The sequence below is a fragment of the Streptomyces sp. NPDC091412 genome, assembly GCF_044756885.1.
Classification (GTDB): Bacteria; Actinomycetota; Actinomycetes; order Streptomycetales; family Streptomycetaceae; genus Streptomyces.
The window spans coordinates 1-56953 of sequence record NZ_JBIVTV010000021.1 but is presented as its reverse complement, the minus strand read 5'-3'; the positions used below and the strand labels follow the sequence as shown (position 1 = coordinate 56953).

Annotated in this window: 52 protein-coding genes and 1 riboswitch (1 of these 53 cut by a window edge); of the genes, 10 read left to right on the top strand and 42 right to left on the bottom strand. The window is 71.6% G+C overall.

Annotated elements, in window-relative coordinates:
• The 5 genes from ACIQMV_RS33170 to ACIQMV_RS33150 form a co-directional block, all read left to right on the top strand.
• Positions 1 to 1105, top strand: the 3' portion of a protein-coding gene (locus ACIQMV_RS33170; RefSeq protein WP_402596924.1) for an aspartate aminotransferase family protein. Its footprint begins 275 nt before the window's first position; only the last 1105 of its 1380 coding nucleotides appear in the window; the start codon falls outside the window, past its left edge; its stop codon occupies positions 1103 to 1105.
• 256 nt (positions 1106 to 1361) lie between these two features.
• Positions 1362 to 2105, top strand: coding sequence for an ABC transporter ATP-binding protein (locus ACIQMV_RS33165; RefSeq protein ID WP_402596923.1), 744 nt, complete (start codon positions 1362 to 1364; stop codon positions 2103 to 2105).
• On the top strand, positions 2087 to 3562 hold the full coding sequence (locus ACIQMV_RS33160) for a hypothetical protein (protein WP_402596922.1): 1476 nt from the start codon (positions 2087 to 2089) through the stop codon (positions 3560 to 3562). The genes ACIQMV_RS33165 and ACIQMV_RS33160 overlap by 19 nt, the downstream gene beginning before the upstream one ends.
• Positions 3563 to 3694: 132 nt before the next feature.
• A complete protein-coding gene (locus tag ACIQMV_RS33155) occupies positions 3695 to 4102 on the top strand; it encodes a VOC family protein (protein ID WP_402596921.1) in 408 nt (135 codons plus the stop codon).
• Positions 4103 to 4352: 250 nt separating this feature from the next.
• Positions 4353 to 5093, top strand: a complete 741-nt coding sequence (locus tag ACIQMV_RS33150; RefSeq protein ID WP_402596920.1) for an LAETG motif-containing sortase-dependent surface protein — start codon at positions 4353 to 4355, stop codon at positions 5091 to 5093.
• A 59-nt stretch (positions 5094 to 5152) separates the two neighbouring features.
• Here the strand turns inward: ACIQMV_RS33150 and ACIQMV_RS33145 are convergent, their stop codons facing one another.
• From ACIQMV_RS33145 to rpsB, 10 genes are all read right to left on the bottom strand, one after another.
• A complete protein-coding gene (locus tag ACIQMV_RS33145; RefSeq protein ID WP_402596919.1) occupies positions 5153 to 5950 on the bottom strand; it encodes a maleylpyruvate isomerase family mycothiol-dependent enzyme in 798 nt (265 codons plus the stop codon).
• Between the two features lie 9 nt (positions 5951 to 5959).
• Entirely contained in the window at positions 5960 to 6994 is a 1035-nt protein-coding gene (locus ACIQMV_RS33140; RefSeq protein ID WP_402596918.1) for an ABC transporter ATP-binding protein, read from the bottom strand.
• A complete protein-coding gene (locus ACIQMV_RS33135; protein WP_402596917.1) occupies positions 6995 to 8596 on the bottom strand; it encodes an ABC transporter permease in 1602 nt (533 codons plus the stop codon). It abuts the gene before it with no gap.
• A 47-nt stretch (positions 8597 to 8643) separates the two neighbouring features.
• Entirely contained in the window at positions 8644 to 9720 is a 1077-nt protein-coding gene (locus ACIQMV_RS33130) for a thiamine ABC transporter substrate binding subunit (protein WP_402596916.1), read from the bottom strand.
• Positions 9721 to 9801: 81 nt separating this feature from the next.
• A riboswitch (TPP riboswitch) is annotated at positions 9802 to 9907 on the bottom strand.
• 32 nt (positions 9908 to 9939) lie between these two features.
• Complete coding sequence (rlmN, locus tag ACIQMV_RS33125) at positions 9940 to 11046, bottom strand: 23S rRNA (adenine(2503)-C(2))-methyltransferase RlmN (RefSeq protein ID WP_141357903.1); 1107 nt, start codon at positions 11044 to 11046, stop codon at positions 9940 to 9942.
• Positions 11047 to 11381: 335 nt separating this feature from the next.
• A complete protein-coding gene (locus ACIQMV_RS33120) occupies positions 11382 to 12560 on the bottom strand; it encodes a phosphatidate cytidylyltransferase (RefSeq protein WP_402596915.1) in 1179 nt (392 codons plus the stop codon).
• Complete coding sequence (frr, locus tag ACIQMV_RS33115) at positions 12560 to 13117, bottom strand: ribosome recycling factor (protein ID WP_064537659.1); 558 nt, start codon at positions 13115 to 13117, stop codon at positions 12560 to 12562. The genes ACIQMV_RS33120 and frr overlap by 1 nt, the downstream gene beginning before the upstream one ends.
• Before the next feature lie 190 nt (positions 13118 to 13307).
• Positions 13308 to 14066 carry a UMP kinase gene (gene pyrH / locus ACIQMV_RS33110; protein WP_358734677.1) on the bottom strand — a complete coding sequence of 253 codons (759 nt, stop codon included), beginning with the start codon at positions 14064 to 14066 and terminating at the stop codon, positions 13308 to 13310.
• Positions 14067 to 14276: 210 nt separating this feature from the next.
• Positions 14277 to 15113 carry a translation elongation factor Ts gene (tsf, locus tag ACIQMV_RS33105; protein ID WP_141357909.1) on the bottom strand — a complete coding sequence of 279 codons (837 nt, stop codon included), beginning with the start codon at positions 15111 to 15113 and terminating at the stop codon, positions 14277 to 14279.
• 158 nt (positions 15114 to 15271) lie between these two features.
• Positions 15272 to 16177, bottom strand: a complete 906-nt coding sequence (gene rpsB / locus ACIQMV_RS33100) for a 30S ribosomal protein S2 (RefSeq protein ID WP_225079360.1) — start codon at positions 16175 to 16177, stop codon at positions 15272 to 15274.
• A gap of 633 nt (positions 16178 to 16810) precedes the next feature.
• Between rpsB and ACIQMV_RS33095 the strand changes: the two genes are divergently transcribed.
• Complete coding sequence (locus tag ACIQMV_RS33095) at positions 16811 to 17266, top strand: murein hydrolase activator EnvC family protein (protein WP_402596914.1); 456 nt, start codon at positions 16811 to 16813, stop codon at positions 17264 to 17266.
• A gap of 301 nt (positions 17267 to 17567) precedes the next feature.
• On the opposite strand, the gene ACIQMV_RS33090 is transcribed toward ACIQMV_RS33095, so the two are convergent.
• The 17 genes from ACIQMV_RS33090 to ACIQMV_RS33010 all read right to left on the bottom strand — a co-directional run bounded on the left by ACIQMV_RS33090 (position 17568) and on the right by ACIQMV_RS33010 (position 30771).
• Positions 17568 to 18125 carry a TetR/AcrR family transcriptional regulator gene (locus ACIQMV_RS33090; RefSeq protein ID WP_402596955.1) on the bottom strand — a complete coding sequence of 186 codons (558 nt, stop codon included), beginning with the start codon at positions 18123 to 18125 and terminating at the stop codon, positions 17568 to 17570.
• A gap of 75 nt (positions 18126 to 18200) precedes the next feature.
• Positions 18201 to 19043, bottom strand: coding sequence for an RNA polymerase sigma factor WhiG (whiG, locus tag ACIQMV_RS33085; RefSeq protein ID WP_141357913.1), 843 nt, complete (start codon positions 19041 to 19043; stop codon positions 18201 to 18203).
• Between the two features lie 262 nt (positions 19044 to 19305).
• On the bottom strand, positions 19306 to 20466 hold the full coding sequence (gene dprA / locus ACIQMV_RS33080) for a DNA-processing protein DprA (RefSeq protein ID WP_402596913.1): 1161 nt from the start codon (positions 20464 to 20466) through the stop codon (positions 19306 to 19308).
• A complete protein-coding gene (locus ACIQMV_RS33075) occupies positions 20463 to 22088 on the bottom strand; it encodes a YifB family Mg chelatase-like AAA ATPase (RefSeq protein WP_402596912.1) in 1626 nt (541 codons plus the stop codon). Before ACIQMV_RS33075 ends, dprA begins: the two co-directional genes overlap by 4 nt.
• Positions 22088 to 22450: a YraN family protein gene (locus ACIQMV_RS33070; protein WP_172632826.1), complete on the bottom strand. Its 363-nt coding sequence runs from the start codon at positions 22448 to 22450 to the stop codon at positions 22088 to 22090. The genes ACIQMV_RS33075 and ACIQMV_RS33070 overlap by 1 nt, the downstream gene beginning before the upstream one ends.
• Positions 22451 to 22580: 130 nt before the next feature.
• The gene (locus ACIQMV_RS33065; protein WP_008745401.1) at positions 22581 to 22889 is read right to left on the bottom strand and encodes a DUF2469 domain-containing protein; all 309 of its coding nucleotides are present in this window, start codon (positions 22887 to 22889) and stop codon (positions 22581 to 22583) included.
• Positions 22890 to 22945: 56 nt separating this feature from the next.
• The gene (locus ACIQMV_RS33060) at positions 22946 to 23476 is read right to left on the bottom strand and encodes an NUDIX hydrolase (protein WP_402596911.1); all 531 of its coding nucleotides are present in this window, start codon (positions 23474 to 23476) and stop codon (positions 22946 to 22948) included.
• A complete protein-coding gene (lepB, locus tag ACIQMV_RS33055; protein ID WP_402596910.1) occupies positions 23466 to 24242 on the bottom strand; it encodes a signal peptidase I in 777 nt (258 codons plus the stop codon). Before lepB (ACIQMV_RS33055) ends, ACIQMV_RS33060 begins: the two co-directional genes overlap by 11 nt.
• Positions 24243 to 24393: 151 nt before the next feature.
• Positions 24394 to 25404 carry a signal peptidase I gene (gene lepB, locus ACIQMV_RS33050; RefSeq protein WP_141357925.1) on the bottom strand — a complete coding sequence of 337 codons (1011 nt, stop codon included), beginning with the start codon at positions 25402 to 25404 and terminating at the stop codon, positions 24394 to 24396.
• Complete coding sequence (gene lepB, locus ACIQMV_RS33045; protein WP_402596909.1) at positions 25292 to 26383, bottom strand: signal peptidase I; 1092 nt, start codon at positions 26381 to 26383, stop codon at positions 25292 to 25294. Before lepB (ACIQMV_RS33045) ends, lepB (ACIQMV_RS33050) begins: the two co-directional genes overlap by 113 nt.
• Complete coding sequence (gene lepB / locus ACIQMV_RS33040; protein ID WP_402596908.1) at positions 26376 to 27107, bottom strand: signal peptidase I; 732 nt, start codon at positions 27105 to 27107, stop codon at positions 26376 to 26378. Before lepB (ACIQMV_RS33040) ends, lepB (ACIQMV_RS33045) begins: the two co-directional genes overlap by 8 nt.
• A 45-nt stretch (positions 27108 to 27152) precedes the next feature.
• Positions 27153 to 27503, bottom strand: coding sequence for a 50S ribosomal protein L19 (rplS, locus tag ACIQMV_RS33035; protein WP_225079370.1), 351 nt, complete (start codon positions 27501 to 27503; stop codon positions 27153 to 27155).
• A gap of 135 nt (positions 27504 to 27638) precedes the next feature.
• Positions 27639 to 28472: a tRNA (guanosine(37)-N1)-methyltransferase TrmD gene (gene trmD / locus ACIQMV_RS33030; RefSeq protein WP_402596907.1), complete on the bottom strand. Its 834-nt coding sequence runs from the start codon at positions 28470 to 28472 to the stop codon at positions 27639 to 27641.
• Complete coding sequence (gene rimM, locus ACIQMV_RS33025; RefSeq protein ID WP_402596906.1) at positions 28472 to 29050, bottom strand: ribosome maturation factor RimM; 579 nt, start codon at positions 29048 to 29050, stop codon at positions 28472 to 28474. The genes trmD and rimM overlap by 1 nt, the downstream gene beginning before the upstream one ends.
• A gap of 111 nt (positions 29051 to 29161) precedes the next feature.
• Positions 29162 to 29401 carry an RNA-binding protein gene (locus ACIQMV_RS33020; RefSeq protein ID WP_005479813.1) on the bottom strand — a complete coding sequence of 80 codons (240 nt, stop codon included), beginning with the start codon at positions 29399 to 29401 and terminating at the stop codon, positions 29162 to 29164.
• Positions 29402 to 29406: 5 nt separating this feature from the next.
• Complete coding sequence (rpsP, locus tag ACIQMV_RS33015; RefSeq protein WP_141357939.1) at positions 29407 to 29835, bottom strand: 30S ribosomal protein S16; 429 nt, start codon at positions 29833 to 29835, stop codon at positions 29407 to 29409.
• A gap of 339 nt (positions 29836 to 30174) precedes the next feature.
• Positions 30175 to 30771, bottom strand: coding sequence for a hypothetical protein (locus ACIQMV_RS33010; RefSeq protein WP_141357941.1), 597 nt, complete (start codon positions 30769 to 30771; stop codon positions 30175 to 30177).
• A 543-nt stretch (positions 30772 to 31314) separates the two neighbouring features.
• On the opposite strand from ACIQMV_RS33010, the gene ACIQMV_RS33005 reads away from it, so the two are divergent.
• Positions 31315 to 32184, top strand: a complete 870-nt coding sequence (locus tag ACIQMV_RS33005) for an SAM-dependent methyltransferase (RefSeq protein ID WP_402596905.1) — start codon at positions 31315 to 31317, stop codon at positions 32182 to 32184.
• A gap of 68 nt (positions 32185 to 32252) precedes the next feature.
• Here the strand turns inward: ACIQMV_RS33005 and ftsH are convergent, their stop codons facing one another.
• From ftsH to ACIQMV_RS32975, 6 genes are all read right to left on the bottom strand, one after another.
• On the bottom strand, positions 32253 to 34202 hold the full coding sequence (gene ftsH / locus ACIQMV_RS33000; protein ID WP_402596904.1) for an ATP-dependent zinc metalloprotease FtsH: 1950 nt from the start codon (positions 34200 to 34202) through the stop codon (positions 32253 to 32255).
• Between the two features lie 129 nt (positions 34203 to 34331).
• Positions 34332 to 35879 carry a signal recognition particle protein gene (ffh, locus tag ACIQMV_RS32995; protein ID WP_402596903.1) on the bottom strand — a complete coding sequence of 516 codons (1548 nt, stop codon included), beginning with the start codon at positions 35877 to 35879 and terminating at the stop codon, positions 34332 to 34334.
• Positions 35880 to 36095: 216 nt separating this feature from the next.
• Complete coding sequence (locus tag ACIQMV_RS32990) at positions 36096 to 38543, bottom strand: [protein-PII] uridylyltransferase (protein ID WP_402596902.1); 2448 nt, start codon at positions 38541 to 38543, stop codon at positions 36096 to 36098.
• 25 nt (positions 38544 to 38568) lie between these two features.
• On the bottom strand, positions 38569 to 38907 hold the full coding sequence (locus ACIQMV_RS32985; protein WP_141357949.1) for a P-II family nitrogen regulator: 339 nt from the start codon (positions 38905 to 38907) through the stop codon (positions 38569 to 38571).
• Entirely contained in the window at positions 38904 to 40268 is a 1365-nt protein-coding gene (locus ACIQMV_RS32980; protein ID WP_402596901.1) for an ammonium transporter, read from the bottom strand. The genes ACIQMV_RS32985 and ACIQMV_RS32980 overlap by 4 nt, the downstream gene beginning before the upstream one ends.
• A 318-nt stretch (positions 40269 to 40586) precedes the next feature.
• Entirely contained in the window at positions 40587 to 42071 is a 1485-nt protein-coding gene (locus ACIQMV_RS32975; protein WP_402596900.1) for a hypothetical protein, read from the bottom strand.
• A 447-nt stretch (positions 42072 to 42518) separates the two neighbouring features.
• On the opposite strand from ACIQMV_RS32975, the gene ACIQMV_RS32970 reads away from it, so the two are divergent.
• Entirely contained in the window at positions 42519 to 43181 is a 663-nt protein-coding gene (locus ACIQMV_RS32970; protein WP_402596899.1) for a bifunctional DNA primase/polymerase, read from the top strand.
• A gap of 864 nt (positions 43182 to 44045) precedes the next feature.
• On the opposite strand, the gene ftsY is transcribed toward ACIQMV_RS32970, so the two are convergent.
• From ftsY to ACIQMV_RS32945, 5 genes are all read right to left on the bottom strand, one after another.
• Complete coding sequence (gene ftsY, locus ACIQMV_RS32965; RefSeq protein WP_401773546.1) at positions 44046 to 45254, bottom strand: signal recognition particle-docking protein FtsY; 1209 nt, start codon at positions 45252 to 45254, stop codon at positions 44046 to 44048.
• Between the two features lie 171 nt (positions 45255 to 45425).
• Positions 45426 to 46841, bottom strand: a complete 1416-nt coding sequence (locus ACIQMV_RS32960; RefSeq protein ID WP_402596898.1) for a sugar porter family MFS transporter — start codon at positions 46839 to 46841, stop codon at positions 45426 to 45428.
• Between the two features lie 279 nt (positions 46842 to 47120).
• Positions 47121 to 50954: an AAA family ATPase gene (locus ACIQMV_RS32955; protein ID WP_402596897.1), complete on the bottom strand. Its 3834-nt coding sequence runs from the start codon at positions 50952 to 50954 to the stop codon at positions 47121 to 47123.
• A 242-nt stretch (positions 50955 to 51196) separates the two neighbouring features.
• Positions 51197 to 51400 carry a hypothetical protein gene (locus tag ACIQMV_RS32950; RefSeq protein ID WP_009190853.1) on the bottom strand — a complete coding sequence of 68 codons (204 nt, stop codon included), beginning with the start codon at positions 51398 to 51400 and terminating at the stop codon, positions 51197 to 51199.
• Positions 51401 to 51782: 382 nt separating this feature from the next.
• A complete protein-coding gene (locus tag ACIQMV_RS32945) occupies positions 51783 to 52064 on the bottom strand; it encodes an acylphosphatase (protein ID WP_401773540.1) in 282 nt (93 codons plus the stop codon).
• Positions 52065 to 52233: 169 nt separating this feature from the next.
• On the opposite strand from ACIQMV_RS32945, the gene ACIQMV_RS32940 reads away from it, so the two are divergent.
• Positions 52234 to 53370, top strand: a complete 1137-nt coding sequence (locus tag ACIQMV_RS32940) for a CAP domain-containing protein (RefSeq protein ID WP_402596896.1) — start codon at positions 52234 to 52236, stop codon at positions 53368 to 53370.
• Positions 53371 to 53602: 232 nt separating this feature from the next.
• Positions 53603 to 53995: a helix-turn-helix domain-containing protein gene (locus tag ACIQMV_RS32935; protein WP_141357968.1), complete on the top strand. Its 393-nt coding sequence runs from the start codon at positions 53603 to 53605 to the stop codon at positions 53993 to 53995.
• On the opposite strand, the gene mutM is transcribed toward ACIQMV_RS32935, so the two are convergent.
• The 4 genes from mutM to ACIQMV_RS32915 all read right to left on the bottom strand — a co-directional run bounded on the left by mutM (position 53968) and on the right by ACIQMV_RS32915 (position 56653).
• Positions 53968 to 54828 carry a bifunctional DNA-formamidopyrimidine glycosylase/DNA-(apurinic or apyrimidinic site) lyase gene (mutM, locus tag ACIQMV_RS32930; RefSeq protein WP_402596895.1) on the bottom strand — a complete coding sequence of 287 codons (861 nt, stop codon included), beginning with the start codon at positions 54826 to 54828 and terminating at the stop codon, positions 53968 to 53970. The genes ACIQMV_RS32935 and mutM overlap by 28 nt on opposite strands.
• A 145-nt stretch (positions 54829 to 54973) precedes the next feature.
• Positions 54974 to 55807, bottom strand: coding sequence for a ribonuclease III (gene rnc, locus ACIQMV_RS32925; RefSeq protein ID WP_172632827.1), 834 nt, complete (start codon positions 55805 to 55807; stop codon positions 54974 to 54976).
• Positions 55808 to 55814: 7 nt separating this feature from the next.
• Positions 55815 to 55988 carry a 50S ribosomal protein L32 gene (rpmF, locus tag ACIQMV_RS32920; protein ID WP_003951102.1) on the bottom strand — a complete coding sequence of 58 codons (174 nt, stop codon included), beginning with the start codon at positions 55986 to 55988 and terminating at the stop codon, positions 55815 to 55817.
• Between the two features lie 2 nt (positions 55989 to 55990).
• Entirely contained in the window at positions 55991 to 56653 is a 663-nt protein-coding gene (locus ACIQMV_RS32915; RefSeq protein ID WP_402596894.1) for a YceD family protein, read from the bottom strand.
• Between the last annotated feature and the right edge of the window lie 300 nt (positions 56654 to 56953).

The following is a 56953-nucleotide window of genomic DNA, read 5'->3' as shown; positions in this document are numbered from 1 at the left end:
CCACCCCAAGGCCGTCGAGCTGGCCGAGCGTCTGGCGCACCACGCCCCGGGCGACCTGAACAAGGTCTTCTTCACCACCGGCGGCGGCGAGGCGGTCGAGACCGCCTGGAAGCTCGCCAAGCAGTACTTCAAGCTGACCGGCAAGCCCACCAAGTACAAGGTCATATCCCGCGCGGTCGCCTACCACGGCACCCCGCAGGGCGCCCTGTCCATCACCGGCCTGCCGAGCCTGAAGGCACCGTTCGAGCCGCTGGTTCCGGGCGCGCACAAGGTGCCGAACACCAACATCTACCGCGCCCCGATCTTCGGCGACGATCCGGAGGCCTTCGGCCGCTGGGCCGCCGACCAGATCGAGCAGCAGATCCTCTTCGAGGGCCCGGACACGGTCGCCGCGGTCTTCCTGGAGCCGGTGCAGAACGCCGGCGGCTGCTTCCCGCCGCCGCCCGGATACTTCCAGCGCGTGCGCGAGATCTGCGACCAGTACGACGTGCTGCTCGTCTCCGACGAGGTCATCTGCGCCTTCGGCCGTCTGGGCACCACGTTCGCCTGTGACAAGTTCGGCTACGTCCCGGACATGATCACCTGCGCCAAGGGCATGACCTCGGGCTACTCCCCGATCGGCGCGTGCATCGTCTCCGACCGCCTGGCCGAGCCCTTCTACAAGGGCGACAACACCTTCCTGCACGGCTACACCTTCGGTGGCCACCCGGTCTCCGCCGCGGTGGGCCTGGCCAACCTCGACCTGTTCGAGCGCGAGGGCCTCAACCAGCACGTGCTGGACAACGAGGGCGCCTTCCTCTCCACCCTGCAGAAGCTGCACGACCTGCCGATCGTCGGCGACGTCCGCGGCAACGGCTTCTTCTACGGCATCGAGCTGGTGAAGGACAAGCACACCAAGGAGTCCTTCAACGAGGAGGAGACCGAGCGGGTCCTGTACGGCTTCCTCTCCAAGGCGCTGTTCGACAACGGCCTGTACTGCCGTGCCGACGACCGCGGCGACCCGGTCATCCAGCTCGCCCCGCCGCTGATCTCCACCCAGGAGACCTTCGACGAGATCGAGCAGATCCTGCGCGCGACCCTGTCGGAGGCGTGGACCAAGCTGTGACCGCGGCGGCCCGACCGCCGCGCGAAAGGCGCACACCTGCGATCAGCTGATCAACACCGGCCCCGGTGCCGTCCGTTCGAGTGGGAAACGGCGGCCCGGGGCCGTGTGCTGTCCGGGCTCTCCCCAGGCGCTGCCTAGCGTGCCCTTGACGCGTCACTCTGCGTCGGACCGGCCCCGTGACCCGAGGTCTTCACACTCGTTCGCCCGTACGGGGGACACGGCACGGCATTCCCGATGAGAACCGAGGTGTACGCCCATGGACGTCCCACCCGACAACGAGGTGCTCTGGGCGCGGGCCCTGCACTACACCCACGACGACGGTTCACCCGCCCTCGGCGGCGTCACCCTCGGTGTCGCGCAGGGGGAGATCCTCGCCGTGAACGGGCCGAGCGGCAGCGGCAAGACCACCCTGCTGCGATGCCTGTCCGGCTTGACGCGGGTGCGGCACGGCGAGGTCTGGTTCAACAGCGTCCCGGTGCACACCCTGGGCCCGCTGGCCCGTGAGCGGCTGCGCCGCGACCGGTTCGGCTGGGTCGACCCCGCGCCCGTGCTCGTACCGGAGCTGAACGTCTGGGAGAACACGGCCCTGCCCCTGATGCTGCGCGGCACGAGCCGGCGGCGGGCCAAGGTGGCCGCCCAGGAGTGGCTGGAGCGCCTCGACGTCGGCGACCTGGCCCGTATGCGCCCGCACCGGCTGCGCCAGGCCGAGCGGCAGCGCGTCTGCATCGCCCGCGCGCTCGCCCCCTTCCCTACGGTGCTGTTCGCCGACGAGCCGACGGCCCCGCTGCACCGCGCCGACCGCGCCCACGTGCTGCGCACGCTCACCACCGCGGCCCGCTCGCACGGCATCACGGTCGTGCTCGCCAGCCACGACCCGGAGACCGCGGCCTTCGCGGACCGGACGGTGGCGGTGCTCGACGGGCGGTGCGTGAAAACCGTGCACCTGCCCCCGGTCGGCGACACCGCGGAAGGCCGGGCCGCGTGCTCGCTCTCCGTCTGACCCGCGTCGCCCGCCCGGGCGTCCAGCTGCGCCGCCTGACGGTCGCTGTGGCGTCGGCGGGCACGGGCTTCCTGCTGCTGTCCAGCCTCGGCTCCGCGCTCGGCCACCCGGAGCACTCGGCCGCCGCGGCGCTGCGCCTGTCCTGGTGCGTGCTGCCCCTGGCCGCGACGGTGTACCTCGCGGTCGCGGTGGCCCGCACCGACCCGGGGACCCGTCCCCGGTCGGGCCTGTCGGCGCTCGGTTTCGGCCCGGGCCGTCTGATGGCCGTCTCGGCGGCCACGACCGCCCTGGCCTGCGGCCTCGGCTCGCTGCTCGCGCTGCTGGTCTTCATGTACCTGCGCGGCGACGGCACGGAACTGCCGTTCGACGGCGCGGCACCGGCCTTCCTGGCGGCCGGGGAGCCACTGCCGGTGCCGGCCGTGCTGACGCTGCTGACCGTCGTCCCCGTCCTCACCTCGGTGGCGGTCGCGCTGGTGCTGTACCCCCGGGAGGCGAGGCTCACGACGGCCCGGAACTCCGACCGGAGGTACGGCCGCTTCGGGGCGTACCGGCGCACCGCCACGCGGGAGACGTTCGGGGCGTACGGCCGGTTCGGGGCACACCTCGGCGACGGGTCCGCCAGGCGACAGGACCGGCCGGCGGGGCAGGACCGGTCGGCGACGGCGTGCGCGGTCCGGCCCCAGGACACGGCCGACGGCACGGTGCGGACCGGGGACGACCTGTCCGGCGCCGCTCCGAGCGAGGCCGACCTGACCGGGGACGACCTGTCCGGCGCCCCCCAGGACGCCGGTCACGAACCCGCGCACGACGACACCGACCCCGACCGGCCCCCGGCCCCTCGGCAGCCGCCCACCGGACTCCCCTGGGGCATCGCCGTACTCGCCGCCGGCCTGGCCGTGGAGACGCACGCCGGACGGTCCACCACCCCCGGCGCCGTCCCCGGCCCGGTCCTCCCCGGCGGCCTGGCGTCCGGCTCCGCCGCGGTCCTCATCGGCTGGCTGATGACCGCACTCGGCCTCGCCCTGGCCGGCCCCGGGCTCACCCACCTGTGCGGCCGCGTGCTCCAGTCCGCGCGCCCGGGCGCCCTGCGGCTCCTGGCCGGGCGCGTCCTGATGGAGGAGGCGGGCCGCATCGGCCGCCCGCTGGGCGTGGTCTGCGCGGTGGGGTCGGGGACGTACGCCGTGATCGCGGCCTACGAGGGCACCGCCCGGGCGCTCGGCCCGCTGACGACGCTGGGCGCGCTGCTCGTCGCCGGCTGCGCCGTGACCACCCTGCTGATCGCCGCCGTCGAGGCGAGGCAGTCCCGTGCCGACGCCATCGCCGCACTGCTGCGGCTCGGCGCACCGGCCTCGGTGCTGCGCTCCGCCGCCCTCCTGCGCTGCCTCGCCCTGCTGGCCCTGTTCATCCCGCTGACCCTGATGGTCGCCGATCTCGCCGCCCTGCCGCTGGCCCCCTGAGCCACCGTCCCGCCGACCCACCCGCTCCGGAGAAGACACGCGAAAGAAATCCCGGGGCCGCCGATGAGTTCCGCGCGGACCCCGGGTCTACCCCTGAGAACGGCAACGAACCGCGATGGGAGAGACCCCGCCATGTACCAGCAGATGATCTTCGTGAACCTGGCGACGAACGACGTGGCCGCGTCCAGGAGGTTCTTCACCGAGCTCGGCTACACCATCAACCCCCAGTTCTCCACCGACGAATGCGCCTGCGTCGTCATCAGCGACACGATCATCGCGATGCTGCTCAGCAAGCAGCACTACGCCAACTTCACCAAGAAGGAGATCGCGGATTCGACGAAGTCCAGCGAGGTGCTGATCTGCCTGAGCGCGGAGAGCCGCGAGAAGGTCGACGAACTGGTGCAGAAGGCGATCGCGGCCGGTGGCACCGCGACCGACGAGGCCCAGGACCAGGGCTTCATGTACGGCCGCTCCTTCGACGACCTCGACGGCCACACCTGGGAGGTCATGTGGATGGACCCGGCTGCGGTGCAGGGCTGAGCCCACAGGGGGTTGAGGACAGGATCGTCTGGGCGGGTGCGTCGGCACCCGCCCAGACTCATGCCAACCCGTTGAAACCTTCACCTAGTTAATGATGAGGTAAAGTCAACGCCGCTGAGGGGCTGACGGATTGACACTCCCGCCGGAGCGCTTATAAACCTGAGCCTCCTGGGGTTACTGGGAGCTCAGCTTCGTCGTTGCCTCAACACCCCTCAAACCCCCCGCAATTGGGCATCCCGTGAAGGGCAAAGTGGCCATCTTGTCCATATCCCGTCGTACCGCACGCACCGTGCGCATCCTCGGTGTCGCCTCCGCGTCCGCCGCTCTCGCTCTCGGCGCCGCGGGCAACGCGCTCGCCTGCAACATCAAGGAGTTCTCCGCCGAAGCCAAGTGCGACGGCGAGAAGGGCGTCATCGTCGTCACCGACAAGGACCCCTCTCGTACCGAGGCCGTCGTCTCCGTGTTCCTCCAGAACAACGGCGCCGACGCCCGCGAGGTCGGTGAGCTCACGGTGAAGGGTTCCCGTGAGGGCACCACGATCACCTTCGCCGAGGACTGGCAGCCGAACGCCACCTACCGCATCCACGTCAAGGCCGGCAAGGACGGAAAGCTGGTCAACGAGGACATCAAGCCGAACCTGACCACTCCGTCCACGGCTTGCAAGACGGAGACCCCGAGCCCTCCGGCCACGCCGTCGGCGCCGGAGACGCCGGCCCCGTCGGCGACGGAGTCGGAGACTCCGTCCGAGTCGCCGTCGGAGTCGGAGTCGGAGTCCGCGGCCCCGACCGCGTCCGCCTCGGAGAGCACCACCGCTCCCGCCGGCAGCGAGAACAACGCTCCGTCGCCCGCGGTCGGTGACTCCAACCTCGCCGAGACCGGCGCCGACTCCAACACCGGCATGATCGCCGGCATCGCGGCCGCCCTGGTCGTCGTCGGCGGTGGCGCGGTCTTCTTCGGCATGCGCCGCCGTGGAGCGAACAGCAACCGCTGACGCCCCACCAGCGCACCACCCGTGGCCCGCACCCGAACTCGGGGGCGGGCCACGGTCGTTCATCCGAAGGTCGCTTGCGTCAGCCAGAACTCCAGCAGCTCCCGCTCGCCGAGCACCTCCAGCTCGGGGCTGTCCAGGGGCAGCCGGCTGTAGAACGCGAGCAGCACGGAGGTGAGCGGCCCGCGCAGGGCGACGGCCGCCTTCTCGTGACCGCGGCGCCAGGTGACGCCCTCCTCGGTCAGTTCGATGACCCACTCGGCGTTCAGCCCGGGATCGCCGTCGGTGGCGTGCAGATGGATGCTGCGGCCCGGACCGCGCAGCTCCGGGGCATCCGGGGTCGCCTTCTTCCGCTGGATGAACTCCACGATCTGAAGCCACTCGTCGATGGCGTCGGCGGCCACGTCCGCGGCGACCTCGTAGGGCCGGCCCGCGGCGAGCGTCGCGTCGGCACGGTGGATCGTGATCTCGTGGGTCATACGACGGGCCCAGAAGCCGGTGTCGAGGATCCCGGCCCAGGTCCACACCTTCGTGTCGGGTCCGGCCTCGCGGAGGGTGTCGACGGCCGTCCGGCCGGTCTCCGCCAGCCAGGCGTCCAGCGCGGCCGGATCGCCCTGCTCCTTCGGCCCCTTGGCGAGCGGGACCGCGTCGTCCGGGAGGTTCTCCAGCGCGCGGGTCCGGACCAGCGCCTCCACCCAGCGCAGGGCCCCGCCCATGTGCCGTACGAGCTCCTCCAGCGTCCAGTCCGGACAGGTCGGAACGGTGCCGGACAGATCGGCGCCGGAGGCGAGCAGGGAGCGCAACTCGTCGACTTGGTAAGCGATTTCGTCACAGTAACGGTCGTAGGAAAGCAGCGTCATGACCGCACACTAGGTGCCCTGTGGTCGATCGAGCACCACGATTTCGGTCGTGTCGAACTCCACGGCCACCTCGTCCCCGACCTCCGGTGCCGCGCGCAGGGCGCAGGCGGCTTCCAGGCGGGGGGCGTTGTCGGGCTGGAGGTGGACGGTGACGTGGGTGCCCTTGAAGGTGCGGGCGGTCACCGTGCAGGGCAGTCCCTCGGCGGCGGGGACGATGCGGACTCCGGCGGGCCGGACGAGGAGGGTGCGGATGCCCTGGGCCGAGCCGTCGGGGACCGGCACCTTGCCCCACGGGGTGACCGCGACCTCGCCGTCCACGGTCGCCTCCACCACGTTCTCGAAGCCGAGGAAACGGGCCACGAAGGCGTCCGCCGGCCGCTGCCACACCTCGAGCGGCGTGCCCCACTGGGCGATCCGGCCGTCCCGCATCACCACGACCCGGTCGGCGAGGGCGAAGGCCTCGCCCTGATCGTGCGTGACGGCGAGCACGGTGGTGCCCAACCGCCCGAACAGCTCCCGCAGTTCGACGACGAGACGCTCCCGCAGCGAGCGGTCGAGCTGGCCGAGGGGCTCGTCCAGCATCAACAGCCGCGGCCGGGGGGCGAGCGCACGGGCGAGGGCCACCCGCTGCTGCTCCCCGCCGGAGAGCGCGGCCACGGCCCGCCGCCCGGCGCCGGGCAGCCCGACCAGCTCCAGCAACTCCCCCACCCGGGCGTCCCGTTCACTCTTCGCCGCGCCGTGCATACGCAGCCCGAAGCCGACGTTTCCGGCCACGTCCCGCTGCGGGAACAGCTGGTGGTCCTGGAACATCAGCCCGACCTCGCGCCGGTGCACCGGTACCCCCGCCTGGTCCCGCCCGTCCAGCAGCACCCGCCCGGAGTCCAGCGGCTGAAGCCCGGCCACCGCGCGCAGCAGCGTCGACTTGCCGCTGCCGCTGGGCCCGAGCACGCACACGATCTCGTGCTCCGCGACCGACAGGCCGACCGCGTCCAGCGCGGCCCGCCCGCCGAAGCGCACGGTCGCGGCCTCAAGGCTCAGCAGCATCTAGAACTCCCCGCTCCGGTCGGTGCGCAGCCGCTCCAGCACCAGCAGCGCCACCGCGCACACCACCATCAGAATCGTCGACAGGGCCATCGCCTGGCCGTAGTTGAGGTCCCCGGGCCGGCCGATCAGCCGGGCCACGGCGACCGGCAGCGTCGGGTTGTCGGGCCGTGCGATGAACACGGTCGCCCCGAACTCCCCCAGTGACACCGCGAAGGCGAACCCGGCGGCGATGAGCAGCGCCCGCCGTACCAGGGGCAGGTCGACCTCCCGCCACACCCGCCACGGCGAGGCCCCGAGCACGGCCGCCGCCTCCCGCAGCCGTGCGTCCACCGCGCGCAGCACGGGCAGCATGGTCCGTACGACGAAGGGCACGCCGACCAGGGCCTGCGCGAGCGGGACCAGGATCCAGGACTGCCTGAGGTCAAGCGGCGGGCGGTCCAGGGCGATCAGGAAGCCGAAGCCGACGGTCACCGCGGAGACCCCGAGCGGCAGCATCAGGAGCGCGTCGAAACCGCGTACGAGTCGGCCCGCGTCACGGCGGGTGAGGGCCGCGGCGGCGAGAGCGCCGATCACCACGGCGATGGCTGTCGCCGCGGCGGCATAGCTCAGGGAGGTACCGACGGCATCGATCGGCGCGACCAGGAAGGTGCCGCCGTCCGCGTTCGTCAGCGCCCGGTAGTAGCCGAACCCGGGCGCGGTGAGCGACCGCTGCACCAGCACGGCGAGCGGCAGCACGAGGAGGACGGCGACGGTGGCGAGGACCCCGGCCAGCAGCGTCCACTGCCCGGCGCCGCGCGGCCGGCGGGCGGTCAGCGAGGCGTCGACCAGCTTCAGCGCGGTCTCCCGGCGCCGCACGGTCCAGGCGTGCACCGCGAGGATCGCGCCCACCGCGGCGAACTGGAGGATCGTCAGGACCGCGGCGGTGGCCAGGTCGAAGATCTCGGACGTCTGCCGGTAGATCTCCACCTCAAGGGTGGAGAAGGTCGGGCCGCCGAGGATCTGCACCACACCGAAGGAGGTGAACGTGAACAGGAAGACCATGAGTGCGGCGGCGGCGACCGCAGGCGCGAGCGCGGGCAGGGTGACCTTGCGCCAGGCGGCGAGCGGCGAGGCGCCGAGCATCCGGGCCGCCTCCTCCTGGCGCGGGTCGAGCCCCGCCCACAGGCCGCCCACGGTCCGTACCACGACGGCGTAGTTGAAGAAGACGTGGGCGAGCAGGATCGCCCAGACCGTGGTGTCCAGCCGTACGCCCCACAGTTCGTCGAGCAGGCCGCCGCGCCCGACCAGCGCGAGGAACGCGGTGCCGACCACGACCGTGGGCAGCACGAACGGCACGGTGACGACGGCCCGCAGGACCTGCCGGCCGGGGAAGTCGAGGCGCGCGAAGACATAGGCGCCGGGCAGGGCCACGAGCAGGGTGAGCGCGGTGGAGGCGAGCGCCTGCCAGGTGGTGAACCACAGCACGTGCCGGATGTCGGACTGCCCGAGCACATCGGCGATCCGCCCCAACCGCCAGGCCCCGTCGGCCTCCAGACCGCGCCGGACGATCGCGGCCACGGGATAGGCGAAGAACGCCGCGAAGAACGCGACGGGCACGGCCATGAGACCGAGCCGCGCCGCGTTCCCCGTACGGCGGCCGCGTCCGCGGCCTACCTGAGGACGAGCGAGGTCCACGACTTGACCCACTGGTCACGGTTGGCGGCGATCTTGGCGGGGGCCATGGTCCCGGGGTCCTTGGCCTGGGGGCCGTACTTCGCGAACTCCGGGGGCACCTGGGCGCCTTCGCGCACCGGGTAGACGAACATGTTCAGCGGCATGTCGTCCTGGAACTTCTTGGTGATCAGGAAGTCCAGGAGGGCCTTGCCCCCTTCGGTGTTCCCGGCGTTGGCGAGCAGTCCCGCGTACTCGACCTGGCGGAAGCAGGTGCCCTGCACGACGCCGGTCGGCGCGGTCTTCGGCCGCGGGTCGGCGTAGATGACCTCGGCGGGCGGCGAGGAGGCGTAGGAGACGACGAGGGGACGGTCGCCCTTGGCCTTCCTGCCGCCGGCCGAGCCGGAGAACTCCTGGTTGTAGGCCTGCTCCCAGCCGTCGACGACCTTGACGCCGTTGGCCTTGAGCTTCTTCCAGTAGTCCTGCCAGCCCTTGTCCCCGTACTGGGCGGCGGTGCCGAGCAGGAAGCCGAGGCCGGGCGAGGAGGTGGCGGCGTTCTCGGTGACGAGGAGGTTCTTGTACTCCGGCTCGACCAGGTCGTCGAACGAGGCGGGCGGGGTCAGCTTGTGGTCGGCGAAGTACTTCTTGTCGTAGTTGACGCAGATGTCGCCGGTGTCGATGGGCGTGACCCGGTGCTTCGCCTCGTCGACGCGGTACTGCGGCAGGATCAGGTCCGAACCCTTCGGCTCGTACGACTGGAACAGCCCGTTGTCCAGGGCGCGGGACAGCAGCGTGTTGTCGACGCCGAAGAAGACGTCGCCCTGCGGGTTGCCCTTGGTGAGGATGGCCTTGTTGACGGCCTGGCCGGCGTCGCCGTCCTCGAGGACCTTGACCTTGTAGCCGGAGCTCTTCTCGAAGTCCGCGATGACGCTCTTGGACGCGGCCCACGAGTTGTGGCTGACCAGGGTCACCGTTCTGGATCCGGCCGAACTCTTCCCGCCCGGCGACGAACCGCACGCCGACAGCGTGACCAGGCCGAGCCCGACCGCCACGGCGGCGAACGTCTTGGTGTGCACTGAAGTCCTCCTGGGGGTTGGCCAGGAAGAGACGCGGCCCTGCCCGGGATCCGCGAGGGACACCCGGGCAGGGCACAACAGCTTGAGTGATGACCGAACTTCCTACCCAGAATGACCTGGGCGAGGTTCAGAGGGTCTGCGGCCGGTGCCGCACTCTCAGCGCTGTGGCGCTCCCCTGTCGGAATATGAAGATGTGTGCGGTATCAGCCTACCGTCCGGCTACCTTTCGGTGGCAGCCAGCTGACCGCAGGCGCCGTCGATCTCCTGACCGCGGGTGTCCCGGATGGTCACCGGCACACCGTGGGCGGCGATCGCCTCGACGAACGCCTTCTCGTCCTCGGGGCGGGACGCGGTCCACTGGGAGCCGGGCGTCGGGTTCAGCGGGATGAGGTTGACGTGCACCGGCCTGCCCTTGAGCAGCCGGCCGAGCCGGTCGCCGCGCCACGCCTGGTCGTTGATGTCCCGGATCAGCGCGTACTCGATGGACAGCCGGCGCCCGGACCTGGCGGTGTACTCGAATCCGGCGTCGAGCACCTCCCGCACCTTCCACCGCGTGTTGACCGGGACGAGCGTGTCGCGCAGCTCGTCGTCCGGTGCGTGCAGGGAGATGGCGAGGCGGCACTTGAAGCCCTCGTCGGAGAACCGGTGGATGGCCGGGACCAGACCCACCGTCGAGACGGTGATCCCGCGCTGGGACAGGCCGAGCCCGTCCGGCTCGGGGTCGGTCAGGGCGCGGATGGCGCCGACGACGCGGTTGTAGTTGGCGAGCGGCTCGCCCATGCCCATGAAGACGATGTTCGACAGGCGCGCGGGACCACCGGGGACCTCTCCGTCCCGCAGGGCGCGCATCCCGTCCACGATCTGGTGCACGATCTCGGCGGTCGACAGGTTCCGGTCGAGCCCGGCCTGTCCGGTGGCGCAGAACGGGCAGTTCATGCCGCAGCCCGCCTGCGAGCTGATGCACATGGTCACCCGGTCCGGGTAGCGCATGAGCACCGACTCCACGAGCGTGCCGTCGAACAGGCGCCACAGCGTCTTGCGGGTGGTCCCCTCGTCGGTCGACAGATGCCGTACGACCGTCATCAGTTCGGGAAGCAGCGCCTCCTGGAGCTTGGCGCGGGATCCGGCGGGGATGTCGGTCCACTGCTCCGGGTCGTGCGCGTACCGCGCGAAGTAGTGCTGCGAGAGCTGCTTGGCACGGAACGGCTTCTCGCCGATCGCGGCGACGGCCTCCTTGCGCTCGGCGGGCGACAGGTCGGCAAGGTGCCGCGGCGGCTTCTTGGCACCGCGCGGGGCGACGAAAGTGAGTTCTCCGGGCTTGGGCATGGTGGTACCAGTGTCGCAGATCCACTCGGGTGGCCCGGTCGGCTGTGGACAGCCGGGGGCCGGGGTCAGAAGAGGCCGGCGATCAGTGCGCCGACCCAGGCAGCGTACGTCTTCGTGCGATGCGAGGCACCGCAGTACAGCCGTGGCTTGCGCCGTCCGTCCTGTTTGAGGAGGGCTTCGCACCATCGGCACCGCAGATCACCGTGATACGTGCCGTCATCCCCCAACCGAGCCTGCCCCATGGAGGGGACTTTAACGTCGGGCCCGGCAGGTGGTCCACGCGGTAACGGCGTCGAGCCCCCACCCGGCGGGGTGGGGGCTCGGTGGTCGTGGGCTCAGGCGGAGCCGACGAAGAGGACCAACAGGAGCCAGACCACCGGCGCGGTGGGCAGCAGGGAGTCGAGGCGGTCCATGATGCCCCCGTGGCCCGGGAGCAGGGTGCCCATGTCCTTGATGCCCAGGTCCCGCTTGATCATGGACTCGCCGAGGTCGCCGAGGGTGGCGGTGGCGGCGACCGCGAGGCCGAGCAGCAGGCCCTGCCACCAGGCGCCGTCGTCGATCAGGAACTGCATGCACAGCGCGCCGGCCACCATCGCGAAGGCCACCGCGCCCAACAGACCCTCGCGGGTCTTGCCCGGGCTGATGCGCGGGGCGAGCTTGTGCCGCCCGAAGCGCCAGCCGACGGCGTACGCGCCCGTGTCGCTGACGACCGTGAGCACGAGGAAGGTCAGCACGCGGCGCGGGCCGTCGTCGGCGGTCAGCATCATCGCGACGAACGTGGCCAGGAACGGCACGTAGAACGCCGCGAAGACGCCGGCCGTGACGTCCTTCAGGTAGCCCTCCGGCGGTTCCGTCATCCGCCAGACCAGGACCGCGAGCGCGGTCAGCGCCATCGCCACCCAGGCGCCCTCGGCACCCCGGACGTACCCGGCGACCACCATGGCCGCACCGCCGACCGCCAGCGGCACGAGCGGCGCCTTGATGCCCTTGCGCTCGTCGAGCCGGCTGGTGAGCTCCCACAGGCCGACCACGACCGCGATCGCGATGACACCCACGAACACGGCCTTGACGACGAACAGCGACACGACGATCACCGCGCCGAGCCCGAGGCCGACGCCTATGGCGGCGCCCAGGTCGCGACCCGCGCTCTTCTTCTGCGGCGCGGGCGCCGGCTGCGGGGCGTCGGGCATGGGCTCCGGATTCTGCGACGCCGTTCCGTGGAAGGACGGTGTCTGCGGCGTGTCGAGGGGCCACTGCCGCGACGCTTGGTGCGGCGGCTGAGGCGTGTCGTCGCGGTACGGGGTGCCACCCGGCTGGGCGGCACCCCGATCGTCATCCTGGTTTCCGCCGTGAGCGGGCACGACGGGCATGGGGCGGGTCCGCTGGGCGTCATGCGCATCGTACGCGGGACCCGGCGGGGCGGTCCCCGGGACGGGTCCCTGATGGGCGGGTGACCCGTCCGCGGGCCCCCAGTACCCGGCTTGCCGCGGCGCTCCCCAGGAAGTGTCGTTCATCAGACTTCGAGCAGCTCCGCTTCCTTGTGCTTCAGCAGCTCGTCCACCTGCGCCACGTACTTCGCGGTGGTGTCGTCGAGCTCCTTCTCCGCACGACGGCCCTCGTCCTCGCCGACCTCGCCGTCCTTGATCAGCTTGTCGATGGCGTCCTTGGCCTTGCGGCGCACGGAGCGGATGGACACCTTGGCGTCCTCGCCCTTGCCCTTGGCGACCTTGATGTACTCGCGGCGGCGCTCCTCGGTGAGCTCGGGGAACACCACGCGGATGATGTTGCCGTCGTTGCTCGGGTTGACGCCCAGGTCGGAGTCGCGGATCGCCTGCTCGATGTTGCGCAGCGCGGTCTTGTCGAACGGGGTCACGACGGCCATGCGCGGCTCCGGCACGGAGAACGAAGCCAGCTGGTTGATCGGCGTCGGCGCGCCGTAGTAATCGGCCACGATCTTGTTGAACATCGCCGGGTGCGCACGGCCGGTGCGGATCGCGGCGAAGTCCTCCTTGGCGACCACGACGGCCTTCTCCATCTTCTCCTCGGCCTCGAGGAGGGTCTCTTCGATCACCACTTGCTCCTGCGTGTCTTGAGTAGGCCCGGCCGCGGTTTCCCTGTCGGGACCGGCGGCCGGCTTCGTCGCGTCTTCTTCCTGCACGGTTCCCGACCGGCAGGACATTGTCCATCCCCCGGCCAGGGTCCGTCCCGTCCTTCGCCCGGACAGGTTCCTTTCCGGCTTCCCGCGGTGCGGGGGCCGCCGGTCAGTCCCGGCTGCCCTGGTCACCCACAAGCGTGCCGATCTTCTCACCCTTGACGGCGCGGGCGATATTGCCCTCCTTCAGGAGCTCGAAGACGACTATCGCGAGCTTGTTGTCACGGCACAGCGTGATCGCCGTCGCGTCGGCGACCTTCAGGTCCCGCGTGATGACCTCCCCGTAGCCGAGGGAGTCGAACTTCACGGCGTCCGGGTTGGCCTTCGGGTCGGAGTCGTAAACCCCGTCCACGCCGTTCTTCCCCATGAGCAGCGCCTCGGCGTCGATCTCCAGGGCGCGCTGGGCGGCGGTGGTGTCGGTGGAGAAGTACGGCATGCCCATGCCTGCGCCGAAGATGACCACGCGGCCCTTCTCCAGGTGGCGCACGGCGCGCAGCGGGATGTACGGCTCGGCGACCTGGCCCATGGTGATGGCGGTCTGGACCCGGCTGTCGATGCCTTCCTTCTCCAGGAAGTCCTGCAGGGCGAGGCAGTTCATGACGGTGCCGAGCATGCCCATGTAGTCCGAGCGGGCGCGGTCCATGCCGCGCTGCTGGAGTTCGGCACCGCGGAAGAAGTTGCCGCCGCCGATCACGACCGCGATCTGCGCGCCGTCGCGCACGACGGCCGCGATCTCACGGGCGATGGCGTGCACCACGTCCGGGTCGACGCCCAGGCCCCCGCCGCCGGAGAAGGCCTCTCCGGACAGCTTCAGCAGAAACCGGCCGGGTACTTTGCCGTCGTCGCTCTTCTGGGCCTTGGTGGTCATGAGATCCCGCCTTTGTTATACGTGGTGCACATGCGAAGAAGGCCATTGCCGGTGGGGCGTGTTTCGCATCCCATGCAGCGGCAATGGCCTCCTCGTCAGATCTGCTGCCGTCCGTCACACGCGTGTACGTGGCTGCACACGCGAGCGACGTGGACGACTGCTGTCGACCCTATCGGGGTCGGGGGTCCGTCGCGGTACGGACCTTGGGACTCAGATGCCGACCTTGATGCGCGTGAAGCGCTTCAGGGTGACACCGGCCTCGTCCAGGACCTTCTGGACCGACTTCTTGTTGTCCAGGGCGTAGGGCTGGCCGAGCAGCGTCGCGTCCTTGAAGAAGCCGTTCAGACGACCCTCGACGATCTTGGCGATCGCGGCCTCGGGCTTGCCCTCGGCGCGGGTGGTCTCCTCGGCGACACGACGCTCGGACTCGACGATGTCGGCCGGCACGTCCTCCTTGGCGAGGTACTTCGGCGCGAAGGCGGCGATGTGCTGGGCGACGCCCTTGGCGACCTCGGCGTTCGGCTTGTCGAGCTCGACGAGGACACCGATCTGCGGGGGCAGGTCGGGCATCGTGCGGTGCATGTACGCGGTCACGAAGCCGTCGGAGAACTGCGCGAAGCGGTCCAGGACGATCTTCTCGCCGAGGTTGGCGTTGGCCTCGTCCACGAACGCCTGGACGGTCTTGCCGGCCTCGATCTCGGAGGCGAGCAGGGCCTCGAGGTCGGCCGGGGAGGTCTTGGCGACGTGTTCGGCGAGCGCGCGGGCGACGGCCTGGAACTTCTCACCCTTGGCGACGAAGTCCGTCTCGCACTTCAGCTCGACGAGGACACCGGAGGAGTTGTCGTCGGCGATGATCGAGACCACGGCGCCGTTCTCGGCGGAGCGGCCCTCACGCTTGGCGACGCCCTTCTGGCCCTTGATACGGAGCGCCTCGACGGCCTTCTCGACGTTGCCCTCGGCCTCGTCCAGCGCCTTCTTGCAGTCCATCATGCCGGCGCCGGTGAGCTCGCGGAGCTTCTTGACGTCAGCGGCGGTGTAGTTCGCCATGAGTCTGTGAATCTTTCTCGAAGTCTGGAGGATCGAAGATCTGCACGGTCTGCGATCTACATGTAGATGCAGATGCCCGACTCTGTGCTGACCTACGGGTGAACGGCGGGAGCGGACTTCATGTCTCCGCTCCCGCCGTCAACGCTGGCGCTGACGGGTCAGGCCTGCTCGCCCTCGGCAGCCGGAGTCTCGGCAGCCGGCGCCTCAGCGGCCGGAGCCTCAGCAGCAGGCGCCTCAGCAGCAGGCGCCTCGGCGGCGGGAGCCTCCGCGGCCGGGGCCTCCTCGGCCTTCTTTTCGCCCTCGAGCAGGTCGCGCTCCCACTCGGCGAGCGGCTCGCCCGCGGCCTTCTCGCCCTTGCCCTCGGTGGCGACACCGGAGCGGGCGATGAGGCCCTCGGCGACCGCGTCGGCGATCACGCGGGTGAGCAGGGTGACGGAGCGGATCGCGTCGTCGTTGCCCGGGATCTTGTAGTCGACCTCGTCGGGGTCGCAGTTGGTGTCGAGGATGGCGACGACCGGGATGTTGAGCTTGCGGGCCTCGCCGACCGCGATGTGCTCCTTCTTGGTGTCCACGATCCAGACGGCGCTGGGCACCTTCTGCATCTCGCGGATACCGCCGAGGGTCTTCTCCAGCTTGGCCTTCTCGCGGGAGAGGACCAGGAGCTCCTTCTTGGTCAGACCGGAGGACGCGACGTCCTCGAAGTCGATCTGCTCGAGCTCCTTCAGGCGCTGCAGGCGCTTGTAGACGGTCGAGAAGTTGGTGAGCATGCCGCCCAGCCAGCGCTGGTTGACGTAGGGCATGCCGACGCGGGTGGCCTGCTCGGCGATGGCCTCCTGCGCCTGCTTCTTCGTGCCGACGAACATGACCGTGCCGCCGTGGGCGACGGTCTCCTTGACGAACTCGTAGGCGCGGTCGATGTACGACAGCGACTGGAGCAGGTCGATGATGTAGATGCCGTTGCGCTCGGTGAAGATGAAGCGCTTCATCTTCGGGTTCCAACGGCGGGTCTGGTGACCGAAGTGGACGCCGCTCTCCAGCAGCTCCCGCATCGTGACGACGGCCATGGCCGTACTCCTTGAGTTTCTCGGTTGTGCCGCGGATGCCGGACGGCTTCCGCGCCTGACGCCCTGTTGCGCCGTGCCACGAGGGACCGAGGGGCGCTGACACCGGCCGTCTCCGGTCCGGGTGTCGGGGCGTGCGAAGTCGACCCGGTGACCCGGGTCGCCACCAGAAGTGTACGGGACCCGCGGGGCGCCGAGTGACGCCCCTGTCCACAATCGGTGAGTTGTCCACAGGTTCGGCCGTCGTCGGTGGGGGTGCGGGACGGTGGGCGCATGGTTGAGATGCGTGCGACGCGATGGGCCGTCGGCCCCCGGCGAGGGCTGCTGCCCGGGTGGGCGGCGGCGATGGCGGCCTCTTTGGCGCTGGTGGCGCTGGTGGCGCTCGTGGCCGCGGCGGTGCTGATGGGCTCGGCGGCGTGGGTGGTCCGGGCGGACGACGGCCCCGCCGCGCCGGCCGGTCCCGGCCCCGGTCCCGGTCCTGACCCCGGTCCCGGTCCCGGCCCTGACCCTGACCCTGGCCCTGGCCCTGGCCCTGGCCCTGACCCTGGCCCTGGCACTGATCCCGGCTCCGGCTCCGGCTCCGGCTCCGGCTCCGGCTCCGGCTCCGGCTCCGGCTCCGGGGAAGGGGATCCACCGGTGCCGGCCGTGGGCCGGGTGTGGCCGGTGGGGGTGCGCCCCGGGGTGCTGCGCGGCTGGGATCCTCCGGCGACGGTCTACGGGCCCGGGCACCGGGGCGTGGACCTGGACGCGTCGCCGGGCGCGCCGGTTCGGTCGGTGGCGGCGGGGCGGGTGTTCTTCGCGGGCCCGGTGGCCGGCAGAGGCGTGGTGTCGGTCGAGTTGACGGGCACCGGTGACCCACCGCTGCGGACGACGTACGAGCCGGTGAGGGCGTCGGTGAAGCAGGGCGACAAGGTGGCGGCGGGCGAGGTCATCGGCACCGTGGAGGCGACAGGCAGACACTGCGGAGGCTCGTGCGTCCACTGGGGCCTGCTGCGCGGCAAGACCTATCTGAACCCGCTCCTCCTGCTGCCGCCGTGGCTCCTGAACGGACCGACGAGACTGCTACCGGTGCTCGGGGTGCCGCTGCCCTAGCCGGGGGCGGGCACGCTTCCTGCCCCCAACCGTGGGGCGAGAGCGCCTCCTGGCCCCAACCGTGGGACGGGCGTCCCACCTGTCCCCAGCGCGGGGCGGGCGCGTCTCCTGCCCCCAACCGTGGGGCGAGAGCGCATCCTGCCCCCAACCGAGGGACGGGCGTCCCACCTGTCCCCACCGTGGGGAGGGCGCGTCTCCTGCCCCCAACCGATGAGCAAGCGCGCCTCCCGCCCCCAGCCGCGAGGCCGGCGCCCCTCCCGCGATCCCGGTCCGGTCCGTGCCGCCCCGGCCTCCGCCGGCGTCAGCCGCAGACGCCGCGCAGCGCCATCCCCACCGCGGCCTCGGCGATGGCCGCCGGATCCTCCGCGGCACCCAGTTCGATCCGCCGCACCGCCGCGTCCACCACGCCCTGAAGCAGTATCGCCGCCAGCCGCGGCTGCTCGTGCCCCAGCTCCCCCAGCGCCTCCACGATCATGGCGACGAGCCCGCCGTGGGCCGCCCGGATCTTCTCCCGGGCGCAAGCGTCCAGCTCACTCGCCGAGATCGCCACGACGGCCCGGTGCCGCCGGTCCCCGACCAGCTCCAGTTGCTTGCGCACATACGCCTCGACCTTGGCCGCGGACCCGTCGGCGGAGGCCATCGCGGCCGCGACCTCCGCGGCCCACACAGGGAAGTCGACCTCGCACAGCTCCTCGACCACGGCGGCCCGTGACCGGAAATACTCGTACACCGACGACCGCGCGAGCCCCGTCCGCTCGGCCAGGGCCGGGAAGGTCAGCGCCTCCGTCCCGCCCTCGGACAGCAGGGTCCGCGCCGCGTCCAGCAGGGCGGCTCGCTGCATCGACCGGTGCTCGGCCACGGAGGCCGCTCGAATCCTTGGCACGTCGACCACTTTACGGACGCGCCACCCGGACCGGGAGGGACTCCACCCGGGTCAGCGCCCGAAGCTCGCCAGCTTCGCGCGCAGCTGAAGCACCGATTTGGTGTGGATCTGACTGACCCGGCTCTCGGTCACACCGAGCACGTTGCCGATCTCGGCGAGCGTGAGGCCCTCGTAGTAGTAGAGCATCACGACCGTCTTCTCCCGCTCGGGCAACGTGTTGATCGCCCGGGCCAGGAACGTGCGCAGCTCCCGGTCCTCGGCCACCTCCACCGGGTTGTCGGCGGCGGTGTCCTCCAGCGTGTCCATCAGGCTCAGCCGGTCCCCGCCGTCGCCGCCGACGTGCAGCAGCTCCTCCAGCGCCACCACGTTGGCCAGCGACAACTGGCTGAAAACAGCGTGCAGCTCGTCGACCGCGATGCCCATCTCGGCGGCCACCTCGACCTCCGACGGCGTCCGCCGCAGCCGGGCCTCCAGGGTCGCGTACGCCCGCTCCACGTTCCGCGCCTTCTGCCGCACCGAGCGCGGGATCCAGTCCAGCGCCCGCAACTCGTCGATCATCGCGCCCCGGATCCGCGTGATCGCGTAGGTCTCGAACTTGATCTCCCGTTCGATGTCGAACTTCTCGATCGCGTCGATGAGCCCGAAGACCCCGGAGGAGACGAAATCGGCCTGCTCCACGTTGGGCGGCAGGCCGACGCTCACTCGTCCCGCCACGTACTTCACCAGCGGCGAGTAGTGCAGGATCAGCTGCTCCCGCAGCCGCTCGTCCCCCGTCGCCTTGTACGACCGCCACAGCTCCTCGAGCGTCGAAGGAGCGGGCGGCCGCACGCTGCCACCGTCCCGGGCGGCTTGGGGGATCGCCGCCCGGTCGGGCCCGGAGGTGTGCTGGGGCATTTGTCGCCTTGTGTCGTTCTGCCCTGGAATGCGGGCGTCTGAGTGAGTTGTCGGCCTGAGTCGCTTCTGTGGTCGGAACCACGTGAGCGTAGCGTGACTGATGTGTCGCAGTGCGCGAACGGCGGGGCGTGAAGCGTGCGCAGATTCGTTCCGCGATGCGCCCCGCCGGGTCACGCACGTCACCCTCGGTGACCGCGACAGCGTCCAACTGCGGGAATCCCCACCGGCGTCGGGCCTCCCCCGGACGGCCGAACACTCTCGGTCAGCACCGCTCACGGCCCTCCCGAGCCGAGATCAGCGCCTGGCGTGTCAACTTCCATCCCTCGCCATGTCGTTCGACGTACCCCAGTGATTGGAGTTCGTACAGTTTCGCGAGCGCGTCGTCCGCGGTCGTCCGGGCGTCGCGGGCGACCTCGTCCGGCGTCGCCGCGCCGCGCGCCGGCAACGCGGCCAGAACCTGCCGGGCGTCCGGTTCCAGCAGGTCGCGCGGGAGTACGGGACCGCGCCGGTCCGGAGCGAGTTCACCCATGTCGCCGACCAGTTCGACGACTTCCGCGGCGTCTCCGACCAGCACCGCCTCGCCGCGCAGGAGCTCGTGGACACCGGCGGAGAGCGCGCTGGTGGCCGGGCCGGGCACCCCCATGGTGTGCCGTCCCAGCCGCTGCGCCGCCCGCGCGGTGACCAGCGATCCGCTGCGGTGGGCGGCCTCGACGACCACGGTGCCCCGGGTGAGCGCCGCGATCACTCGGTTGCGGACGATGAACCGGCTCGGCGTGGGGTGGTCACCGGGCGGCAGTTCGCCGACCACCAGACCCTGCTGGGCGATCCTGTTGATCAACTCGGTGTGCCCGCGTGGATAGGGCCGGTCGACGCCGCAGGCCAGGACGGCGACAGTGGCTCCGCCCGCGGCGAGGGCGCCGCGGTGGGCGGCGCCGTCGACTCCGTAGGCGCCGCCGGAGACCACCACCCAGCCCCGCTCGGCGAGGCCGGAGGCGAGGACCCCGGCCATGTGGGCGCCGTACTGGGTGCAGGCTCGGGCGCCGACGACCGCGACCGAGCGCAGCGCCCATATCCGCAGGCCGGGCCGACCGCGCACCCACAGTCCGGTGGGCCGCGCGTCACCGAGGTCGTCGAGCTGCGCTGGCCACTCGGTGTCCCCGGGGCGTACGAACCGCACACCGGCCTCCTCGGCCGCGGCGAGGTCCCGTTCGGGCTCGGCCCGTGCCGCCCGGGCGCACAGCCCCGCCCACCGCTTGCCGGAGACCCCGGCGAGCCGAGGGGAGCCTTTCAGCAGTCGCCGGGCCACCTCCACCGCCCCGAACTCCCGCAGCCACCGCCCGCCGGCCTCGTCCCCGGGCTCGATGACGCGGCTGAGGAGGACCCGGGCGAGAAGTTCGCGCTCGGGGGCCCGGGTGGCGTTCACGTCGGCGCCCCGATGGCCATGGGCACGCCTCGTGGCACTCCGGTGCGCAGTTGCAGCGCCAGGGCGACGTCCGACGCGTCGGGCCGGTCATGGCCGGCGAGGTCCGCGACCGTCCAGGCGACCCGCAGCACCCGGTCCAGTCCGCGCGCGGTGAGGACGCCCCGCTCCAGGCCGCGCTCGGCCTCGTCCATCGCGCCGGCCACCGTGTGCCAGCGGCTGCGCAGCTCGCGGCCGGGCACCTCACTGTTGGTCCGCCACGGTGTGCCCGCGAGCCGGGCGGACGCGCGTTCCCTGGCGGCCCGCACCCGGTCCGCCACCGCCGCCGTGGCCTCGCCCCGGGCGCCGCGCCGGGTGAGTTCGGAGCGGGTGACCGGGTCCACCTCCACCCGCAGGTCGACCCGGTCGAGCAGCGGCCCGGACAGCCTGGCCTGGTAGCGGCGGACCATCGAGGGCGGGCACTCGCACAGGGTGTCCCGCAGCGAGAACCGGCCGCAGGGGCACGGGTTGGCCGCGAGCACCATCAGGAACTTCGCCGGGAACCGCACCACCCCGGCGCTACGGGCGATCACCACATGGCCCGCCTCCAGCGGCTGGCGCAGGGCGTCGAGCGCGTGGCTGCTGAACTCCGGGGTCTCGTCCAGAAAAAGCACACCTCGATGGGCGAGCGACACCGCCCCCGGCCTGGCGACGCCCGGGCCGCCGCCGACGAGGGCCTGCATGGTGGCCGAGTGGTGCGGGGCGCAGTAGGGGGCAAGGTCGATCAGCGGTCTGCCCGGCGGCAGGAGTCCGGCCACCGAGTGGATCGCCGTGACCTCCAGGGACTCCTCCCGGGCGAGACGGGGCAGCAGTGCAGGCAGTCGCTCGGCGAGCATGGTCTTGCCCGCGCCCGGCGGCCCCTCGAGGAACAGATGGTGCGCCCCGGCCGCGGCGACCTCCACAGCCGTACGGGCCGAGACCTGGCCGACGACGTCGGCGAGGTCGTGTCCCTGGTCCTGCTGGGCGGCGCCCACGCTGTGCATTCCGGCGGCCGCGCCCATGCCGGGCAGGCGCAGGCCGGCCAGCAGCGGGTCCGGCCGCCCCTGCTCGTCCGGTTCCTCCTCGGGCACCGGCTCGTCGGTCAGCACCGCGATGAGCTGCCGCAGGCTGCGGACACCGAGGACCGAGACTCCGGGCACCAGCGAGGCCTCGGCGGCGGCGCACTCGGGCACGATCACCTGCTCGTACCCGGCGTCGGCGGCGGCCAGCACCGCCGGCAGGATGCCCCTGACCGGACGCACCCGACCGTCCAGACCGAGTTCCCCGATCATCACGATGTCGGCGAGCACGCGGGGATCGATCCGTTCGGCGGCGCCGAGCACCGCGCAGGCCACGGCCAGGTCGAAGCCGCTGCCGGCCTTGGGCACCGAGGCCGGGCTGAGCCCGACCGTGAGCTTCTTCTGCGGCCACTCGCCACCGGAGTTGACCACCGCGGCCCGCACCCGGTCCCGGCTCTCGGTCAGGCTCTTGTCCGGCAGGCCCACCAGCGTGAAGGCGGCGACACCCGGTTCGAGGTCGGCCTGCACCTCGACGACCACGCCCTCGACACCGACGAGGGCCACGGAGCACGTACGCGCGAAGCCCATCAGGCGGCCCCCCGTACGTGCTCGACCACGGGAGCGCCGCGCCGGGGCAGCAGGACGCCGACGAGGTCGATACGGACGCCTCCGGGCGGCGCCCCGCCATGGGACTGGATCCAGCGTTCCGCGAGGCCGCGCAGTCGCTCGGCCTTCTCCGGCGTGACCGCGGCCATCGGATGCTCGAAGAGCCCCTCCCGGCGGGTCTTCACCTCACAGACGACCAGGACGTCGCCGTCCCGGGCCACGATGTCGATCTCGCCGGTCCTGCCGCTGCGCCAGTTGCGCTCCAGGACCGTCATGCCGGTCTGGGTCAGCCGCCGGGCCGCCAGGCCCTCTCCGTACCTGCCGAGCGCGCTTCGTGCGTTCATGTCGGCACCACCTCCGGCGCCCACGGTCACGCATCCGGCCCCACGGAGTGGATCTTGGTGGGCTACTCACCGGTTGTGGACAACGCCGTCACTCACACGAGTGACAGCGTGAGAGGACCGCTGACGCCCCTCACCCGCCCGGCAGCTCCAGATCGGTCTTGTTCAGCTCCTCAATGTTCACGTCCTTGAACGTGAGGACGCGTACCTGCTTCACGAACCGGGCCGGCCGGTACATGTCCCACACCCAGGCGTCGGCCATCGACACCTCGAAGAACACCTCACCCTGTACCGAGTGGACCTGCATCTCGTAGTCGTTGGTGAGGTAGAAGCGCCGCTCGGTCTCGATCACGTATTTGAACAGACCGACGACATCGCGGTACTCCCGGTAGAGCTTGAGCTCCATCTCGGTCTCGTACTTCTCGAGGTCCTCGGCGCTCATGGCATGTTCCCCTTCAGCCGTGCGATCCCACCATTGTGCGCCAGTCCCATGAGGCCCTAGACGATTTCGGTGTCGAGGGTCACGGGCCCGGCCGGGGGACCTTCGTCGAGCAGTGTGCGCAGCAGCTCGGCGAGTCTGGTCGGATACACCGTCTCATGTGCCCGGATCAGTTCCTGACACGTCCACCAGCGCGCTCCGGCGACGCTGCGCCGCTCCAGCTCGGTCAGGGCCGTGGCCTCGATCGCGGTCCGGTCCGTACGGGCCAGGTAGTACCACTCGTCCTGGTTCCAGCGTCGACCCGCGAACGGGAACGAGCATGTGCGGCGCCACAGCACTGGGCCGAGTTCGACCTCGGTGATGCCGGTCTCCTCGGCGAGTTCCCGCAGAGCGGCCTCCTCGCGCGTCTCGGCGCCCTCCAGGCCGCCGCCCGGGGTGAACCACCAGTCGTCGGCCGGGTCGTCCGGCTCGTGGCCGTGCAGCAGCAGGATGCGGTCCTCGGGGTCGAGCAGGACCACCCGGGCGACCTTGCGCAGTCCGCCGCGGTGACCGTCCGTGCCCTCGGCGTCCCCGGCGTCCTCAGCGAGCACCGGCCGGCTCCGTCCGGGTGCGGGCGCGCGAGCCGCCCAGCCGTGTCGCGATCGGGCCGTAGGCGCCCCCGGCGAGGACCAGGACGGCACCCGCCACGATCATCGTGGCGATCGTGCGCAGCGGGCCCGGCTGGGAGAGGGCGCCGAGCGCCTCGAAGCCGGTGGGGCGGTCCAGCAGGCCCTTCATGGGCCACACGACGGCATCGACCCGGGCGTCCACGGCGTCGCGCGAAACGGTCCCCGCGGCCGCGTCCGTGAGGTGGGCGGTGGAGTCCAGGGAGCCCTGGCGCTCGTCGCCGAGCAGGAACAGCCGGCCCTGGGGCACCTTCACGGTCGGGAAACCGCCGGCCTCGGCGTCGGCGCCCTTCAGGTACGGCTCGTCGACCTGCTTGCCGTTGACCGTCAGCTTGCCCTGCTCGCAGCAGGAGACGGTGTCGCCGCCGACGGCGACCACCCGTTTGATCACGGCGGAGTTCTGCACCCAGTTCGTGTCGTGGAAGACGACCACATCACCGCGGTGCACCTGACCGCCCTCGACCCGCTGGGCCAGCACCCGGTCGCCGATGCCGATCGTCGGCGCCATGGAACTGGTGGGCACGGTGTACGGGCGGTAGATCACCGCCGCCCACGCGAATCCAGCGAGGAACAGCACCAGCCCCACGGCCACGGCGAGCCCGGACAGCCGCTGCCCGGCCTTGCCGCCCACCGGGTCCCTGCCTGTGCCGCCGCTGCGCGGGGCCGTACGCGTCGTGCTCTCGCCACCCATGGACCCGAACCCTACCGGGCGGTACCGGAACGGGGCAGCCCCTTCTTCCGGGCCACCGCCGCACCCTCCACGAGGACTTCACAGCAGCGGCGGACGGTACTGGCGCAAGCCTCCGCACCGCCGCACTGCCCCGGCTCGGCGGCCCAGCGGCTCAGCGGCTTCCCGTGGCCGTCGTCGGGGTGCCCGTACCGGCCGCGGCCTTCGCGGCCCGCCTGCGCCGCCACAGCGCCACCGGCACGACCGCGGTCAGGGCCACGCCCTGGGGGGCCACCGTCAGGGCACCCGCCGCAGAGGAGTGATCGTTGATGCCCTGCTGGTCGAAGGTCTCCGGGACCGGCAGCGTGCCCCAGCGGTTGATCGGCCAGGCCTTGACGATGGCACGGCCGACGACGTCCTTGACCGGGACCATGCCGTGGTTCTTGTCGGTCTGGTTGTAACGCGAGTCCCGGGAGTTCTGCCGGTGGTCGCCCATGACCCAGATGTAGCCCTGGGGCACGTGCACCGTGAACTGGCCGCCCTGGTCGTCGACGCTGCACGGCGTGTTGCCCGGGTAGACGTACGGCTCGTACAGCGGCTTGCCGTTGACCGTCAGCGGGCCGGTGTTCTTGCACTCGACGGTGTCGCCGCCCACGCCGACGACGCGCTTGATGAGGTCCTTCTCCTCCGCGGACGGCATCAGGCCGATCCAGCTGAGCACCGTCTGCAGCGCGTTCGGGCTGGCCGCCGGCTCGCCCGCCAGCCAGTCGTCCGGGTCGTGGAAGACGACGACCTCGCCGCGCTCGGGCTCGGAGCCGAACCACGGGGTCAGCTTGTCGACCAGGACGCGGTCGCCCCGCTGAAGGGTGTTCTGCATCGAGTCCGAGGGAATCGAGAACGCCTGTACGAGGAAGGTCTTGATCAGCAGCGCCAGCACCAGCGCGATAACGATCAGGATGGGCAGCTCTTTCCAGAAGGAGCGGGGCTTCCTCGCCTCGGGGGTGCTGCCCCCGCTCCCCTGGTCACCGCTGTGGTTGTGCTCCGTCACCGTGCCGTCCTCGGCTGTCTCGCTCTCACTCCCGGAGGTCACGGCGCTGCGCGCAGCGGGGTCCGCCGCTCCCTCGGGGTGTCCGCGGTGCTCCTCGCCGTCGTGTCCGGACCGTGCGCCAACCGCCACATCCCCCACGCCAACTCCTCACTCCGTGCCGCCGCCTGCCCCGTGCGCGGCGCAGGCCCACCACTCCCATAACGAGCGGGAGTTCCGCAGGGCTCGGGAGTCGAACCGATCCGTTCGGATCGTCTGGTACAACCCTATGCGACAGGCGGGGAGCGGCGGTCGACCCAGCCGCCGCGTCGGGCACCGAAGAAAAGGTTTTCGGCTCCTTCAGCATGGTCCAGTGGCCGACGGGCCAGCCGATGACCATGGCCCGCCCCACCACCGAGTTCTCCGAGACGGTTCCGCCGTACGGGGTTTCCTGGTGGGCGCGCGAGTCGGCGGAGTTGGCCCGGTGGTCGCCCATCACCCACAGTCGGCCCCGGGGGACGGTGATGTCGAACTGGGTGTTGGAGGGGGCGTTGTCCGGATACAGGTAGTCGCCCTCGTTCAGGGGAGCGCCGTTGACGGTCACCCTGCCCTGCGTGTCGCAGCACTTGACGTGGTCACCACCGACGCCCACGACCCGTTTGATGAGGTCCTTCTCGTCGTCGGAAGGCAGCAGGCCGATGAAGGTGAGACCCTGCTTGACCTGCTTGACCCCGACGGGGTCGTCCTTCTGGGCGGTCTGCTCGCCGGCCAGCCAGCCGCCCGGGTCGTGGAAGACGACGACGTCGCCGCGCTGCGGCTTGGCGCCGAACCACGGGGTGAACTTGTCGACCAGGACCCGGTCGCCGATCTGGATCGTCTGCTCCATGGAGCCCGACGGGATCACGAAGGCCTGCACGAGGAAGGTCTTCAGCACCAGGGCTATGAGCACGGCGACGCCGACGAGGAGCGGTATCTCCCGGACCGCGGAGCGCCTGCGCCGCCGCTTGACCTTGCGTTGCAGCTTGCGACGCTCGGCGCGGGTGCGGCCGCCGGCCGGACCCGCGGCGCGCCGCGCCCCGGTGGGCAGGAGGTTGTCGGCGGCGTTGGCGGAGACGCCGCGCGGTCGGCCGCGGCTACCCATGGCTGCCGCCCGCATGGCCGGCGGCGGGCACGCGCGCGTAGGCGTCCGGCCGGTGCAGGTGGGTCCGGTGGCCGAAGGGCCAGACGATCCAGTCGGCCCGGCCGATCACGTCGCCGACCGGGATCATGCCGCCGCCCGGCGAGCCCAGATGGTTGCGGGAGTCGCTGGAGTCGCCCCGGTGGTCGCCCAGGACGAACAGGGTGCCCTCGGGCACGACGACGTCGAAGGGCACGGCCGAGGGGCTGTCACCGGGGTAGAGGAACGTCGACTCGTCGACCGACCGGCCGTTCACCTGGATCCTGCCCTCCTTGTCACAGCAGACCACATGGTCTCCGCCTACACCCACAACGCGTTTGATGTAGTCGCCGTCCCCGAAGTACCCGGTGCCGTCGAACACGACGACATCGCCGCGCCGCGGAGGGGCTCCGAAACGGTACGCCAACTTGTTTACGGCGACGCGGTCCCCGATCCTCAATCCCGGCTCCATGGATCCGCTCGGAATCTCGAACGGTTGCATCACGAACGTGTTGAGGAGCAGTAGGAAGGTCAGGCCGCTCAGCGCGGTCAGGGTGATCCTCCCGCCGGGAAGCCACTCGGTGATCCGCGACATCAACGCGAAACGCGACCGTTCCTCCGGCCCCCGCGCCCCCGGGGTCTCACCGGGTTCGCCGTCACAAGGGCGGGAGGAGCGGTCGCGCTCCGTCTGCTGTGCTTCGGTGTCCATCGGGGCCGAATGTTATCCGGCCCCGCCATGGACTCCGGGAGGCGCTCAGTTCTCGCGCTTCTCCTTGATCTTCGCGGCCTTGCCGCGCAGCTCGCGCAGGTAGTACAGCTTGGCGCGGCGCACGTCACCCTTGGTGACGAGCTCGATCTTCTCGACGATCGGGGTGTGCACCGGGAAGGTGCGCTCGACGCCGACGGAGAAGGAGACCTTGCGGACCGTGAAGGTCTCGCGCACGCCGGAGCCCTGGCGACGGATCACCACGCCCTTGAACTGCTGCACACGGGAGCGGTTGCCCTCGATGACGCGGACGTGGACGTTGACGGTGTCGCCCGGGCGGAAGGCCGGGACGTCCTCGCGCAGCGACGCGGCGTCGACGGAGTCGAGCAGGTGAGACATTTCGTCTGCTTTCTTCGTTGATGCCACAGGTCATCAACGGAAACTAGATGTACGGAGTTGGTGCTGCACGGGTCGGGACGGGCGTCGTGTCCCCCTGCGGCAGGGGCGCACGCCGGACCGGCGCACAACAGCGCTCTATTCTTCCACGCCGTCGGTCCTGCGCCAAAATCGGCCGTGCGCCTCACCCTCGGGGTCCGGCGACCAGCCCAGGATGGACAGCATCTCGCGGTCCTTCTTGTCGAAGGCCTTCGGATCGCAGCGCTCGACGAGGTCGGGCCGGTGGGCCGTCGTGCGCCGCAGGGCCTCGTCGCGGCGCCAGCGGGCGATCTTCCCGTGGTGGCCGCTGAGCAGCACCTCGGGGATGCCGTGGCCGCGCCACTCGGGCGGCTTGGTGTAGACGGGGCCTTCCAGGAGGTTGGCCATCGTGCCGGGCGCGAAGGAGTCGTCGCGGTGCGACTCGGCGTTGCCCAGGACGCCGGGCAGCAGCCGCGCCACGGCCTCGGTGACGACCAGCACGGCCGCCTCGCCGCCGGCGAGGACGTAGTCGCCGATGGAGACCTCGTAGACGGGCATCCGGGTGGCGTACTCGTCCATCACCCGGCGGTCGATGCCCTCGTAGCGGGCCGGCGTGAAGATCAGCCAGGGGCGCTCGGAGAGCTCCACGGCGAGTTCCTGGGTGAAGGGGCGGCCACTGGGCGTCGGGACGATGAGCGCGGGCGCGTGCGAGCCGGTCTCGTAGCCGTCGGCGAGGACCGTGTCCAGGGCATCGCCCCAGGGCTCGGTCTTCATGACCATGCCGGGGCCGCCGCCGTAGGGCGTGTCGTCGACCGTGTGGTGGCGGTCGTACGTCCAGCCGCGCAGATCGTGGACGTGCACGTTCAGCTGTCCACGCGCGCGTGCCTTGCCGACCAGGGAGACGTTCAGGGGTTCCAGGTACTCGGGGAAGATCGTGACGACGTCGAGCCGCATCAGGACTCGTCCTCCGCGGACGGGCGGGAGGAGGCGCCGGGTCCGTCGGCGGCCTCGTCGCGGACGTCCTGGTCGTCGATGAGGCCGGGCGGCGGGTCGACGACCGCCCGCTGCTCCTCCAGGTCGATCTCGGTGACGATCTCCCCGACGAACGGGATCATCACCTCGGTGCCGTCCGGACGCTCGACGATCAGGAGGTCCTGGGAGGGCAGGTGGGAGATCTCGGTGATCCGGCCGACCTCCTTGCCCTCCGTGGTGACGACGTCGAGGTCCATCAGCTGGTGGTCGTAGTACTCGTCCTCGCCCTCGGGAAGCTCCTCCGGGTCGATCTCGGCGATCAGGAGGATGTTGCGCAGGGCCTCGGCGGCGGTGCGGTCGCGCACGCCCTCGAAGCGCAGCAGGAGGCGGCCGCTGTGGACGCGGCCCGTCTCGATGGTCAGCGGGCCGGCGGACGCCGGGTCGGTGGCCAGGACGGCGCCGGGGGCGAGCCGCAGTTCGGGCTCGTCGGTACGTACCTCCACGGTGACCTCGCCCTTGATGCCGTGGGCGCGGCCGATCCGTGCGACTACCAGCTGCACGTGGAAGATCTCCTGTCGGAAGTCTGAACGCGAGCCGCCGGGCGGCTCATACGACTACGGGCCGGGGACGGCCCAGCGGCCCTCCCCGGCCCGAGCCGGTTGCGAAAAGCGTCAGCGGACGTGGTCCACGTCGACAAGGTCGACACGGACACCGCGGCCGCCGATGGCGCCCACGACGGTGCGCAGGGCGCGTGCGGTACGACCGTTGCGGCCGATCACCTTGCCCAGGTCGTCCGGGTGCACCCGGACCTCGAGCACGCGTCCGCGGCGCAGGTCGCGCGAGGCGACCTGCACATCGTCAGGGTTGTCGACGATGCCCTTCACGAGGTGCTCAAGCGCCTCCTCGAGCATGCTGCTCAGGCCTCGGTCGACTCAGCCGAAGAAGACTCGGCGGCGGCCTCGTCCTTCTTCTCAGCCTTCTTCTTCTGGGTGATGGCCTCACCCTTGTTCTCGTCGTCACCACCGATGGCCTCGAACGACGGGCGCGTGGCCTTCTCGGCCGGCTGGAGCAGCGGCGCGGGGGCGGGCTCGCCCTTGAACTTCTGCCAGTCGCCGGTCTTCTTCAGGATGGCGAGCACGGGCTCGGTCGGCTGAGCGCCGACGGAGAGCCAGTACGCCACACGCTCGGCGTTGACCTCGATGCGCGAGGGGTTCTGCACCGGGTGGTACAGACCGATCTCCTCGATGGCCCGGCCGTCACGGCGGGTACGGGAGTCGGCGACGACGATGCGGTAGTGAGGCGAACGGATCTTGCCCAGACGCTTCAGCTTGATCTTGACTGCCACGGGAGTGGGTTCTCCTGGATTTGACGTGGTTGGGCACGGCGGAGATGCCGCGTGGGGTTGCGGTACCCGAGTGCCCGACGGACGCGTCAGCCGGAGGAGAGAGGGGTCCTGTGCGGCTGTCGAGTACAGCTAGCCATTGTGCCACACCTGGCAGGCGTCCCTCCGCGGAGGGTGCGGGGGCCGCCCCCGGGCACGACGGAGCCGCACCCGGCGCTCCGGGTGCCGTGGATGCGAGCGCCTGCCCGCGCCGGCGGGGGTGCCGCCGCGTACGGCGGCACCCCGCGCACCAGTCCTGCCGCTCATCCGGCACCCACGAGATGCCGGTACGCGGTGAGCCGGTCAGCCGGCCGCCGCGCCCACCGGCTCCGGGATCCTGAACGGCTTGCCGCAGCCGCCGCACATGATCGGGGCCTGGGCCAGGACCGAGGGGACGACCCGCACATTGCGACCGCAGTCGCAGACCGCCTTGACTCTGACCCCGCCGCCGGACGAGCCGTGGCGGGCGGCCGGTCCGCGGAAGGAACGGCCGGTGTCGGCGGAGGTGGCGACCGAGTGGGCCTTCAGCGCACGCTGGAGGCGCTCGATCGTCGGGCGGTAGCGCCGCTTCGCCTCGGGGCTGAGCGTGACCAGCGAGAAGCCACTGCTCGGGTGCGGCTCCTCGGGGTGATCCAGGCCCAGCTCCTCGGAGATCGCGAGGAACCTGCGGTTGTGGTAGCGGCCCGCACGGGACGTGTCGCGTACGCCGCGCGCGGCGGCGACGCCATGGACTGCTTCGTGAAGCAGTCGCTCGAAGGAGAGTTCGTGTCCGCACGCGGACGACGACTCGCCGATCAGGGACTCGGGCGCGGCAAGATCCGGCAGCTCGGGGTGGTACCGCTGAATGTCGGCCCACGCCTGCGCCAGCTCTGCGGCGAGAACAGGTGGTGTCGTGCTCACGTAATGACAACGAGCCGGAGGGCCGCTGTGTTCCTATTCCGGGGCATCCCAAATAATTTGCACGTACCCGTCAGTCGTCGCTGATGCGTCCTGACGAGGGCGGGTGCGCTGATCTGCGGAGAAGCCGCACAGCTCCACCCAAGGTGGTGCGCAAAGGGAGTACGCGCCGGCGTGTACGCCCCTCGCGCACGCGGGGGGGCATCGGGATTGCGCCACGCGCAAGAGGCGTTTCGGCCGCATCCCGGCCGGGGACCCTCATCCCGGTCAGCGCCCGCGACGCCCGCGAGGTTACCCGGTGCGCCTCCGGCGTCCGGCACCGGCCCACAGGACAAGCCGACTTCCGGCCACGTCGATCTCGGATCCAGGTTGCCGGGATGTGAAATCCCGGCCCGCACCGCCACAGGATACAAACAGGGCCCCGCGCCCCCTGGACGCGAGGAAGGGCTCGGAGTTACCTGGCATACGGGGGAAGTGGGAGCGTACGGCACGGGGGCCACGGAACCGGGCACAGCGACAGCACTCGGCGGATTGGGGCGCCTATCCATGACACCTGCGCTCGTGCGGCAGCACGTACGGCACACGGCAACAGTGCCCGACGCGGAGTTACGCGCACGCGCGCGTGACTGGTCCGAGATCCAGGAGCGGATGCTGGTCCCGCTCTACGAGGCCGTCTACGCGCGGCTGGACGTGGGCTCCGGCACACAGCTGCTGGCCCTCGGCTGCGGCTCCGGACTCGCCCTGCTCCTGGCCGCGGCCAGAGGCGCGACGGTCACCGGTGTCGACTCCTCCTGCCCCGAGCGGCTCGCCCTCGCCCGCAGGCGGCTGCTGCCGGAACCGTGGGACACACACGCGCGTGCGACCGCCCGGATCGTCGACGGATCACCGCGGGACGCCGCTGCCCCCGGCAGCCCCCCGTACACCCTCGTGACCGCCTTCGAGCCGATCGGCTGCACGGTCGGCTGCCTCGCGGGCGACTCGGAGGAGCCGGCCGGCCTGCTCGCCGCCGCGACACCGCTCGCCGAGAGGGGGGCGCCCGTGGTCCTGACCGGCTGGGGACCGCCGGAGCGCTGCGCGACCTCGTCCGTGCTGCGGGTGGCGACCAAGCTCGCCGATCCGCTGCGCAGCCCCGGCAACCGGCGCCCCGCCCCGCGCGACCACCTGGAGGAGGTGGCCCGGCGCGCCGGTCTGCGGCCGGACGGCTCCGGCCGCGTCGCCTGCCCCTTCGGGTACGCCGACCTCGACAGCGCGGTACGCGGACTGCTCTCCACGGGGCTGTTCGACGCGGCCGTCGCCGCCACCGACCGGAACCAGGTCGACAAGGAACTCAGCGAGGCCCTGCTCGCACACCAGCGGCCGGACGGCACCGTGTGGATGCCCAACGTCTTCCGGTACCTGATCGCACGGACCCCCTGAACACGACGCTCTGAACACGCCGCCCCGGACCCGGACGCGCGGACACCGGCGCCCGCAGACCCCGAACCTCACGGGACGCCGCCGGCCTCCGCCTCCTTCCGCAGTCGGGTGATCCCGGCGACCCGGTAGGCGTCGGCCTCCTCCAGCGTCTCGTTCTCCAGCAGCGCCTGCGCCAGCGCGTCCAGCTGCCCCCGGTGTTCACGCAGCTTGCGGCACGCCTCCTCGTAGCACTCGTCGACGATGCGCCGCATCTCGCTGTCGATGGCGTCCAGGGTCTGCGGGGCGGCGGCGAGCCCGTAGGCCTGCTGGGCGTCGTCCGGCAGGGCGGAGAGGCGGCCCAGGTGCTCGCTCATGCCCCAACGGGCCACCATCCCGCGCGCGATGCCGGTGACCTGCTCGAGGTCGTGCTCGGAGCCGGTCGTGATGACCTCGTAGACGACGTGTTCCGCCGCCATGCCGCCCAGCGCGCCGATGATGCGGCCCCGCAGGTACTCCTCGGTGTACGCGTACTTGTCGGACTCCGGCGTCGACAGCGTCACCCCGAGCGCCCTCCCGCGCGGGACGATGGTGATCTTGCGAACGGGGTCGGCGCCGGGCTGGAGCATGCCCAGCAGGGCGTGCCCGCTCTCGTGGTACGCGGTGCGCCTGCGCTCCTCCTCGGGCATCACCAGCGCACGTTCGGCGCCGAGCTGAACCTTCTCCAACGCCTCCGAGAAGTCGGCCCGCGTCACCTGCTCCTGCCGGCGCTTGACCGCGAGCAGGGCGGCCTCGTTGGCGAGGTTGGCCAGCTCCGCCCCGGTCATGCCCGGAGTCGTACGGGCCACCCGGGCGAGGTCCACGTCCGGGGAGAGCGGGATCTGGCGGGTGTGGATCCGCAGGATCGCCTCGCGTCCGCCCCGGTCCGGCGGCGAGACGCTCACCACCCGGTCGAAGCGGCCCGGACGGGTCAGCGCGGGATCCAGCACGTCGGCGCGGTTCGTGGCGGCGAGCACGATGACGCCCTCCGAGCCGGAGAAGCCGTCCATCTCCGTCAGGATCTGGTTCAGCGTCTGCTCGCGCTCGTCGTGCCCGCCCACCGAGGCACCGCCGCCCCGGGCCCGGCCGATGGTGTCGATCTCGTCGATGAAGACGATCGACGGCGCCACCTTGCGGGCCTCCGCGAACAGCTCGCGCACCCGGGAGGCACCCACTCCCACGATCATCTCGATGAACTCGGAGGCCGACGCCGAGAAGAACGGCACATCCGCCTCACCGGCCACGGCCCGCGCGAGCAACGTCTTGCCCGTGCCCGGGGGTCCCGTGAGCAGCACCCCGCGGGGCATCTTCGCGCCCATGTGGCGATAGGCGTCCGGATGCTCCAGGAAGTCGACGACGTCGTCCAGCTCGCCCTTGACCTCGTCGATGCCCGCCACGTCCGCGAAGGTGGTGCGCTGGGTGCCCGGCTGGAGTTCGACCGGCCTGGGCGGCGTCTTGCGCCCCAGCAGGCCACCCGGCCCGCCCAGACCCGAGCCGATCCGCCGCGCGAAGAAGATCCACAGCGCCGCCAGCACCGCGATCGGCGCCAGCGAGAGCAGCAGATTCGACAGCAGGCCGCGCTCCTGCACGACCGGCTGCGCGGTCACCGTGACATGGTGGCTGCTCAGGCTCTGCCAGAGCTTGTCGTCCGCGAAGGCCGGGCGCTGCGTCTTGAACTTGGTGTACTTCCCGCCGCCCTCGGGATTTGCCTGGGAACTCTTGAGCCGACCCTGGATCGCGTCGCCCTTGGAGTAGATCGTGCCGACGTTGCCCGCGTCGAGCTGCCTGCTGAACTCGGTGTACGAGATCGTCGGCTCGTTGCCCTGGTTGTAGTAGCTCAGCCCGCCGTAGGCCAGCAGGAAGACGATCACCGCGGTGACGAGCAGGCCCCACCACCTGCCGCGCATCCTTCTGCCCCCGGGCTGCCTGGGCGGCTCGTCCGGCGTGCCCTCGGTACGCCACGGCTGGTCAGAGCCGTTGCGCGGTGGCGCGGCATTGCTCATATCTGGACGTTACGGCACATGGCGTACACCGGCACGCGCTGAGGGCGCCCTTCCGTGGAAGGGCGCCCTCAGCGTCGTCCAGACGCCGTACGGGTGACACGCGGTCCCGTACGACGCTCGGGGTGGGCCTCAGCCCATGAACTTCTTGAACTCGTCCGGAAGCTCGAAGTCCTGGCCGCCCTGCTGCGGCAGCCCCAGGGCGCCGCCCGCCTGGGCGGCGGCGCGGCGGGCCGCCTCCTCCTGCTCCTGCTGCTTGCGCTTCATCGGGTTGCCGGAGCGCTGCTTGCCCTTGGCCTTCTTCGGCTGCTTCTTGGACCGGCCGGGACCGCCGCCCATGCCCGGGATCCCCGGCATGCCGGGCATACCGCCGCCCTGGGCCATGCGGGACATCATCTTGCGCGCCTCGAAGAACCGCTCGACCAGGTTCTTCACCGCGCTGACCTCGACGCCGGAACCCTTGGCGATACGGGCGCGGCGCGAGCCGTTGATGACGGTCGGGTCCTGGCGCTCGCCCGGGGTCATCGACTTGATGATCGCGGCCGTGCGGTCGACGTCCCGCTCGTCGATGTTGTTGATCTGGTCCTTGATCTGGCCCATGCCGGGCAGCATCCCGAGCAGCTTGCTGATGCTGCCCATCTTCCTGACCTGCTCCATCTGGGCCAGGAAGTCGTCCAGGGTGAAGTCCTGGCCCTTCTTGGACGCCAGCTTGGAGGCCATCTTCTCGGCCTCTTCCTGGCTGAACGTCTTCTCCGCCTGCTCGATCAGGGTGAGCAGGTCACCCATGTCGAGGATGCGGGAGGCCATCCGGTCCGGGTGGAAGGCGTCGAAGTCGTCGAGCTTCTCACCGTTGGACGCGAACATGATCGGCTTGCCGGTGATCTGCCGGATCGACAGGGCCGCGCCACCGCGGGCGTCACCGTCGAGCTTGGACAGCACCACGCCGTCGAAGCCGACGCCGTCGCGGAAGGCCTCCGCGGTGTTGACCGCGTCCTGACCGATCATCGCGTCGACGACGAACAGGATCTCGTCGGGGCTGACGACGTCCCTGATGTCCGCCGCCTGCTGCATCATCTCCTGGTCGATGCCAAGACGGCCGGCGGTGTCCACGATCACGATGTCGTGGACCTGGGTCCGCGCGTGCTCGAGGGAGTCCTTGGCGACCTTGACCGGGTCGCCCACACCGTTGCCCGGCTCGGGCGCGTAGACGGCTACGCCAGCGCGCTCGGCGACGACACTGAGCTGGTTGACCGCGTTCGGGCGCTGGAGGTCGGCGGCGACCAGCAGCGGGGAGTGGCCCTGTTCCTTGAGCCACTTGGCGAGCTTGCCCGCGAGCGTGGTCTTACCGGCACCCTGCAGACCGGCGAGCATGATCACGGTCGGGGGCTGCTTGGCGAAGCGGAGACGGCGGGTTTCGCCGCCCAGGATCGTGACCAGCTCATCGTTGACGATCTTGAGGACCTGCTGGGCCGGGTTCAGCGCCTTCGAGACCTCGGCGCCGAGGGCACGCTCCTTGACGTTCTTGATGAACGAACGCACGACGGGGAGCGCGACGTCGGCTTCGAGCAGGGCGATGCGGATCTCGCGCGCCGTGGCGTCGATGTCCGCTTCGCTCAGCCTGCCTTTTCCGCGGAGGTTTTTGAAGGTCGCGCTGAGGCGGTCGGAGAGAGTATCGAACACGGCGGCGTCGGTCCTCGGGGTCGGGGTCGGCAGTCTGAGCGCCTTCCAGGGTATCCGGCTCGGCAAGCAAAGCGTCCCTGCCCGCCCAATACAGCGAGCAGGGACACACACCCCGGACCGACGGGGACTACGTCGCGTCCATGTCGGCTTCTCTCCAACGCCACCCCCCGCGGCGGCGGGGAGCACCTCCGTTCAACGCGTGGGACGACCACGAGGTCACGCCCGCAACGCGTCTTCCAGCTTGCGGGCCACAGAAGCCGCCTCCTCGGCCGAGAGCGGAGTGCTCTTGTCACTCATGACGTAGAAGGCGTCCATCGCGTTGGCGCCGAGCGTCGACACGTGCGCACTGCGCACCTGCACCCCCGCGTCCTCCAGCGCCCGCCCGATCCGGAACAGCAGCCCCGGCGCGTCCTGGGCGCGGACCTCGATCACGGTGGCGTGCCGGGAGGCAGCCGGGGCGACCGTGACCCTGGGCGGGGGTGCCGCCACGCCGTGGCGGCGCGGGTAGGCGGCGTCCCGTTCGGCGAGGCGGGCCGCGACGTCGAGGGTGCCGTCCAGGGCCCGGACGAGGTCGGCGCGCAGCCGGGCGGCCCGGGGCAGGGTGCCGTACTCGGCGGCGACGCGCCAGTCCAGCAGGAGTACGGAGCCGGGGGCGACGCCGTCCGGCAGGTCCAGGGGCCGTAGCTCGGCCGTGCGGACGGTGAGCCGGTGGGTCGCCAGCACTCCGGCGACCGAGGGCAGGACGCCGGGCTGGTCGGGAACGGCGATCAGCAGCTCGACGCCGAGGGGCTCGGGCTCCCCCGGGTACTCCTCGATGGACGGTTCGGTCCGCGCCCGCAGCGCCAGGGCCGGCCCGCCGGTGCGGAAGGCCTCGATGGCGAGCCGCTCCTGCTCGGCGGTGGGCGCGGCGGGCTCGGGCTCTTCGGGGACGTCCCCGGCGAGGACCGCGCCGACCCGTCCGACCAGGTCGGTGACGAGGGAGCCGCGCCAGGACGACCAGGCGGCCGGCCCGGTGGCCAGGGCGTCCGCCTCGGTGAGGGCGTGCAGCAGTTCGAGGGTGCTCTGGGTGCCGACCGCCTCGGCGACGGCGTGGACGGTGACCGGGTCGTCCAGGTCGCGCCGGGTGGCGGTCTGGACGAGCAGCAGGTGGTGGCGTACGAGAGTGGCGAGCACCCGGGTGTCCGCCGGGTCGAAGCCGATCCGCCAGGCCACGTCCGCGGCGATGCTCTCGCCGGCCGCGCAGTGGTCGCCGGGCCGGCCCTTGCCGATGTCGTGCAGCAGCGCGGCGACCAGAAGCAGGTCGGGGCGGCCGACCCGGCGGGTGAGGGCGGAGGCGCGTACGGCCGTCTCGATCAGGTGGCGGTCGACCGTCCAGCGGTGGACGGGGTTGCGCTGCGGGCGGCAGCGCACCCGCTCCCAGTCGGGCAGGAACCGGGTGATCAGCCCTTCCGCCTCCAGTGCCTCCCAGACCTCGACGGTGGGGCGGCCGGAGCCGAGCAGGGTGACGAGCTGTTCGCGGGCCTCGGCGGGCCAGGGCGTGGGCAGGGGGCGGGCGGTGGCCGCGAGATGCCGTACGGCGTGCGGGGAGAGCGGCAGGCCCGCCTGGGCGGCGGCGGCCGCTGCGCGCAGCGGAAGCACCGGGTCGCGTTCGGGGCGCGCGGTGCGGGCGAGCCCGACCTCGCCGTCCTGTTCCACCACGCCTTCGGCGAGCGGCGTCCGCTCCGCGACCGGCCTGCCGCCGCCGAGCAGGGCGCGCAGCCTCGGCCGCACCGCGCGCGACCGGAGCACACGCCCCACCTCGCGCCAGGTGACGTCACCGGCGTACGACAGGACGCGTGCCGCCTCGTACACCTGGCGCAGGAGCGCGTCGGCGTCGGGCAGGCCCAGTTCCACGGCGACCTGGTCCTGGTCCTGCAACGCGAGCCGGTCGGAGGCGCGGCCCGTCGTCAGGTGCAGGACGTCACGCACGTCCAGCAGCCGGCGGCGGGCGTCGGCGAGGCCCTCGCGCGGTGCGTCGGCGAGCCAGGAGGCGGCGACGGCACGCAGGGCGGTGGCGTCCCGCAGGCCACCGCGGGCCTCCTTCAGGTCGGGCTCCAGGAGATACCCCAACTCGCCCTGCCGCTCGGCGCGTTCGGCGCACAGCTCCCGGAGTTCGGGCAGGCGTCTCGGCGCCTGGTTGCGCCAGTCGGCGAGGATCGCGGTGCGCAGTGCGGTCGTCAGGCCGAGGTCGCCGGCGAGGTGCCGGGTGTCCAGCAGGCCGAGCTGGACCTTGAGGTCGTCGCGCGCCGCCCCGCGGGCCTCGGCCGGGGTGCGGACCGCGTGGTCGAGGGCGATGCCGAGGTCCCACACGGGGTACCAGAGGCGGTCGGCGAGGGCGGCGATCTCCTCGGTGTCGCCGCCGTGGTGCAGGAGCAGCAGGTCCAGGTCACTGCGAGGCGACAGCTCGCCGCGCCCGTAGCCGCCCACGGCGACGAGGGCGACGCCCCGCGGTCCCCCGGCCGCCCTGGTGAACAGCTCCGCGAGCCAGTGGTCGGTCAGTCCGGCGAGCGCGGCCCGGCGCGGTGGCCCGGACCGCGCCCCCTCGGTGAGGAGGCGCAGCCGGGCCGCCGCGTAGCCGCCCGGCTCCGCGTTCTCCGCTTCGCTTCGCACGTCCGTTCCCGTCACCGGCGGCTCCTGTTCCTCGCGCTGTTCAGAGCGCGTCCGGTCCGCGCTCGCCGGTGCGGACCCGGACCGCCGTCTCGACCGGCACGGACCAGACCTTGCCGTCACCGATCTTCCCTGTGCGGGCGGCCTTGACGACGACCTCGATCAACTGCTCGGCTTCGTCGTCCTCGACGAGCACCTCGATGCGGATCTTGGGCACCAGGTCGACGGTGTACTCGGCTCCGCGGTAGACCTCGGTGTGGCCGCGCTGACGTCCGTAGCCGCTCGCCTCGGTGACGGTGAGACCGTTGACGCCGAACGCCTGGAGGGCCTCCTTGATCTCGTCGAGCCGGTGGGGCTTGACCACGGCGGTGATGAGCTTCATGCGTCCACCTTCCTGCTCTGCGTGGCGGCCTTCTTGATCTGCGCGGCGGCCAGGGCCGGGGTGGTGACGGCGGCGACGACTCCGCCGCCCGCGCCGGTGAGGTCGTAGGCGGTCTCGGCGTGCTCGGCCTGATCGATGCCGGAGATCTCCTCGTCCTCCGTGACCCGCATGCCGATGGTCCGGTCCAGGAGGAAGGCGAGGATGGCGGAGGCGATCAGGGAGTAGGCGAGGATGGCGAAGACACCGGCGCACTGCTTCCAGAACTGCTCCAGGCCACCGCCGTAGAAGAGGCCCTTGACGGCGGACTGGCCCTTGCCGCTGGCGAAGAAGCCGATCAGCAGGGAGCCGACGACGCCGCCGACCATGTGGACGCCGACCACGTCGAGGGAGTCGTCGTAGCCGAACCGGTACTTCAGGCCGACCGCCATGGCGCACAGGACGCCGGCGACGGCACCCACGGCCATCGCGCCGAGCGGGGAGACGGCGCCGCCGGACGGGGTGATCGCGACCAGGCCGGCGACCGCGCCGGAGGCGGCTCCTAGGGTGGTGAACGCGCCGTGCCGGATCTTCTCGTAGGCGAGCCAGGCGAGCATGGCGGTGCCGGTGGCGACCTGGGTGTTGACGAACATCAGCGGGCCGACGCCGTCGTCGTTGCCGAGCCAGGAGCCGGCGTTGAAGCCGAACCAGCCGAACCACAGCAGTCCCGCGCCGAGCATGACCAGCGGGAGGCTGTGCGGGCGCATCGGGTCCTTCTTGAAGCCGATGCGCTTGCCGATGACGAGGATCACGCCGAGTGCCGCCGCGCCGGCGTTGATGTGGACCGCGGTACCGCCCGCGAAGTCGATCACGCCGAGCTTGGCGGCCCAGCCGTCGGCGCCCCAGACCCAGTGGGCGACCGGGAAGTACACGACCGTGGCCCACAGCACCAGGAACAGCGTCCAGGCGCTGAACTTGACCCGGTCGGCCAGGGCGCCGCTGATCAGGGCGGGGGTGATGATCGCGAACATCAGCTGGAAGACGGCGAAGACGAAGACCGGGATGGTGTATCCCGGCCACAGTTCGGTCTTGCCGATACCGCTGAAGCCGACGAAGTCGGAGGTCCAGCCGATGAGGGAGCCCCGGTCGGCGCCGAAGGCCATCGAGAAGCCGTAGAGCACCCACAGGACGGTGACGACGCCGAGGCTGATGAAGCTCATCATCAGCATGTTCAGCGTGCTCTTGACCCGGACCATGCCTCCGTAGAAGAAGGCCAGACCGGGGGTCATCAGCATCACCAGGGCGGAACAGATGAGCATGAAGCCGGTGTTGGCGGACGACAGTTTGGGTGCGTCCGCCGCCAGCATGATGGCGGCTGATGCCATCGGCGTCTCCTCGTCGGTCGGTGCGGCCCCGTGCGGGCGGCCGGGCGAAGCCTTGCGCGGTCCGGTCGGCCAGGGGTTGGGCCGGCCGACCGTGCCACGAGACTCGCCCGGCGCGGTTTCGGTGGATGCCTCGCGTTGTTTCGCCGGGGTGACGAAGAGGTCTGCTGTGTTACGTACCGGTGAAGCGCGTGGTGACGTGCCGTGAAGCGCGTGCCGGAAAACAGGCCGGCCGCGGGCGGCCTTCCGATGACCAGGCATGGGGGAGCCGAGTCGGGCAGTTCGGGAGGGCCGGCCGCGGCCGGGGTCGGGGAGGCGCTGTCAGACGGCCTCGGCGGTCTCGGGCAGTTCGGCGGCGAGCTGTTCGGTCAGGTCGATGACCTCCGCGAGGTCCCCGTAGCCGCGTACGGCGTTGTCGACGGTCTTGCGGATACGGGTGTTCACGCGCTCGGAGCGGACCTTCTTGGCCACCCTCATGGCCTGCCTCGCGTATTCGGTGCTCTGCTCGGGCTCGCGCTGGAGCAGGTGGACCGTGGCCATGCCGATGAGGTTCAGGGCGTACGACCGCTGGTGTTCGCGGTCGTCGGCGAACTGTTCCACGGCCTTCCGCATCAGCGGCTCCGCCAGTGAGGCGTAGGTGGGACTGCGGCCGGCGACGTAGGCGAGGTCGCGGAAGGAGTGGGAGTTCTCGCCGTACAGCTCGGCCTCGGAGAAGAAGCGGATCCAGTCGGGGTCGGGCTCGTCCCAGTCCTCGGCGTCGGCGAAGGCGTCCTCGGCCATGCGCACGGCGCGCTTGCACTTGCCGGGCTGGCCCGTGTTGGCGTAGGCGCGGGCCTCCAGCGCGTACAGCATGGACTGGGTGCGCGGGCTCGCGCAGTCGCGGCTGCCGTACTGCGCGAGGTGGATGAGCTCCAGGGCGTCCTCGGGGCGGCCGAGGTGGATCATCTGGCGGCTCATGCTGGACAGGACGTAGGAGCCGAGCGGTTTGTCGCCGGCTTCCTTGGCGGCGTGCAGGGCGAGGACGAAGTACTTCTGCGCGGTGGGCTGGAGTCCCACGTCGTAGCTCATCCAGCCGGCCAGTTCGGCGAGTTCCGCGGCGACCTTGAACAGCCGGCGGCCGGTGGGCTCGGGCTGGGGCTCCTGGAGGAGGTCCGTCACCTCGTGCAACTGGCCGACGACCGCCTTGCGGCGCAGGCCGCCGCCGCACTGGGCGTCCCACTGCCGGAACATCACGGTGGTGGTCTCCAGCAGCTCCAGCTCGGGCCGGGAGAGCCGGCCGGGACGGCGGGAGGCGGCCTGCGGCTCGGGCTCCTCCAGGGGGGCCGGGGGCGCGGGCACGAGCCAGCGCTGGAGCGGCTCGATGAGGGACGGGCCCGCGGACAGCGCCAGCGACGTTCCGAGGAAGCCGCGCCGCGCCAGCATCAGGTCGCTGCGCGAGAACTCGCTGAGCAGGGCCACGGTCTGCGGGCCCGTCCAGGGCAGGTCGACACCGGTGGCGGAGGGGGTCGGGCGGGCGGTGCGCAGACCGAGGTCCTCCACGGCGACGACGCAGCCGAAGCGCTCGGAGAACAGCTCCGAGAGGATCCTGGGGATCGGCTCGCGCGGGTTCTCGCCGTCCAGCCACCGCCTGACGCGCGAGGTGTCGGTGGAGATGTGGTTGGCGCCCAGCTGGCGGGCTCGGCGGTTGACCTGGCGGGCGAGCTCGCCCTTGGACCAGCCGCTGCGCACGAACCACGAGGCGAGCAGCTCGTTCGGGCGCTTGTCCGCGCTCGCAGCGCTCGTCTCGCTTCCGTCGTTGCCGCTCACTGGAACTCCCCCATCCCTGAGACCACTTGTCGCTTGGTGCGCCAAGCCCTATCAGAATGCCGGTCAACAAGGCCGTTCGTCCGCCGATTCTCACCCTTCGAACCGACTGCCGACTTGCCTCCGGCATACCCACGAGTGCATGTGCCCCCAGGCCTCGCACACTCACAGTAATCCTACGATCACCCGTCCAGCCACGGGGATCCCTGAAACGCCACCATTCGCCACCCCTTCGAATGAACCCTCGGTGGCCCCTACGCGATTCACTTGACATAGGACAGCCGCGGGCGAGTGGAGCGGTGCATGCGAGGGCGCGCGCCGCCGGACGCACCACCCCCGGCGCCGCCGCACGCCGCACGGCCCCGACCGGGCCGGGGAGGAGCGGAGACAGAGAGTGACGATCGGCATCCGCCACGTAACCATCGGGGCGGTGGACCCGTTGGAGGGGGCATGGGCTTCACGATCGGCGGCATTCGCGAGATCCGCTCCGGCACGCGGCGGCGCGGCCGGCCGTACCGCTCGTCGGAGTGCACGGCGGTGGCCGAGTACACCGGGCTGTGGGGCTGGGACGTGGTGCGGGGCGCGCGGGCCGTCGGCGGCGCCTGCTCCTGCGGCCGCACGAACTGCCCGGCTCCGGGCGCCCACCCCCTGGAGTTCGCGCCCGGGATCCCGGCCGGGGCCACGCTCGACGAGGTGACCAGGGCGTGGCGGGAGCTGCCGGGGGCCGCGGTGATGCTGGCCGTCGGCCGCGTCTTCGACGTCATCGAGGTCGCCGAGCCGGCCGGGCGCCGCGCCCTGGTCCGGCTGGAGCGCATGGGCCTCCCCGTCGGCCCGGTGACCGCCACCCCGGACGGCCGGGCCCAGTTCTTCGTCGCCCCCGGCGCCGCCGCCGAGCTGCCCGCCCTGCTCTACCGCCTGGGCTGGGACGATCCCGGCTCCCTCGACCTGCGCGGCCTCGGCCCCGGCACGTTCCTCACGGCCCCGCCGTCCGACCGCGGCGGCCGCGGCCCGGTCCGCTGGCTCCGCTCTCCCGCCCTGGACACCGCCAAGCCCCCTCAGGCCCGCCTCCTTCTGGGCACGCTGGCCTATGCGGCGCACCGGTCACGGGCGTAGCCGGAGGACGGGACACCCGAACGGCGCCACCGGGGGCACCCGACGGCCGGCGGGAGTCGGGGCGCGGTCCTGTCGAGCAGGCCGCTCACGGGGTCAGTCAGCTGAGCACGGCCCACGGGAGCAGCTGCCGAGCACGAGTGGCGGGAGCATCCGCCGCCAGGGTAGGCGGGAACAGCGAGGACATGGCGCCCGTCGGCCCCACATGACGGACTCGCCCTCGACGGCGGTCGAAGAATGCCTCACCGGCGGCCCCCTCCCCGGCCGCCTGGCCACCTGGCCGCTCGGGCCATCGGCTCGCCACGTCCGGACGGATCCCGTCGTCGGCCTGTCGGAGTGCCCCGCGTGGGGTGGGCCCGCGGCCCGTACGGCCGGCGGGGGCCTCGGCTCGTGTGCCGGTGACGGGTCTGGTCGTATGGACGACACCCCACCAAGAGCCCAGGGTCCTGTGCGGGTGCGCGTCCGGGTCCGGGTGGTGGCGCGTGCGTGTGCGTGGGCGGCGCCTCCGCCTCGGCACGTGTCCGCTCCCGCCGGTGTCCCCACGCCACATACGGGCGCGGGGCGGGCGGCAGCCGAAGGTGCCGGCGTCCGGCGTCCGGCGTCCGGCCAGGGGCGTTCCGGGAGTGGCCGCGACTGAGCGTGGCCCGACGGGCCGCCGGAGCGACGAAGTGTCGGGGTGTCGTGGGCTCCGCGGCGGCCGAGGCAAGGACTCGTTCCTGCGGCCCTCGGCTCGGCCTGTCGGGCCCGGCTCTGCGTGCCGGCCCCGTAGACGCTCGGCGCGCGGGTCCGTGGGCGCCCGGGTGCCGGGGCCGTAGACGGACGTGCCCGCCCCGGTGGGACCGGGGCGGGCACGGAAAAGGGTGGGAGTCAGTCTCCGATGAGGGCGTCGACGAAGGCCTCCGGTTCGAAGGGGGCCAGGTCGTCCGGGCCCTCGCCGAGGCCGACCAGCTTGACCGGCACACCCAGCTCGCGCTGGACGGCGACCACGATGCCGCCCTTGGCCGTACCGTCCAGCTTGGTGAGCACGATGCCCGTGATGTCGACGACCTCGGCGAAGACGCGGGCCTGGACCAGACCGTTCTGGCCGGTGGTCGCGTCGAGCACGAGCAGCACCTCGTCCAGCGGCGCGTGCTTCTCCACGACGCGCTTGACCTTGCCGAGCTCGTCCATGAGGCCGGTCTTGGTGTGCAGGCGGCCGGCGGTGTCGATGAGCACCACGTCGGCGCCCATCTCCTTGCCGTCCTTCACCGCGTCGAAGGCGACGGAGGCGGGGTCGCCGGCCTCCGGGCCGCGCACGGTGTAGGCGCCGACCCGCTCGCCCCAGGTCTGCAGCTGGTCGGCGGCGGCCGCGCGGAATGTGTCGGCGGCGCCCAGCACGACGCTGCGGCCGTCGGCGACCAGGACCCGGGCGAGCTTGCCCGTCGTCGTGGTCTTGCCGGTGCCGTTGACGCCGACGACCATCACGATGCCCGGCTTGCTGGCGGCCGGCTCGGTCTTCACCGTGCGGTCCATGTCGGGGCCGATCAGCGTGAGCAGCTCCTCGCGCAGCAGCCCGCGCAGCTCCTCGGGGGTACGGGTGCCGAGCACGCGCACGCGCTCGCGCAGCCGGTCGACCAGCTCCTGGGTGGGCTGCACGCCGACGTCGGCGGTCAGCAGGGTGTCCTCGATCTCCTCCCACGTGTCGTCGTCGAGGTTCTCGCGGGACAACAGGATGAGCAGGCCCTTGCCCAGGGCGTTCTGCGAGCGGGAGAGGCGGGCGCGCAGCCGCACCAGACGGCCGGCGGTGGGCTCGGGCACCTCGATCGGGGGTGCCGGAAGCTCCTCGACGGGCGGCTCCTCGACGGCGACGGAAGCCGAGCCGTCGGGCAGGTCCACCTCCTCGATCGTCCGCCGCGGCTCCTCTCGCGGCGTCTCGGCCTCCTCACCGACGTGTGGCTCGGCCGGAGGGGCGGTGATGTCGGGCGCCGAGGGCGGCGGCGGGGGCAGCGGCTTCCTCCGCCGGCTGCCGATGATGAGCCCGCCGAGCGCGCCGAGCACGACCACGGCGATAACTACAGCAAGGATGATGGTTTCCATAACGCGTCCAGTATGCGCGACCACCTGGGCGGTCAGCGGTAGTCCCGACGGGGCCGCGTGCCCCTGGAATACCGGACCCGCCGGCCGTCCGGCGTACAGGATGCGGAACGCCCGCACGAGCACGTGCTGCCCCGGCTCGGTGCGTGAGCCGGGGCAGTGAGGCAGGGGCGGTTACCCCATCTCCTCCAGCGCCTTGCCCTTCGTCTCCTTGACGAACTTCAGGACGAACGGGATGGAGAGCGCGGCGAAGACCGTGTAGACGACGTAGGTCCAGGAGAGGTTCCAGTCGGCCAGCGACGGGAAGCTCGCGGTGATGGCCCAGTTGGCGATCCACTGGGCGGAGGCGGCCACGCCCAGCGCGGCGGCGCGGATCTTGTTCGGGAACATCTCGCCGAGCAGGACCCAGACGACCACACCCCAGGACAGGGCGAAGAAGAGGACGAAGACGTGAGCCGCGATCAGGGCGACCCAGCCCTGGGTGGCCGGCAGCTTGCCGCCCACCAGGGGGTACGAGAACGCCCAGGCTTCCAGGGCCAGGCCGACGACCATGCCGCACGAGCCGATGAGCGCGAGCGGCTTGCGGCCGATGCGGTCCACGAAGATCATCGCGATCACGGTGCCGACGATGTTGATGATCGACGTCGTGAACGAGTAGAGGAACGACTCCGTCGGGTTGACGCCGACCGACTGCCACAGCGTCGCGGAGTAGTAGAACGCGACGTTGATGCCGACGAACTGCTGGAAGGCTGACAGGCCGATGCCGATCCAGACGATCCTCTTGAAGAGGAAGCTGCCGCCGAGCAGGTCCTTGAAGGTGGACGTGTGCTCGCGCTTCATGGCGGTCTCGATCTCGGCCACGCGGGCGTCGAGGTCGATGTGGTCGCCCTCGACCTCGGCGAGGATCCGGCGGGCCCGGTCACGGCGGCCGACGGAGAGCAGGAAGCGCGGGGACTCGGGGATGGCGAAGGAGAGCAGTCCGTACAGGACGGCCGGGACGACCATCACGCCGAGCATCACCTGCCAGGCCTCCAGGCCCAGCAGCCGGCCGCGCTGGTTGCCGCCGGCGGCGTTGAGCAGACCCCAGTTGACCAGCTGGGAGATGGCGATGCCGACGACGATCGCGGCCTGCTGGAAGGAGCCGAGGCGACCGCGGTAGGCGGGCGGGGCGACCTCGGCGATGTAGGCGGGGCCGATGACCGAGGCCATGCCGATGGCGAAGCCGCCGACGATCCGCCAGAAGGCGAGGTCCCACAGGGCGAACGGCAGGGCCGAGCCGACGGCGCTGACGGTGAACAGGGCCGCGGCGATCCGCATGCAGCGGATGCGGCCGATGCGGTCGGCGATGCGGCCCGCGGTCGCGGCGCCGATCGCGCAGCCGATCAGGGCGATGGCGATGACCTGGGCCAGTTCCGCGGATCCGATGCCGTAGCGGCTCCGGATGGCCTCGACGGCGCCGTTGATCACGGAACTGTCGTATCCGAACAGAAAGCCACCCATGGCGGCGGCCGCGGCGATGAAGATGACGTGCCCGAGATGTTCGGGGTGAGCCGTCCGGGCTCCCGGCCCTGGGGCCTGCGTTGTGGTCACGTGTACTCCTCGGGCACCCCGGCAGCGCTGCCGGGGGGTGGGGGTCAACCCCTCCATGCGATGAGATCTGAAGATAAAAACAACGCTAAAGAGGTTATGCCTTCACCTGTCGAAGTCAATTTCCCTGCCTTGTAGGTGATCAACGGGCATCCACCCCGCGCGACCCCTGGACTTCGATTCAAGTGTTGTAGTCAAGCTGTGGACATGATCCGTCTACCCCGAAGTGACGGAGGCACGCGGGATCCCCGGCACCACACGTGCCGGGGCGCTGACGCAGTGCTAACGCAGGCGCTGGCTGATGACCTTCGACACACCGTCGCCCTGCATGGAGACGCCGTAGAGCGCGTCGGCGACCTCCATCGTGCGCTTCTGGTGCGTGATCACGATCAGCTGCGAGGCCTCCTGAAGCTCCTGCATGATCCGGATCAGCCTTTGGAGGTTGGTGTCGTCGAGGGCCGCCTCGACCTCGTCCATGACGTAGAAGGGGCTGGGACGGGCCTTGAAGATCGACACGAGCAGCGCGACGGCGGTCAGCGACCGCTCGCCGCCGGAGAGCAGGGACAGCCGCTTGACCTTCTTGCCCGGCGGGCGCGCCTCGACGTCCACGCCCGTCGTGAGCATGTTGTCCGGGTCGGTCAGTACGAGCCGGCCCTCACCGCCCGGGAAGAGCCGGCCGAAGACGCCCTCGAACTCGCGGGCGGTGTCCCGGTAGGCCTCGGTGAAGACCTGCTCGACACGCTCGTCGACCTCCTTGACGACCTGGAGCAGGTCGGCGCGGGTCTTCTTGAGGTCCTCGAGCTGCTCGCTGAGGAACTTGTGGCGTTCCTCCAGCGCCGCGAACTCCTCCAGGGCCAGCGGGTTGACCTTGCCGAGCTGCTGGTAGGCGCGCTCGGCGGCCTTCAGCCGCTTCTCCTGCTCGGCCCGCGCGTAGGGCCGGGGCCGGTTGCGGGGGTGCTGCGGGTCCTCCGGCAGCTGCTCCCCCTCGGCGGGCGGCGAGGGCGGAACGAGCTGGTGCGGCCCGTACTCCGCCATCAGGCCCGCCGGTTCGACCCCGAGTTCCTCCAGTGCCCTGGTCTCCAGCTGCTCGATGCGCAGCCGCTTCTCGGCACCGAGCACCTCGCCCCGGTGGACCGAGTCGGTCAGCTTGTCGAGTTCGGCCTTGAGCTCCCGGCCCTCGGTGCGGGCGGCGGTCAGCTCCTGCTCGCGCCGGGCCTTGGCGGCCTCGGCGGCGGCCCGCTCCTCCTCGGCGCGGGCCACGGAGACCTCGACGTGCGCGAGCAGCTGCCGGGCGCCGGAGGCGACCGCCGAGGCGACCGCCGCCTCGTGGCGGAGCCGGGCGCGCCGCTGCTCGGCACGCGCGCGTGCCTCACGTTCGGCACGGGCGGCCCGGTCCAGCGCGTCGGCCCTGCCGGCCAGCCCCCTGACCCGTTCCTCATGCGTACGGACCTGGAGGCGGGCCTCCATCTCGGTCTGGCGGGCGTTGGCCCCGTCGGCCGCGAGCCGGTCGCGCGCTGAGGTGTCGGGCTCCTCCTCGATTGGCATCTCCTCGGCCACGGCGAGCCGCTCGGCGAGTTCCCCCACCTCCTGGAGGGCGTTGTCGAGGGCCTCCTGGGCGCGGGCGGCGGCGGCCGAGGACCGCTCGGCCTCCCCGGCGGCGCCGCGCGCCTGCCCGGCGAGTCGGCCCAGTTGCTGCGCCACGGCCGACTTCTCCCGGTCGGCGGTCCGCCGCCGCTCCCCCAGCTCCTCGACCAGCGCCGCGCACCGGCCGCGCCGCTCGGCGGCCCGCTGCTGGTCCTCGGTCAGCGCCTCGCACCGCACGGCGAGCTGTTCCAGCTCGGCGGCGGCCTCGTCCACGGAGGCCTGCACCTCCAGCAGACTGGGCGCCCCGGCGGAGCCGCCCTGCGCGAAGTACGCCCCGAGCAGATCCCCTTCGGCGGTCACAGCGGTCAGCTCGGGTCGGGCGAGGGCCAGATCCTCCGCGTCCTCCAGCGTCCCCACCACGACGATTCCCCGCAGCAGCCACCGCACGGCGGGCATCAGCTCGGCGGGACCGCGCACGAACTCGGCGGCAAAGGGGTGCCCGGGCACGGGGGTGCCGGTGGTGGCGGGCGCGCCCGCCGCACCGCCCATACGGTCCTCGGACCCATCCCACCCGGCAGCGGCGCCATCCGGCACACCGGCCGCGGAGAGCCCGGCTCCCGCCGCATCGCTCCCCTCCGCGCCGGCGGCTGCCACGCCCCCGGCGACGCCCGTGACCTCGTCCGGCTGGGTGGCGTCCGGGGCGCCCGACGAGGTGGCGGGCGTCGCCGGGGCCGCCGTCGGCCCGGGCTGGGGGTCGCTCGGGAGGGCTTCGCCCGGCGGCGTGGGCGCTTGGATCGTGGGGGTTTCGGGTGAGGGGCCCGCGAGGAGCAGTGCGGCTCGGCCCGCGTCCTGTTTGCGCAGCAGGCGGAGGGCGTCGGCCGCCGCGGAGGGGGTGGTCACGGCCAGGGCGTCGGCGGCGGTGCCGAAGGCGGCGGCCAGAGGGGTTTCGTAGCCGGGGGTGACCGTCAGGAGTTCGGCGGCGGGGCCCAGCAGGCCGGTGAGGCGGTCCTTGGCGTCGAGCAGGGCGCCCGTGCCGTCCTTGCGGCGCAGGCCCAGGGCGAGCGCGTCGTGCCGGGCCTGGGTCGCGGCCCGCTTGCGTTCCGCCGCGGTGACCGCCTCCCGCGCGGCGACGAGGGCGGCCTCCGCCTCGGCCAGTGTCGTTCTCGCCGTCTCGTGCCGTCCGGCCAGCTCCTCGTCGCCGGCGTCGAGGCCGTCGACCTCGGCCTTGAGCGCCTCGTACTCCTCCTGGGCGTGGACGGCCCGTTCCTGGGCCTCGTCCCTGGCGGCGGCCAGCCGCTCGATCTCGGCCTGGGCGGAGGCGGCTCGGGAACGTGCCGCGTTCACCTGGCCGCCCAGCCGGGCCAGGCCCTCACGGCGGTCGGCGATGGCGCGGGCCGCGTCCTTCAGGCGCCGCTCCTCGACAGCCAGTTCCCGCTCCAGCTCGGCGCGGTGGGCGACGGTGTCGTCCAGGGCACGCTGGGCCGCCTCCAGGGCCGCCTCCAGCCCGGCCTCCTGTTCGCGGACGCGGTCGGCCTCGCGCTCCAGTTCCTCGGGGTCGCGGCCGCGCCGCTCCTCGGGCGGCGCGGAGGTGGCGCTGTGCACGCGCGCGTCGGCGAGTGAGATGGTGCCGCGCACGCGTTCGGCGAGCTGGGACAGTTCGTACCAGGTCTGCTGGGCACGCTGGAGACGCGGGACGAGCCGGCGCACCTCGTCCTCCAGCAGGGCCTCGCGCTGGAGGGCCTTCTTCAGCTCCTGCTCGGCGGTTTCCTTGCGTTCTTTCAGGGCCGCTTCGTCGGCCACCTCGGCCTTCAGCGCTTCGCGCAGGCCGACGAGGTCGTCGGCCAGCAGCCGCAGGCGCGCGTCCCTCAGGTCCGCCTGGATGACCGCGGCTCTGCGCGCGACCGCCGCCTGCCGGCCCAACGGCTTGAGCTGGCGGCGCAGTTCGTCGGTGAGGTCCTGCACGCGCGCGAGGTTGGCCTGCATCGCGTCCAGTTTCCTGAGCGCCTTCTCCTTGCGCTTGCGGTGTTTGAGGACGCCCGCGGCCTCCTCGATGAAGGCGCGGCGGCCCATGGGGTCGGCGTGCAGGACGGAGTCGAGCTGGCCCTGGCCGACGATGACGTGCATCTCACGGCCAATGCCGGAGTCGGAGAGCAGCTCCTGGATGTCCAGCAGCCGGCAGGTGTCGCCGTTGATCTGGTACTCGCTGCCGCCGTTGCGGAACATGATCCGCGTGATGGTGACCTCGGCGTACTCGATGGGCAGGGCCCCGTCGGAGTTGTCGATGGTCAGGGACACCTCGGCGCGGCCGAGCGGCGGACGGCCGGTGGTGCCGGCGAAGATGACGTCCTCCATCTTGCCGCCGCGCAGCGATTTGGCGCCCTGCTCGCCCATGACCCAGCTGAGCGCGTCCACGACATTGGACTTGCCCGAGCCGTTCGGTCCGACGACGCACGTGATCCCCGGCTCGAACCGGAGCGTGGTCGCCGAGGCGAACGACTTGAACCCACGGAGGGTCAGGGCCTTGAGGTGCACGCCGCCGGACTTTACCGGCCGTCGGTACCCTACTCCACGAACCCCCGCAACCGCGCGGTTTCACCTTTGAATATGCAGGGCACACCAAAAGTTAAAGACCGTGAAAGGATGCGCGGGGGCGACAAAGGCGGGGCAAGAAGGGCGGGGGAAAGAAGGAAGGGACGCCGAAGCGTCCCTTGCAACTCTGACAACTGAGCGGTTGACGGGCAGCCCAACCACTGTGTCGTTGTGCGATGCAGTGATCAGGTGAGCGCAGGCTCCGCCTGGTGTGCGTCGACGCGCTCCATGATCCTGTCGTGAGAAGCGGCAGCCGTCAGGGCGTCGTTCTCCGCCTGGATCCGCACAAGCTCGGATTCCAGGTCCTGGACGCGCTGCTGGAGCCGTCGCATCTCGGCGAGGAGTCGAGGGTCGGAGCCGCCGACGTAACCGAGAAGCGCCTTTGCCATGATGGATGGTCCTCCACACTGAGTGACCGACCGAAGCGGTGTGGGTCGTGAGGGATTCGCACCCGTGGTGCTTGGCACTGCCTGATTTGTGGTGCCGTTCATCCATGCCAAACAGCTAAGGTGCGCGGGCTTTCAGCGTCTCACCAAAAAGTTTGACGGTCAACACGATCACGCCCCGTATCCATGGGCGTCCCGGGGGCGCGCGACCGGAAACCAGGTGGCGCTGCGACTCCTGCGGGCCCCTCGGGGCGTGCGGATCATTCCGCTGTGCGGAGCCTGCCACGCCGCGCGTTTCTTGGCAACCACCTGCCTCTTTTCCCATTGGGCAGATGCCGGTGGCAGTTCCCGCCGCGGCCGGCGGGACCCGCACCGCGCCACACGATCAGCGGATGGCGAAGCCCTCGTACCCGCCGCGCGGTGTGTCCCAGATCTCGGTGACACCGTCCACACGTCCGGGCGTGTCGCCGCCCTGCAGCCAGTCCAGGAGTTTCTGGCACCCCTCGCGAGCCCCCTCGGCGACCACTTGCACGCGCCCGTCCCCGAGATTGAGGGCGAAACCGCTCAGGCCCCCGATCTCCAGCGCGGTGGCCCTGGTGAACCAGCGGAAACCCACTCCCTGGACTCGTCCGCGGACCCAGGCGACCAGTCGAACATCCTCGCTCATGGGTGCAACCTAACCGGCCAATGTCTCTCTGGGCACCTCCGCCTCTCGCGCCATGCGGTACCGTCCCGGTCCAATGAATCTCATCTGAAACTCACTCGATCGAGTGAGTTGGGTTGACCGCGTCGGCTCAGGGCGCGCGTCGACAGAGAGAGACGAGGAAGGCCAGCACATGGGACGCCACCGACGCTCGGACGCCGGCCGCGCCGCCACGGGCCGCGCCACGGGGGACAGTCGGACGCACGGCTCGTACGAGCGGGACCGCGATCCGTGGGACAGCCACCCGCAGGACGACGACGGCCGCCTGGGCATCGCGCCCTATCTGAACCCGGATCTGTACGCCGACCCGTACACCAGACCCCAGGAGCACCTCTTCGACACGGACGACGGCGCCGCCCACGCCAGGACCACCGTGGTCTTCCCGGCCGAGGGCTTCAGCCCGGCGGACGGACCGCGGGAGCGGGGGCACCGCCGGAAGAAGAAGGCCGCGACGCCGGTCCGCACGGGGCTCCTCGGGGTCTCCGCCGCGGTCGCCCTCGGCACCGTCGCGGTCGCCACCGGCGCGGTGCCCGGGCTCGAGAACTACAAGCTGGGCGGCCCGAACGGCGGCGGCGCCGACAAGGTGCAGGCCGCGGGCTCGCCGACGAACAGCGAGAGCCCGCAGGGCGGCACCTCCGGCAGCGCCGGCGTCGACCCGGGCGGCCCCTCCCGGGGCTCCACGACGAGCCGCGACGTGGACCGGTCCACGTCACCTGAGCGATCCGCCTCCGAGTCCGCCCAGGCCACCGCGACGGACGCCGACCCGGCGTCGGCCACGCCCACGAAGGCGCCGGAGGCGAAGCCGACCACGGCGCCGGAGAAGCCGGAGACCGCGCCGGCCGAGACCGCCACCAAGGCGCCGAAGACCCAGGCCCCGGCCGCAGTCTCCACGCAGACCGCCGTCGAGGCCGAGGTGCTCAGGCTCGTCAACGAGGAGCGGGCGAAGGTGGGGTGCAGCGCGCTGACGGCGAGCAGCGCGCTCGCCGGCCTCGCCCAGGACTTCAGCGAGGCCATGGCCGACGAGAACTTCTTCGACCACACGGATCCCAGCGGCGCCTCGCCGTGGGACCGGGCGGCGAAGCTCGGCATCACCAGCCTCGGCGGCGAGAACATAGCCCGCGGGCAGGCCGACGCGGAGGCGGTGATGGACGCCTGGATGAACAGCCCCGGCCACCGCGCCAACATACTGAACTGCGACTTCAAGACCCTGGGCGTCGGCGTGCACTTCGCCTCCGGCGGTCCGTGGTGGACACAGGACTTCGGGTACTGAGACAACCGCAGGCCGGACGGCACAGGGATCGCTTGGTGGCGCCTCGGCCTGTCTCGTCGTGGTGGGGAGCGGTGGCACGGGGATTCGCCTCACCGAGGCGATCACGGAGGGGGACCGTCACGTCGCCATGATCGAGTGGCACCGGCGGGGCCTGCCCGGCGAATCGTCGGGGGCACTGACTCCTGGTTAGCGCCCTCTGATGGTGAGCGCTGTGCGCGAGTACGCTTGGGTCATGAGCACCCCGCAGACCCAGGACGACCTCCCTTACAGCGTGTTCGCCAGGGCCTGCCCTTCGCGCGGGACGCTGGAGCACGTCACGGGGCGCTGGGGCGGGCTCGCGCTGGGCGCCCTGTACGAGGGCTCGCTCCGCTTCAACGAGCTGCGCCGCCGTGTCGACGGCGTGAGCGAGAAGATGCTGTCCCAGACCCTCCAGGCACTGGAGCGGGACGGCCTGGTGCATCGCGAGGCCCAGCCGACCAATCCGCCCCGGGTGGACTACGAGCTCACGGCGCTGGGCCGCGAGGTCGCCGAGCGCCTGCTGTCCCTCATCCACTGCGTGGAGGGGCGCATGGGCGACGTGCTGGCGGCACGCGAGCGTTACGACGCCACGCGCGGCGCCCGCTGACACTTCGGGCAGTAGTAGCTGGAGCGGTTCATCCACGGGCGGCGACGCAGCGGGGTGGCGCAGCGGCGGCAGGGCAGGCCCTCGCGGCCGTAGGCGTCCAGGGAGCGGTCGAAGTAGCCGGACTCCCCGTTGACGTTGACGTAGAGGCTGTCGAAGCTGGTGCCGCCGACGGCGAGGGCCTCGTTCATCACCTCCCGGACGTGGGTGAGGAGTTCGGCCGTGCGGGGGCGGGTGAAGGCCGCGGTGGGGCGTTCGTAGTGGACGCGGGTGCGCCACAGGGCCTCGTCCGCGTAGATGTTGCCGACGCCGCTGATCAGGGACTGGTCGAGCAGGGCCCGTTTGATGGTGGTGCGCTTGCGGCGCAGGGCCTGGTGGAAGGCCTCGTCGTCGAACAGCGGGTCGAGGGGGTCGCGGGCGATGTGCGCGATGACGTCGGGCAGCCCGTCGGGGGTGGTGTCGTGCAGCGACAGGCCGCCGAAGGTGCGCTGGTCGACGAAGCGGAGTTCGGTGTCCAGCTCGTCGGCGAAGCGGACGCGGATGCGCAGGTGCTTCTCGACGGGAGCGCTCAGCGGCTGGACCAGCAGCTGGCCGCTCATGCCGAGGTGCGCCAGGATCGCCTGCCCGCTGTCCTGGAGGGGCAGCCACAGGTACTTGCCGCGACGGCTGGGCAGGCCGAGCCGGTGGCCCTGGACGCGGTGCGCGAAGTCCTCCGCGCCGGCCGGGTGGCGGCGTACGGCACGCGGGTGCAGGACCTCGACGCCGGCGACGCTCCGCTGCGCGACCCACCGTTCCAGTCCGCGCCGTACGACCTCGACCTCGGGCAGCTCGGGCATGACTCCCCCGTTCACACATCGCGGCCGCTGCGGCCGTCCACGGGCCGAGCGCCCGCCCCGGGGCGGGGACGGGCGCTCGGTCGCGTTCTGCTGGGCGCGGCCCGCGGGCGGAGGTCCGCCGCGTGACCGCTCGGTTTCCCGGTTCTCAGGCGGAGGCCGGCGCCTCGTCGGCGCCGTCGGCGGACCCCACCGCCTTGGCGCGCTCGTCCGCCGCGGCCCGGATGGCCCGCCACGCGGACTCCGCGGCCTGCTGCTCCGCCTCCTTCTTGCTGCGGCCGGTGCCGGTGCCGTACGAGACGCCTCCGACGCGGGCGGCAGCAGTGAAGGTCTTCTCATGATCGGGGCCGGTCTCCGTGACCAGGTACTCGGGCACGCCGAGCCCCTCGGTCGCGGTGAGCTCCTGGAGGCTGGTCTTCCAGTCCAGGCCGGCTCCGAGGTTGGAGGACTTCTCGATCAACGGGTCGAACAGGCGGTGCACCAGTTCGGAGGCCGCGTCGAGGCCCTGGTCGAGGTAGACCGCGCCGATCACCGCTTCCAGGGTGTCGGCGAGGATGGACGCCTTGTCCCGGCCGCCCGTGCCCTCTTCACCACGGCCGAGCCGGATGAAGGCGCCCAGGTCGAGGCCGCGCCCGACCTCCGCCAGCGCACGCGAGTTGACCACCGCGGCCCGCAGTTTGGCCAGCTGGCCTTCGGGCAGGTCGGGGTGGGTGCGGTACAGCGTGTCCGTGACGACCAGACCGAGGACGGAGTCACCGAGGAACTCCAGCCGCTCGTTCGTCGGCAGACCGCCGTTCTCGTACGCGTAGGAACGGTGGGTCAGCGCGCGCACCAGAAGGGCGGACTCGAGCTTGTAGCCGAGCCGCCCTTCCAGAAGCGTGTGGGACGAGGCCGTGTTGTCCGACGGAGCACCTCCGCGTCGGCGGTGATTGCCCGCTTCGGCGCCTTCCGCCTTCTTGGCAGTGGACACAGTGCCTCTCACCAGCCGCTCAGACCTCGAGGACCTGGCGCTTGTTGTAGGTGCCGCACGACGGGCACGCGATGTGCTGCTGCTTGGGCTCGTGGCAGCGCTCGCACGCAACCAGGGTGGGGACCGCAGCCTTCCACTGCGACCGGCGGTGGCGCGTGTTGCTGCGCGACATCTTCCGCTTCGGAACAGCCACGGCTACTTCTCCTGCTTCTCGTCGGCGCGTGCTGATCGAGGCGCGCCGCCGCTCATCTCGTCCTTCTCGCCGTCCTTCATGGTGCCGGCGAGTCCCTGCAAAGCCGCCCAACGGATGTCGACGGCGTCATGGTGGTGGTCCGGGTCGTCCGTGAGCCGCGCTCCGCACTCGGAGCACAGACCAGCGCAGTCTTCCTGGCACACCGGCTGCATCGGCAGTGCGAGCACCACCGCATCCCGCAGCAGAGGTTCGAGGTCGAAGAGTCCGTCCTCGAGGAAGAGCCTGTCCTCGTCGTCCTCGTCGTCGGCGGCGTCTTCGTCGGACCGTGCGATCGCACGGCCCCGCTCGTCGGCGTCGGGGTACGAGAACAGCTCCTGGAAGTCCGCGTCGAGCTCCAGCTCGAGCGGCTCCAGACACCTTACGCACTCCCCCTCGGCCTGTGCACGGGCGGTGCCTGTGACGAGCACCCCTTCCATGACCGACTCGAGCCGGAGTTCGAGCTCCACCGGGGCGCCTTCCGGCACTCCGACGACGCCCTGGAGACCGAGGTCTTTGGGGGCGGGGACCGTACGGGTCAGGCGCTGCAGCGCGCCGGGCCGCCGCCCCAGCTCGTGCGTGTCGAACACGAGAGGGTTGCGGTGGTCGAGGCGGGCGTTCTGAGCCATTCCTACTTTCGGTTTCCGAACTCGAGGGGACGCTCTCCCGGTGATGTTCCGGGCAGCGCGGATCGCGGACGTATGCACGACCGAAGAGCCAGGATACTTGACCTTTCGCTCTCGGCCCAATCGGGTGGCCGAGTTAGTGCTGTGGCCGGAAAGGTTGGCCGGGAAGCTCGCGGCGTCCGGCGCTGGGGGCACCTCCCACGCCGTGCAGGCAGTGGGGGAGCATCGCAAGGCGGAGCATTGCCCGCGTACTGGATGTACTCGGGTGATGCGACAACGCGGCGTGGGGGTACCCCCGGCCGA

Coding starts and splice junctions, on each gene's coding strand:
- tsf (WP_141357909.1), bottom strand. CDS start 15,113: ATGGCGAACTACACCGCCGCTGACGTCAAGAAGCTCCGCGAGCTCACC.
- pyrH (WP_358734677.1), bottom strand. CDS start 14,066: ATGACCACCAAGGCCCAGAAGAGCGACGACGGCAAAGTACCCGGCCGG.
- ACIQMV_RS33005 (WP_402596905.1), top strand. CDS start 31,315: ATGACACCTGCGCTCGTGCGGCAGCACGTACGGCACACGGCAACAGTG.
- ACIQMV_RS33140 (WP_402596918.1), bottom strand. CDS start 6,994: ATGCTGCTGAGCCTTGAGGCCGCGACCGTGCGCTTCGGCGGGCGGGCC.
- ACIQMV_RS32980 (WP_402596901.1), bottom strand. CDS start 40,268: ATGGCATCAGCCGCCATCATGCTGGCGGCGGACGCACCCAAACTGTCG.
- ACIQMV_RS33065 (WP_008745401.1), bottom strand. CDS start 22,889: ATGAGCGCCGAGGACCTCGAGAAGTACGAGACCGAGATGGAGCTCAAG.
- ACIQMV_RS33165 (WP_402596923.1), top strand. CDS start 1,362: ATGGACGTCCCACCCGACAACGAGGTGCTCTGGGCGCGGGCCCTGCAC.
- ACIQMV_RS32915 (WP_402596894.1), bottom strand. CDS start 56,653: ATGGCTCAGAACGCCCGCCTCGACCACCGCAACCCTCTCGTGTTCGAC.
- ACIQMV_RS33075 (WP_402596912.1), bottom strand. CDS start 22,088: ATGGGCTTCGCGCGTACGTGCTCCGTGGCCCTCGTCGGTGTCGAGGGC.
- ACIQMV_RS33135 (WP_402596917.1), bottom strand. CDS start 8,596: ATGGCCGTGCCCGTCGCGTTCTTCGCGGCGTTCTTCGCCTATCCCGTG.
- ACIQMV_RS33120 (WP_402596915.1), bottom strand. CDS start 12,560: ATGAACGACACTTCCTGGGGAGCGCCGCGGCAAGCCGGGTACTGGGGG.
- mutM (WP_402596895.1), bottom strand. CDS start 54,828: ATGCCCGAGCTGCCCGAGGTCGAGGTCGTACGGCGCGGACTGGAACGG.
- whiG (WP_141357913.1), bottom strand. CDS start 19,043: ATGCCCCAGCACACCTCCGGGCCCGACCGGGCGGCGATCCCCCAAGCC.
- rplS (WP_225079370.1), bottom strand. CDS start 27,503: ATGTCTCACCTGCTCGACTCCGTCGACGCCGCGTCGCTGCGCGAGGAC.
- ftsY (WP_401773546.1), bottom strand. CDS start 45,254: ATGGAAACCATCATCCTTGCTGTAGTTATCGCCGTGGTCGTGCTCGGC.
- lepB (WP_402596909.1), bottom strand. CDS start 26,383: ATGGGTAGCCGCGGCCGACCGCGCGGCGTCTCCGCCAACGCCGCCGAC.
- ACIQMV_RS32970 (WP_402596899.1), top strand. CDS start 42,519: ATGGGCTTCACGATCGGCGGCATTCGCGAGATCCGCTCCGGCACGCGG.
- lepB (WP_402596908.1), bottom strand. CDS start 27,107: ATGGACACCGAAGCACAGCAGACGGAGCGCGACCGCTCCTCCCGCCCT.
- ACIQMV_RS32940 (WP_402596896.1), top strand. CDS start 52,234: ATGGGACGCCACCGACGCTCGGACGCCGGCCGCGCCGCCACGGGCCGC.
- rpsB (WP_225079360.1), bottom strand. CDS start 16,177: ATGGCCGTCGTCACGATGCGGGAGCTGCTGGAGAGCGGCGTCCACTTC.
- trmD (WP_402596907.1), bottom strand. CDS start 28,472: ATGCGGCTCGACGTCGTCACGATCTTCCCCGAGTACCTGGAACCCCTG.
- ACIQMV_RS32935 (WP_141357968.1), top strand. CDS start 53,603: ATGAGCACCCCGCAGACCCAGGACGACCTCCCTTACAGCGTGTTCGCC.
- rlmN (WP_141357903.1), bottom strand. CDS start 11,046: ATGCCCAAGCCCGGAGAACTCACTTTCGTCGCCCCGCGCGGTGCCAAG.
- ACIQMV_RS33145 (WP_402596919.1), bottom strand. CDS start 5,950: ATGACGCTGCTTTCCTACGACCGTTACTGTGACGAAATCGCTTACCAA.
- ACIQMV_RS32945 (WP_401773540.1), bottom strand. CDS start 52,064: ATGAGCGAGGATGTTCGACTGGTCGCCTGGGTCCGCGGACGAGTCCAG.
- ACIQMV_RS33155 (WP_402596921.1), top strand. CDS start 3,695: ATGTACCAGCAGATGATCTTCGTGAACCTGGCGACGAACGACGTGGCC.
- ACIQMV_RS33070 (WP_172632826.1), bottom strand. CDS start 22,450: ATGAACGCACGAAGCGCGCTCGGCAGGTACGGAGAGGGCCTGGCGGCC.
- lepB (WP_402596910.1), bottom strand. CDS start 24,242: ATGGGTGGCGAGAGCACGACGCGTACGGCCCCGCGCAGCGGCGGCACA.
- ACIQMV_RS33020 (WP_005479813.1), bottom strand. CDS start 29,401: ATGCTCGAGGAGGCGCTTGAGCACCTCGTGAAGGGCATCGTCGACAAC.
- ftsH (WP_402596904.1), bottom strand. CDS start 34,202: ATGAGCAATGCCGCGCCACCGCGCAACGGCTCTGACCAGCCGTGGCGT.
- ACIQMV_RS32950 (WP_009190853.1), bottom strand. CDS start 51,400: ATGGCAAAGGCGCTTCTCGGTTACGTCGGCGGCTCCGACCCTCGACTC.
- ACIQMV_RS32985 (WP_141357949.1), bottom strand. CDS start 38,907: ATGAAGCTCATCACCGCCGTGGTCAAGCCCCACCGGCTCGACGAGATC.